At 73.4% G+C, this 57671-nt stretch carries 50 protein-coding genes and 5 tRNA genes (1 of these 55 cut by a window edge); 38 read left to right on the forward strand and 17 right to left on the reverse strand.

The features are described 5' to 3' along the window. Positions 1-185: 185 nt before the first annotated feature. Genes ACLQ2V_RS20490 through bioB form a run of 3 tightly spaced genes read right to left on the reverse strand, consistent with a single transcriptional unit; the run spans position 186 to position 1920 of the window. Positions 186-692 (reverse strand): GNAT family N-acetyltransferase, encoded by a 507-nt coding sequence (locus tag ACLQ2V_RS20490; protein ID WP_425720146.1) that lies wholly within the window; start codon positions 690-692, stop codon positions 186-188. 3 nt (positions 693-695) lie between these two features. After that, a complete protein-coding gene (locus ACLQ2V_RS20495; RefSeq protein WP_425720147.1) occupies positions 696-917 on the reverse strand; it encodes a hypothetical protein in 222 nt (73 codons plus the stop codon). A 7-nt stretch (positions 918-924) separates the two neighbouring features. Then, positions 925-1920, reverse strand: a complete 996-nt coding sequence (bioB, locus tag ACLQ2V_RS20500; RefSeq protein WP_425720148.1) for a biotin synthase BioB — start codon at positions 1918-1920, stop codon at positions 925-927. A 189-nt stretch (positions 1921-2109) separates the two neighbouring features. Between bioB and ACLQ2V_RS20505 the strand changes: the two genes are divergently transcribed. The 4 genes from ACLQ2V_RS20505 (at position 2110) to ACLQ2V_RS20520 (ending at position 6396) form a co-directional block, all read left to right on the forward strand. Further along, entirely contained in the window at positions 2110-3246 is a 1137-nt protein-coding gene (locus ACLQ2V_RS20505; protein WP_425720149.1) for an 8-amino-7-oxononanoate synthase, read from the forward strand. Positions 3247-3352: 106 nt separating this feature from the next. Next, positions 3353-4057, forward strand: coding sequence for a dethiobiotin synthase (bioD, locus tag ACLQ2V_RS20510; protein ID WP_425720287.1), 705 nt, complete (start codon positions 3353-3355; stop codon positions 4055-4057). Between the two features lie 57 nt (positions 4058-4114). Then, positions 4115-5710 (forward strand): sensor histidine kinase, encoded by a 1596-nt coding sequence (locus ACLQ2V_RS20515; RefSeq protein WP_425720150.1) that lies wholly within the window; start codon positions 4115-4117, stop codon positions 5708-5710. Next, on the forward strand, positions 5707-6396 hold the full coding sequence (locus ACLQ2V_RS20520) for a response regulator (RefSeq protein ID WP_425720151.1): 690 nt from the start codon (positions 5707-5709) through the stop codon (positions 6394-6396). Before ACLQ2V_RS20515 ends, ACLQ2V_RS20520 begins: the two co-directional genes overlap by 4 nt. A 28-nt stretch (positions 6397-6424) precedes the next feature. On the opposite strand, the gene ACLQ2V_RS20525 is transcribed toward ACLQ2V_RS20520, so the two are convergent. The 3 genes from ACLQ2V_RS20525 to ACLQ2V_RS20535 all read right to left on the reverse strand — a co-directional run bounded on the left by ACLQ2V_RS20525 (position 6425) and on the right by ACLQ2V_RS20535 (position 9007). Beyond that, positions 6425-7255: an ABC transporter permease gene (locus ACLQ2V_RS20525; protein ID WP_425720152.1), complete on the reverse strand. Its 831-nt coding sequence runs from the start codon at positions 7253-7255 to the stop codon at positions 6425-6427. After that, positions 7252-8199 carry an ATP-binding cassette domain-containing protein gene (locus ACLQ2V_RS20530; RefSeq protein WP_425720153.1) on the reverse strand — a complete coding sequence of 316 codons (948 nt, stop codon included), beginning with the start codon at positions 8197-8199 and terminating at the stop codon, positions 7252-7254. The genes ACLQ2V_RS20525 and ACLQ2V_RS20530 overlap by 4 nt, the downstream gene beginning before the upstream one ends. Before the next feature lie 130 nt (positions 8200-8329). Next, positions 8330-9007, reverse strand: coding sequence for a class I SAM-dependent methyltransferase (locus ACLQ2V_RS20535; protein WP_425720154.1), 678 nt, complete (start codon positions 9005-9007; stop codon positions 8330-8332). A 134-nt stretch (positions 9008-9141) separates the two neighbouring features. Here ACLQ2V_RS20535 and ACLQ2V_RS20540 point away from each other — a divergent pair, with 134 nt between their 5' ends. Continuing rightward, positions 9142-10326 carry an alkane 1-monooxygenase gene (locus tag ACLQ2V_RS20540; protein ID WP_425720155.1) on the forward strand — a complete coding sequence of 395 codons (1185 nt, stop codon included), beginning with the start codon at positions 9142-9144 and terminating at the stop codon, positions 10324-10326. Positions 10327-10358: 32 nt separating this feature from the next. On the opposite strand, the gene ACLQ2V_RS20545 is transcribed toward ACLQ2V_RS20540, so the two are convergent. Further along, positions 10359-11030 (reverse strand): TetR/AcrR family transcriptional regulator, encoded by a 672-nt coding sequence (locus ACLQ2V_RS20545; RefSeq protein WP_425720156.1) that lies wholly within the window; start codon positions 11028-11030, stop codon positions 10359-10361. A 341-nt stretch (positions 11031-11371) separates the two neighbouring features. On the opposite strand from ACLQ2V_RS20545, the gene ACLQ2V_RS20550 reads away from it, so the two are divergent. The 4 genes from ACLQ2V_RS20550 (at position 11372) to ACLQ2V_RS20565 (ending at position 12667) form a co-directional block, all read left to right on the forward strand. After that, positions 11372-11444, forward strand: a tRNA-Gly gene (locus tag ACLQ2V_RS20550). A 35-nt stretch (positions 11445-11479) separates the two neighbouring features. Beyond that, positions 11480-11550: transfer RNA gene (locus tag ACLQ2V_RS20555), tRNA-Cys, on the forward strand. Positions 11551-11564: 14 nt separating this feature from the next. Continuing rightward, a tRNA-Val gene (locus tag ACLQ2V_RS20560) sits at positions 11565-11639 on the forward strand. A gap of 164 nt (positions 11640-11803) precedes the next feature. Beyond that, complete coding sequence (locus ACLQ2V_RS20565; protein ID WP_425720157.1) at positions 11804-12667, forward strand: hypothetical protein; 864 nt, start codon at positions 11804-11806, stop codon at positions 12665-12667. A 245-nt stretch (positions 12668-12912) separates the two neighbouring features. On the opposite strand, the gene ACLQ2V_RS20570 is transcribed toward ACLQ2V_RS20565, so the two are convergent. Then, on the reverse strand, positions 12913-13152 hold the full coding sequence (locus ACLQ2V_RS20570; RefSeq protein WP_425720158.1) for a DUF6458 family protein: 240 nt from the start codon (positions 13150-13152) through the stop codon (positions 12913-12915). Between the two features lie 176 nt (positions 13153-13328). Between ACLQ2V_RS20570 and ACLQ2V_RS20575 the strand changes: the two genes are divergently transcribed. From ACLQ2V_RS20575 to ACLQ2V_RS20650, 16 genes are all read left to right on the forward strand, one after another. Then, positions 13329-13490 (forward strand): lasso RiPP family leader peptide-containing protein, encoded by a 162-nt coding sequence (locus tag ACLQ2V_RS20575; protein WP_425720159.1) that lies wholly within the window; start codon positions 13329-13331, stop codon positions 13488-13490. 17 nt (positions 13491-13507) lie between these two features. After that, on the forward strand, positions 13508-14122 hold the full coding sequence (locus ACLQ2V_RS20580) for an ABC transporter ATP-binding protein (protein WP_425720160.1): 615 nt from the start codon (positions 13508-13510) through the stop codon (positions 14120-14122). A 548-nt stretch (positions 14123-14670) separates the two neighbouring features. Beyond that, positions 14671-14743: transfer RNA gene (locus tag ACLQ2V_RS20585), tRNA-Gly, on the forward strand. A 68-nt stretch (positions 14744-14811) separates the two neighbouring features. After that, positions 14812-14886 (forward strand) — tRNA-Val (locus ACLQ2V_RS20590). Positions 14887-14943: 57 nt separating this feature from the next. Further along, a complete protein-coding gene (recQ, locus tag ACLQ2V_RS20595) occupies positions 14944-16785 on the forward strand; it encodes a DNA helicase RecQ (RefSeq protein ID WP_425720161.1) in 1842 nt (613 codons plus the stop codon). Between the two features lie 178 nt (positions 16786-16963). Continuing rightward, complete coding sequence (locus ACLQ2V_RS20600) at positions 16964-17074, forward strand: zinc finger domain-containing protein (RefSeq protein WP_425720162.1); 111 nt, start codon at positions 16964-16966, stop codon at positions 17072-17074. A gap of 599 nt (positions 17075-17673) precedes the next feature. After that, positions 17674-18672, forward strand: a complete 999-nt coding sequence (locus ACLQ2V_RS20605; protein WP_425720163.1) for a reductase — start codon at positions 17674-17676, stop codon at positions 18670-18672. 173 nt (positions 18673-18845) lie between these two features. Then, positions 18846-20528 carry a ribulokinase gene (gene araB / locus ACLQ2V_RS20610; RefSeq protein WP_425720164.1) on the forward strand — a complete coding sequence of 561 codons (1683 nt, stop codon included), beginning with the start codon at positions 18846-18848 and terminating at the stop codon, positions 20526-20528. Beyond that, positions 20525-21208: an L-ribulose-5-phosphate 4-epimerase gene (locus ACLQ2V_RS20615; RefSeq protein WP_425720165.1), complete on the forward strand. Its 684-nt coding sequence runs from the start codon at positions 20525-20527 to the stop codon at positions 21206-21208. The genes araB and ACLQ2V_RS20615 overlap by 4 nt, the downstream gene beginning before the upstream one ends. A 129-nt stretch (positions 21209-21337) precedes the next feature. Next, positions 21338-22333, forward strand: a complete 996-nt coding sequence (locus ACLQ2V_RS20620; protein ID WP_425720166.1) for an ABC transporter substrate-binding protein — start codon at positions 21338-21340, stop codon at positions 22331-22333. A gap of 91 nt (positions 22334-22424) precedes the next feature. Then, positions 22425-24020 (forward strand): sugar ABC transporter ATP-binding protein, encoded by a 1596-nt coding sequence (locus ACLQ2V_RS20625; RefSeq protein ID WP_425720167.1) that lies wholly within the window; start codon positions 22425-22427, stop codon positions 24018-24020. Then, positions 24017-25087, forward strand: coding sequence for an ABC transporter permease (locus ACLQ2V_RS20630; protein WP_425720168.1), 1071 nt, complete (start codon positions 24017-24019; stop codon positions 25085-25087). The genes ACLQ2V_RS20625 and ACLQ2V_RS20630 overlap by 4 nt, the downstream gene beginning before the upstream one ends. Then, entirely contained in the window at positions 25084-26082 is a 999-nt protein-coding gene (gene yjfF / locus ACLQ2V_RS20635; protein WP_425720169.1) for a galactofuranose ABC transporter, permease protein YjfF, read from the forward strand. Before ACLQ2V_RS20630 ends, yjfF begins: the two co-directional genes overlap by 4 nt. Positions 26083-26108: 26 nt before the next feature. Beyond that, complete coding sequence (gene araA, locus ACLQ2V_RS20640; protein ID WP_425720170.1) at positions 26109-27611, forward strand: L-arabinose isomerase; 1503 nt, start codon at positions 26109-26111, stop codon at positions 27609-27611. 332 nt (positions 27612-27943) lie between these two features. Next, positions 27944-30034: a family 43 glycosylhydrolase gene (locus tag ACLQ2V_RS20645; protein WP_425720171.1), complete on the forward strand. Its 2091-nt coding sequence runs from the start codon at positions 27944-27946 to the stop codon at positions 30032-30034. A 279-nt stretch (positions 30035-30313) separates the two neighbouring features. Further along, a complete protein-coding gene (locus ACLQ2V_RS20650; RefSeq protein ID WP_425720172.1) occupies positions 30314-31303 on the forward strand; it encodes a LacI family DNA-binding transcriptional regulator in 990 nt (329 codons plus the stop codon). 37 nt (positions 31304-31340) lie between these two features. On the opposite strand, the gene ACLQ2V_RS20655 is transcribed toward ACLQ2V_RS20650, so the two are convergent. Beyond that, on the reverse strand, positions 31341-32318 hold the full coding sequence (locus tag ACLQ2V_RS20655; RefSeq protein WP_425720173.1) for an Acg family FMN-binding oxidoreductase: 978 nt from the start codon (positions 32316-32318) through the stop codon (positions 31341-31343). A 180-nt stretch (positions 32319-32498) separates the two neighbouring features. Between ACLQ2V_RS20655 and ACLQ2V_RS20660 the strand changes: the two genes are divergently transcribed. Further along, complete coding sequence (locus ACLQ2V_RS20660; RefSeq protein WP_425720174.1) at positions 32499-33143, forward strand: response regulator; 645 nt, start codon at positions 32499-32501, stop codon at positions 33141-33143. 82 nt (positions 33144-33225) lie between these two features. Here the strand turns inward: ACLQ2V_RS20660 and ACLQ2V_RS20665 are convergent, their stop codons facing one another. The 5 genes from ACLQ2V_RS20665 to ACLQ2V_RS20685 form a co-directional block, all read right to left on the reverse strand. After that, entirely contained in the window at positions 33226-34899 is a 1674-nt protein-coding gene (locus ACLQ2V_RS20665; RefSeq protein WP_425720288.1) for a GAF domain-containing protein, read from the reverse strand. A 199-nt stretch (positions 34900-35098) separates the two neighbouring features. Next, complete coding sequence (locus ACLQ2V_RS20670) at positions 35099-36103, reverse strand: Acg family FMN-binding oxidoreductase (protein WP_425720175.1); 1005 nt, start codon at positions 36101-36103, stop codon at positions 35099-35101. A 119-nt stretch (positions 36104-36222) separates the two neighbouring features. Beyond that, complete coding sequence (locus ACLQ2V_RS20675; RefSeq protein WP_425720176.1) at positions 36223-37083, reverse strand: universal stress protein; 861 nt, start codon at positions 37081-37083, stop codon at positions 36223-36225. Beyond that, on the reverse strand, positions 37080-39482 hold the full coding sequence (locus tag ACLQ2V_RS20680) for a phosphoketolase family protein (protein WP_425720177.1): 2403 nt from the start codon (positions 39480-39482) through the stop codon (positions 37080-37082). The genes ACLQ2V_RS20675 and ACLQ2V_RS20680 overlap by 4 nt, the downstream gene beginning before the upstream one ends. Positions 39483-39607: 125 nt before the next feature. Next, positions 39608-40471: a universal stress protein gene (locus ACLQ2V_RS20685; RefSeq protein WP_425720178.1), complete on the reverse strand. Its 864-nt coding sequence runs from the start codon at positions 40469-40471 to the stop codon at positions 39608-39610. Positions 40472-40873: 402 nt separating this feature from the next. Between ACLQ2V_RS20685 and ACLQ2V_RS20690 the strand changes: the two genes are divergently transcribed. The 10 genes from ACLQ2V_RS20690 to ACLQ2V_RS20735 all read left to right on the forward strand — a co-directional run bounded on the left by ACLQ2V_RS20690 (position 40874) and on the right by ACLQ2V_RS20735 (position 52316). Beyond that, a complete protein-coding gene (locus ACLQ2V_RS20690; RefSeq protein WP_425720179.1) occupies positions 40874-41185 on the forward strand; it encodes a CU044_2847 family protein in 312 nt (103 codons plus the stop codon). After that, a complete protein-coding gene (locus ACLQ2V_RS20695) occupies positions 41182-42468 on the forward strand; it encodes a S1 family peptidase (RefSeq protein WP_425720180.1) in 1287 nt (428 codons plus the stop codon). Before ACLQ2V_RS20690 ends, ACLQ2V_RS20695 begins: the two co-directional genes overlap by 4 nt. Further along, positions 42462-43427 (forward strand): AAA family ATPase, encoded by a 966-nt coding sequence (locus ACLQ2V_RS20700; RefSeq protein WP_425720181.1) that lies wholly within the window; start codon positions 42462-42464, stop codon positions 43425-43427. The genes ACLQ2V_RS20695 and ACLQ2V_RS20700 overlap by 7 nt, the downstream gene beginning before the upstream one ends. Continuing rightward, positions 43424-44614 carry a hypothetical protein gene (locus ACLQ2V_RS20705; RefSeq protein WP_425720182.1) on the forward strand — a complete coding sequence of 397 codons (1191 nt, stop codon included), beginning with the start codon at positions 43424-43426 and terminating at the stop codon, positions 44612-44614. Before ACLQ2V_RS20700 ends, ACLQ2V_RS20705 begins: the two co-directional genes overlap by 4 nt. Beyond that, positions 44611-47037, forward strand: a complete 2427-nt coding sequence (locus tag ACLQ2V_RS20710; protein WP_425720183.1) for a hypothetical protein — start codon at positions 44611-44613, stop codon at positions 47035-47037. Before ACLQ2V_RS20705 ends, ACLQ2V_RS20710 begins: the two co-directional genes overlap by 4 nt. A 113-nt stretch (positions 47038-47150) precedes the next feature. Then, positions 47151-48155 carry a diacylglycerol/lipid kinase family protein gene (locus tag ACLQ2V_RS20715; protein ID WP_425720184.1) on the forward strand — a complete coding sequence of 335 codons (1005 nt, stop codon included), beginning with the start codon at positions 47151-47153 and terminating at the stop codon, positions 48153-48155. Next, positions 48148-49149, forward strand: coding sequence for a YihY/virulence factor BrkB family protein (locus tag ACLQ2V_RS20720; protein WP_425720185.1), 1002 nt, complete (start codon positions 48148-48150; stop codon positions 49147-49149). The genes ACLQ2V_RS20715 and ACLQ2V_RS20720 overlap by 8 nt, the downstream gene beginning before the upstream one ends. 79 nt (positions 49150-49228) lie before the next feature. Next, positions 49229-50719, forward strand: coding sequence for a phosphatase PAP2 family protein (locus ACLQ2V_RS20725; RefSeq protein WP_425720186.1), 1491 nt, complete (start codon positions 49229-49231; stop codon positions 50717-50719). Between the two features lie 10 nt (positions 50720-50729). Continuing rightward, positions 50730-51533 carry an endonuclease/exonuclease/phosphatase family protein gene (locus ACLQ2V_RS20730; protein WP_425720187.1) on the forward strand — a complete coding sequence of 268 codons (804 nt, stop codon included), beginning with the start codon at positions 50730-50732 and terminating at the stop codon, positions 51531-51533. 99 nt (positions 51534-51632) lie between these two features. Continuing rightward, positions 51633-52316, forward strand: a complete 684-nt coding sequence (locus ACLQ2V_RS20735; RefSeq protein WP_425720188.1) for a hypothetical protein — start codon at positions 51633-51635, stop codon at positions 52314-52316. A gap of 173 nt (positions 52317-52489) precedes the next feature. Here ACLQ2V_RS20735 and ACLQ2V_RS20740 read toward each other — a convergent pair whose 3' ends face one another. After that, on the reverse strand, positions 52490-53293 hold the full coding sequence (locus ACLQ2V_RS20740) for an alpha/beta fold hydrolase (RefSeq protein ID WP_425720189.1): 804 nt from the start codon (positions 53291-53293) through the stop codon (positions 52490-52492). Between the two features lie 38 nt (positions 53294-53331). Beyond that, a complete protein-coding gene (locus ACLQ2V_RS20745; RefSeq protein WP_425720190.1) occupies positions 53332-54294 on the reverse strand; it encodes a TIGR03557 family F420-dependent LLM class oxidoreductase in 963 nt (320 codons plus the stop codon). 356 nt (positions 54295-54650) lie between these two features. On the opposite strand from ACLQ2V_RS20745, the gene ACLQ2V_RS20750 reads away from it, so the two are divergent. After that, on the forward strand, positions 54651-56024 hold the full coding sequence (locus ACLQ2V_RS20750) for a cellulase family glycosylhydrolase (RefSeq protein WP_425720191.1): 1374 nt from the start codon (positions 54651-54653) through the stop codon (positions 56022-56024). A 68-nt stretch (positions 56025-56092) separates the two neighbouring features. Here the strand turns inward: ACLQ2V_RS20750 and ACLQ2V_RS20755 are convergent, their stop codons facing one another. Next, positions 56093-57166, reverse strand: coding sequence for a MerR family transcriptional regulator (locus tag ACLQ2V_RS20755; protein ID WP_425720192.1), 1074 nt, complete (start codon positions 57164-57166; stop codon positions 56093-56095). A 244-nt stretch (positions 57167-57410) separates the two neighbouring features. Here ACLQ2V_RS20755 and ACLQ2V_RS20760 point away from each other — a divergent pair, with 244 nt between their 5' ends. After that, a protein-coding gene (locus tag ACLQ2V_RS20760; RefSeq protein ID WP_425720193.1) for an SDR family NAD(P)-dependent oxidoreductase crosses the window boundary here: on the forward strand, positions 57411-57671 show its start. Its footprint extends 498 nt past the window's final position; 261 of the gene's 759 nt are visible here — the first part of the coding sequence; its start codon is at positions 57411-57413; its stop codon lies off the right edge, out of view.

The following is a 57671-nucleotide window of genomic DNA, read 5'->3' on the forward strand; positions in this document are numbered from 1 at the left end:
CGCCTCCGCCGCGGGGGCGGCCGCCGCCGCGGCCGGGGCCGCCCCCCGACCCGGGTGGACGTCGGTTGCCCGAACGGGGCATCGGCTACCGCTGGCAGCCGCGCCGGACGGCCGGCGTCGCCCGCGCCGACCGGCGGGACGCCCCGCCGTCTGCGCGACGGGCACCCTGGCCCGCAGCGGCTGGCTCAGCCGGCGAGGTCCTCGGCGAGCAGATCCATGAGGAGGGCGTCGTGCCAGCGCCCGTCCGCCCCACGCTCGTAGTGGCGCATGATGCCCACCGGCCGGAACCCCACCTTCGCGTACGCGCGGATCGCCGCCGTGTTCGCCGCCGCCGGGTCGACGGTGAACCGTCGGTGGCCGTGCTCGTCGATCAGGTGCCGGATCAGGGTGCGGATCGCGTCCCCGCCCAGCCCGTCGCCGCGCACCCCCGGGTCGAGGAAGACGTCCAGGCTGGCGTGGCGGTAGTCCGGGTCGGTCTCCGCGTACCACTGGATCGCGCCGACCAGCCTGCCGGCGTGCTCGACGACGTAGACCGTCAGCGCGTCGTCGGCCAGGTCGGCGTGGACCGATCCGGCCAGGTCGTCCCCGCCGCGCCACCACCGGCGTACGTCCGGGGTGGCCCGGATCGCGGCGAGGGCGGGCACGTCGGCGTCGGTCGCCGGCCGCAGCGTGACCGCCCGTCCCCGCAGCACGCCTCAGCCCCGCCGCTCGCCGTGCTCGACGCAGAGCGCCGACCAGCCGGTCGGTACGACCTGCACCTTCATCCGCCGCCGGCAGGACGCGCACCAGCGCGGCGGCTCCCAGTCCCGGGCGGCCTCGCACGCCGGGTGCGGCCCGGCCGCCACCGACTCGCCGCACCTGTCGCACCAGCGCACCGCCGCCCCGGGGAGGGCCGCGGCGGGGCAGAGTTCGGTCACCGTCGCCTCACAGGGTCGCCGAGAGCGCCTTCACCGGCATCTTCAGGTCTTCCAGCAGGTCGAGGTCGGCCGTCGCCGGCCGCCCCAGCGTGGTCAGGTAGTTGCCGACGATGACCGCGTTGACCCCGCCGAGCAGGCCCTCGCGGGTCCCCAGGTCACCGAGGGTGATCTCCCGCCCGCCCGCGTACCGGAGGATGGTGCGCGGCATGGCCAGCCGGAACGCGGCGATGGCCCGCAGCGCGTCCTTGCCCTCGACCACCGGGCGGTCGCCGAGCGGGGTGCCCGGACGCGGGTTCAGGAAGTTCAGCGGCACCTCGTGCGGGTCCAGCTCGGCGAGCTGCGCGGCGAACTCGGCGCGCTGCTCGACGGTCTCGCCGAGGCCGAGGATGCCGCCGCAGCAGACCTCCATGCCGGACTCGCGGACCATCCGCAGCGTCTCCCAGCGCTCCTCCCAGGAGTGGGTGGTGACCACGTTCGGGAAGTAGGAGCGGCAGGTCTCCAGGTTGTGGTTGTAGCGGTGCACACCCATGTCGACCAGCTCGTCGACCTGCTCCTGGCTGAGCATGCCCAGCGACGCGGCGACCTGGATGTCGACCTCCGCCTTGATCGCGGCGACGCCCTCGCGCAGCTGCTTCATCAGGCGGGCGTCGGGACCGCGCACCGCCGCGACGATGCAGAACTCGGTCGCCCCGGTCTTCGCGGTCTGCTTGGCCGCCTCCACCAGCGACGGGATGTCCAGCCAGACGGAGCGGACCGGGGAGGTGAAGAGCCCGGACTGCGAGCAGAAGTGGCAGTCCTCCGGGCAGCCGCCGGTCTTCAGCGAGACGATGCCCTCGACCTCGACCTCCGGGCCGCACCAGCGCATCCGCACCTCGTGGGCGAGCTGGAGGGCGGCGGGCAGGTGCTCGTCGGGCAGGCTCAGCACGGCGAGGACGCCGGCCTCGTCGAGGCCGACGCCGTTGTCCAGCACCTGGGTCCGGGCCTGGTCGAGGATCTCTGGCATGGCTCGTACCCTACAAGGCCGGTCCGACCCGGCAAAGGTGACCGAACACCGCCGGTGAGCGTCACGGCAGCCCCGCCCGGGGGCCGCGTGGCCGGCCCGCGCCACGCCGCGTCGGGGCCTGCGGGTGGTAACTTCGCCCGGCGGGAGGGGCCGTGCGGACGGCCGGCATCGGCGAAGCTGGGGGGTGTCGTGGCGGACTGGTTGGCCGAGCTGCGCCACCGCGCCGAGCTGCGGGCCCAGGCCGGGCTGACCCGTCGGCTGCGCCCCCGGGCCGCCGGCGACGCCGTGGTCGACCTCGCCGGCAACGACTACCTCGGCCTGGCCACCCACCCCGAGGTCACCGCCGCGGCCGGGCGGGCCCTGGCGGCGTACGGGCTGGGCGCGACCGGCTCCCGGCTGGTGCGCGGCTCCACCGACGCCCACCACGGGCTGGAGGCCGCCCTCGCCGACTGGCTGGGCGTCGACGCCGGCCTGGTCTTCTCCTCCGGGTACCTGGCCAACGTCGGCGCGGTCCGGGCGCTGGTCGGCCCGGGCACCCTGCTCGTCTCCGACGCGCACAACCACGCCTCGCTGATCGACGGCTGCCGGATCTCCCGCGCGGAGACCGTCGTCGTCCCGCACGCCGACCCGGCGGCGGTGGCGGGCGCGCTGGCCGCCGCCCCCGGGCGGCCCGCCGTGGTGATCACCGAGTCGGTCTTCTCCGTCGACGGCGACCTCGCCCCGCTCGCCGAGTTGCACGCGGTGGCCCGCCGGCACGGCGCGCTGCTGCTGGTCGACGACGCGCACGCCCTCGGCGTGCTCGGCCCGGCCGGCGCGGGCGGGGTGGCCGCCGCCGGGCTGGCCGGCGAGCCGGACGTGGTGGTCACCGCCACCCTCTCCAAGGCGCTGGGCGGCGCGGGCGGCGTGGTCGCCGGCCCGGCCGAGTTCGTCCGGGAGCTGACGGAGACCGGCCGGACCTTCATCTTCGACACCGCCCTGCCGCCGGCCGTCGCCGCCGGGGTGCGGGTCGCGCTGGGCCTGGCCCGCGCCGGCGACGACCTGCGCGCGGAGCTGGCCGACCGGGCCGGGGCTGCCGTACGCCGGCTGCGCGCCGCCGGGCTGACCGTGGCCGCGCCGGACGCCGCCGTGGTCTCGGTGACCGCCCCCGGCCCGGAGGCGGCGACCGCCTGGGCCGCCGCCTGCGCCGCGCGGGGGGTGGCCGTGGGCTGCTTCCGCCCGCCGTCCACCCCGGACCGCCGGTCCCGGCTGCGGCTGACGCTCAGCGCCGGGGTGCCCCGGGCGGACTTCGAGCGGGCCCTCGACGTGATCGTGGCCTGCGCCCCGTGACCGGGCGGGGCGGGCGGTTCGACACGCGCCCCGTGGCCGGGCGGGGCGGGCGGTTACGGCGGGAACGGGCGGGGGTGACGTCGTGAGCGGGGCGTGGACCGGGCCGGTGCTGATCACCGGCACCGACACCGAGGTCGGCAAGACGGTGGTGACCGCGGCGGTGACGGCCGCCGCGCAGGCCGACGGCCTGCGGGTCGCCGTGATCAAGCCCGGCCAGACCGGCACCGCCACCGGGGAGCCGGGCGACGTCGACACCGTGACCCGGCTGGCCGCCCCGCTCACCGGGCGGACCCTGGCCAGCTACCCGGACCCGCTGGCCCCGCTGGCCGCTGCCCGGGTGGCGCAGCTGGAGCCGCTGGAGCTCTACGCGGCCGTCGACGCCATCCGCGAGGAGGCCGACAAGCACGACCTGGTGCTGGTCGAGGGGGCCGGCGGGCTGCTCGTACCGATGGGGCTGCGGCCCTCGGGTGAGCCCTGGACGCTGGCCGACCTGGCGGTGGCGCTGGGTGCCCCCGCCGTGGTGGTGGCCCGCGCCGGGCTGGGCACCCTGAACCACACCGCGCTGACCCTGGAGGCCCTCGAGCGGCGGGCGGTGCCCGCCGGCGTGGTGATCGGCGCCTGGCCGGCGACCCCGGAGCTGGTGCACTGGGCGAACCTCACCGAGCTGGTGCCCCACCTCTTCGGCGTCCTCCCGGCGGACGCCGGGGCGATGGACCCGGGGGTGTTCCGCCGCTCCGCCCCGGGCTGGCTCACCCCGGCGTTGTACGGGGTGCTCGACGACTGGCGGACCTGGGCCGAGGACAGCGCCTGATGAACACCTGACTTTCGTCGGTGCCCGGCCCTGACCCTGCTCGGTAGCCTGGCCGACGTGCGGTGCGGGCGAGGGGACCGGCGGCGCGCCGCAGGCCGGCGCGGGGCGGCGGCGCGGGCCGGACTGCGGCAGACCGGACTGCGGCAGACCGGGCTGCTGCGCGACGGGCTGCTCTGGGCGGTGGTCGCGGCGCCGGTCGGGTACCCGTGGTTCACGCCGCCGTACGACGGGCGCACCGTCCCGTTCGGGCTCGGTGCCCTGCTGCTGCTCGCCGTCGTCGTCCGGCTGAGCCACCGTCGGCCGCTCGCCGCGCTGGTGCTGGTCGTGCTCGCGACCCTGTTAGACGGCAACTTCGTCTTCGCCATCCCGGTCTTCAGCTACCTGACCGGACGGCGCAGTCCCGGGACGGTCTCCGCCGCGGTGGTGTTCGGGGCGGTCGCCGCCGGGGGGACGGCCCTGAACGTGGGACTGCTCGGTGCCGGCTTCGCCACCTGGTTCCTGTTGGCCTCGGTGCTGATCTTCGCGGGGGTGGCCCCCTGGCTGGTCGGCCGGTACCGGCGGCAGCAGCGGGAGCTGGTGGTGGCCGGCGAGCGGCACGCCGAGGCGGCGGCCCGGGAGCGCCGCGGCGAGGCCGAGCGGGTACGGCTGCGGGAACGGTCCCGGATCGCCCAGGAGATGCACGACTCCCTCGGCCACGAGCTGAGTCTGATCGCGCTGCGGGCCGCCGCCCTCGAACTGGCCGACGACCTGCCGGCCCGGCACCGGACGGCGGCCGGGGAGCTGCGCGCCAGCGTCGCCGGGGCCACCCAACGGCTGCACGAGATCATCGGGGTGCTTCGGGAGGAGAGCGGCGGCGCGGCGTCCACCCGCCCGGCCGGGGAGAGCGTCGCGGAGCTGATCGACCGGGCCCGGGAGGCCGGGATGGCGGTGCGCCTGGACGGCGACCCGTTCGACCTGCCCATGATGGCCGGACACGCGGCGCACCGGGTGGTCCGGGAGGCGCTGACCAACGCCGCCCGGTACGCCCCCGGCGCGCAGGTCACCGTCGTCCTGGCCCGACTGGCCGACCAGGTCGAGGTCGGCGTGGTCAACGCCGCGCCGCCGGCCGGCCCGCTGCCGGCTCCGCCGTCCAGCGGCTCGGGGCTGCTGGCCCTGCGGGAGCGGGTACGCCTGGCCGGCGGCACGCTGACCGCCGGCCCCGGGGCGACCGGCGGCTTCGCCGTACGGGCCAGCCTCCCACTCGCGCCCACCCCGCCGCTCGACGTCGCACCGGCGCAGCCCCACCCGGCGCTCAGCGCTCCGGCGCGGCCGGTGGAGGCGGAGCGGCGGCTGCGCGAGGCCCGTCGCCGGGTGCGGCGCAGCCTGGTCGCGGCGCTCGGCGCCCCGGTGCTCCTCGGGCTGGTGCTGACCCTGGTCTACCACCCGTTCGCCACGGCGGGCGCGGTCCTCGACGCCGTGACGTTCGACCGGCTGCCGGTGGGCGCGGCGCGGCAGGAGCTGACCGGCCTGCCCCGTCGTCAGGCGGAGCCGCCGGCCGGGGCGCGTCCCGGCTGCGAGTACTACACCGACGGCAACTTCCCGTTCGCGCGGGCCACCTGGCGGCTCTGCTTCACCGACGGGCGACTGGCCAGCAAGGAGCGGATCGACGAATGACGGCCCCTTGGGACGACGCGACGCAGGCAGCCCGCCCGGTCCGGGTGGTGCTGGCCGACGACGAGGCGATGATCCGGGCCGGGGTGCGGGCGATCCTCGCGGTGGACCCCGGCATCGAGGTGGTCGGCGAGGCCGGCGACGGGGCAGCGGCCGTGGAGCTGGTCCGGGCGCACCGGCCGGACGTGGCGCTGCTGGACATCCGGATGCCCCGCCTCGACGGCCTCGCCGCCGCCGCCGAGATCCATCGGCTGGTGCCGGGCACGGCCACGGTCATGCTCACCACGTTCGGGGAGGACGACCATGTGGCTCGGGCGCTCGGCGACGGCGCGAGCGGCTTCCTGCTCAAGGCGGGCGATCCCCGGGAGCTGATCGCCGGGGTGCGGGCGGTGGCCGCCGGCGGGGCGTACCTGTCGCCACGGATCGCCCGCCGGGTGATCGCGCTGAACAGCGCCCGGTTGGCGCGGCGGCCGGCGGCCCGGGAGCGCACGGCCGGGCTGACCGACCGGGAGCGGGAGGTGCTGACCCTGGTCGGAGCGGGCCTGTCCAACGCCGAGATCGCCCGCCGCCTGCACCTGGTCGAGGGGACCGTGAAGGCCTACCTGACCAGCATCTTCACCCGTCTGGAGGTGCGCAACCGGGTGCAGGCGGCGATCATCGCCCACGAGGCCGGCCTGGTCGACCCGTAGCCCGTTGCGCCGCGGCGTCCGCGTTCGGTCAGGCGTCGCGCCGCCGGAGGGCGGCCCGGCCGGCGGCCAGCGCGGCGGCGGCCCAGCCGGCGAGCAGCAGCAGCCCCACCACCGGCGGGTACGGATCGGCGTCCCCGGCCAGGAAGTGACCACCGGCGACCCCGGGGAACCCGTCGGCGATCCGGGTCAGCACGGTGATGTCCGCCTCCTGCAGCGACAGCGGCACGATCATCAACACCGCGAGCAGGACGATCAGCGTCAGCACCGGGCTGCGCAGCACCGCGCCGAGGCCCAACGCCAGCACCCCGACCAGGGCCAGGTAGGCGGCGGACGCCGCGACGTCGCGGATCGTCCCGCCGAGCGGCGCGTCGCCCCACCGCCCGAGCACCGGGGTGGCGACCAGCGCGGCCACGCCGCCGAGCAGCAGCCCCAGCACGAAGGTCACCGTCGCGGTCACCGCGGCCTTCGTCAGCAGTACGCGACCCCGCGACGGCGTGCAGCGCAGCGTGGTGCGCAGCGTTCCGGTGCTGAACTCGGCGGTGATCGCGAGCAGGCCGAGGGCCAACACGGCGTACTGGGTCAGCTCCAAGGAATCGATCACGATGCTGCCGACGGTGACGATGCCCGGGTCGTCGGCCGGGTCGTCGTTGGTGTTGTCGTTGGCCACGTAGATGGCGAGCTGGCCGGCGCTGGCGGCCGTCAGCAGCGCCGCCGAGAGCATCGTCCACCAGGTGGACCGGACCGACCACAACTTGGTCCACTCGGCGGCGACGGCCCCGGCGAGCGGGCCGGACGACGGGGCGGACGGCGGCTCGGCGGCCGGGGCGGGGTGGGGCGCGGTGGCGGGCAGGGCGTTCATCGGGCCTCGTTCCGGGCGGCGGTGGGGTAGCGGGAGGCGTACTCGACGCTGTCGTCGGTGAGGGCCATGAACGCCTGCTCCAGCGACGCGGCCACCGGGGTCAGCTCGTGCAGGGCCACCCCCAGCTCGTACGCGAGGTCGCCGACGCGCTCGGCGGTCAGCCCGGTGACGGTCAGCCCGCGCGGCCCGTCGGCCTCGACGACACCTCCGTCGTCGGCCAACCGTCCGGCCAGCGCCGTCAGCCCGGCCGGCTGTGGGCCGCGTACCCGCACGGACGCGGCGGCGGAACCCCGCGCGATCACGGCGGCGGTGGGCGCGTCGGCGATGAGCCGGCCCCGGCCGATCACCACGAGGTGGTCGGCGGTCTGCTGCATCTCGCTCATCAGGTGGCTGGAGACCAGCACCGTGCGGCCCTGCGCGGCGAGCGAGCGGGTGAGCTGCCGGATCCAGCGCACCCCGTCCGGGTCGAGGCCGTTGACCGGCTCGTCGAAGAGCAGCACCGGCGGATCGCCGAGCAGGGCCCCGGCGATGCCGAGCCGCTGACCCATGCCGAGGGAGAGGGTCCGGCCGGGCTTCGCGGCGGCCCGGTCGTCCAGGCCGACCAGGGCGAGCACCTCGTCGACCCGGCGGGCCGGGATGCCGTTGCTGCGCGCCGTGGCCAGCAGGTGGGCGCGGCCGGAGCGGGCCGGGTGGACCGCGCCGGCGTCCAGCAGCGCGCCGACGGCGTGCAGCGGGCGGCGCAGTTCCCGGTACGCCCGCCCGTCGACCAGCGCGCGGCCGGCGGTGGGCCGGTCCAGGCCGAGGATCATCCGCATGGTGGTGGACTTGCCCGCGCCGTTCGGGCCGAGGAAGCCGGTGACCCGGCCGGGGACGATGTCGACGGTCAGGTCGTCGACGGCGGTCGTCGGACCGAACCGTTTCGTCAACCCACGTAAAGTAATCATGGGTTGACGGTAGGGAGTCGGGCGGCCCGCCCGCCGCTGCCGAAGGGCGACGACCGCCCCTGACCTTCGTCAGGCCCGGCGGTACGCCGGTCAGCGCCGGTCAGTGCCGGTCAGTGGCCGCCCCCGGCGGTCAGCGCCGGTCAGTGGCCGCCCCCGGCGGGGCGGGGTCCAGCTCCCACACGACGGTGCGCTTGACCCGGACGCTCTCCAGCGCCTCCGGCACCGGCACGTCGTAGGCGGCCAGTTCGCGGAACCGCTCGCGGGGCAGGAACGCCCGCCCCGGGTCGCCGACCAGCACCCGGGCGTCGGCGCGGGCCGCCCGGAGCAGGAAGCGCAGCACCCGGCGGGCCATCGCCTCGCTGTAGAAGACGTCCCCGGCGAGCACCACCTCGGCGTCCCCGGCGTCGCCGTCGAGGACGTCGCCGAGTTCCGCGTCGACGCGTACCCCGTTGGCGTCGGCGTTGAGGGCGACCGCGGCCACCGCGCGCTCGTCGACCTCGACGGCGCGCACGGCCGCCGCGCCCGCGCGGGCGGCGGCGATGGCGACCAGCCCGGAGCCGGCGGCGAGGTCGAGCACCCGGCGGCCGGCGACCAGCTCGCGGTGGTCGGTGACGTACCGGGCCAGCGCCTGCCCGCCGGCCCAGGCGAACGCCCAGAACGGCGGCGGCTGGGAACTGCGGAACTCGCCCTCGGTGAGCTCCCACAGCCCGATCGGCTCGTCGGCCTGGTGCAGCCGGACCTCGGGGACGAAGGCCACCGGGGCGAGCCGCGCGTGCAGCCTCACGAAGGCCGCGGAGAGATCGGACACGCGCCGATTCTGCCCGCCCGGCGCGGGGGTCGCCGGGGCGGGGCCGGCCGGTGCCCTTTACAAAACATCAGCACTTGTAAAACGGCGTGACCCGTGCCACAGTCGGGACATACTCGACGGATCGGAGGTCGGCGATGTCCGCAGAGGTCGAGACGGCGGTGTCGGCCACCGCCTGGCGTGATCCGCGCAAGCCGTTCTGGCCGGTGGCGCTGCTCGTGCCGGGGCTGCCGTTCATGGCCTGGCTGGTCTGGCGGTCCGGGGCGGGAGGGTGGGCCTGGTGGCTGCCCGCGCTGACGGTCTTCGGCGCGATCCCGGTGGTCGACCTGCTCATCGGCGACAGCCGGGAAAATCCGCCGGAGCAGGTGGTGCCCAAGCTCGCCAAGGACGGCTACTACCGCTGGCTCACCTACCTCTACCTGCCCGTGCAGTACGCCGGCCTGGTGCTCGGCTGCGCGCTCTGGGTCTCGGGGGAGCTGGACCTGCTCGGCGCGGCCGGGCTGGTCGTCACCCTCGGCATCGTCGACGGCATCGCCATCAACACCGCCCACGAGCTGGGCCACAAGCGCGAGCGGCTGGAGCGCTGGTTCTCCAAGATCGCCCTCGCCCCGACCGGGTACGGGCACTTCTATGTCGAGCACAACCGGGGCCACCACGTCCGGGTCGCCACCCCGTCGGACCCGGCCAGCTCCCGGCTCGGGGAGAGCTTCTACGCCTTCTGGCCGCGTACCGTGTGGGGGAGCCTGCGCTCGGCCTGGAAGCTGGAGACGGCCCGGTTCCGGCTGCGGGGCCGCAGCCCGTGGACGCACCGCAACGACCTGCTCAACGCCTGGGCGATGACCGTCGTCCTCTTCGGCGTGCTGACCGTGGCGTTCGGCCCGGCGGTGCTGCCCTTCCTGCTGCTCCAGGCGGTGTGCGGCTTCTCCCTGCTGGAAGTGGTCAACTACCTGGAGCACTACGGGCTGGCCCGGCAGCGCAACGCCGCCGGCCGGTACGAGAAGGTCGACCCCCGGCACAGCTGGAACAGCGACCGTACGGTCACCAACGTCTTCCTCTTCCAGCTCCAGCGGCACAGCGACCACCACGCCAACCCGCTGCGCCGGTACCAGACGCTGCGCAGCTTCGACAGCTCCCCGCAGCTCCCCGCCGGCTACGCCACCATGATCGTCGCCGCCCTGGTGCCGCCGGTGTGGCGGCGGGCCATGGACCACCGGGTGATCGCCCACTACGGGGGCGACCTGGCCCAGGCCAACGTCCATCCGCCGGCGCGGGCCCGGCTGCGCGAACGCCTGGGCCGGTCGGCCGGCGCCTCGCACCGCTGACAGCTCCGGGCGGCCGGCTGTGGCCCGTCCGCTCAGCCCACGCCGTCGGGCTGTGGCTGTGGCTGGGCCTCCCGGCGGGAACGCCCCTGAGCGGGCGCGGACCAGTCGAGCTGGGCCGGGTCCAGCCCCAGCTCGCGGGCCGCCACCAGGCGGATCCACTCGGCGATCTGGCGGCGGGAGATCACCCGGTCGTGGACCGCGAACTGCACGGCGAGGCCATCCATCACGGCGTTGATCCGCCAGGCCGCGCCGGCCGGATCCGGGCACTCGAAGATGCCCTCGCGCACCCCGTCGGCGATCACGGCGGCGAGGTCCTCCCGCCAGCGCAGGTCCAACCGGCGGGAGACCTTCTCCAACTCGGGCGTACGCAGCGACTCCGACCAGCCGTCGATCCACATCGACCAGGACGTCGACCGGCCGGTGGGGGCGTAGAGCTTGAGCATCCGGCGGAGCTTGACCAGGGGGGAGGCGGACGACCGGAGCACGGCGTCGAGCCGGGCCAGGTCCTGCTCCACCGCGTATTCGAAGGCCTGGGAGAGGAGGCGTTCCTTGCTGGCGAAGTGGTAGAAGACCAGCGCCTGGCTGACCCCGGCGGCCTGCGCCACGTCGGCGGTACGCGTGTTGGCCAGCCCCCGCTGCGCGATCACGTCACAGGCCGTGCGCAACAGGGCATCCAGGCGGATTTCGGCGGCACGTCTCGTCACATTGCTTACCGTAACCTATCGGTCCGTACACAAGCAGTTACGGCAAGGGCCGATTAGGGCCCACAGCGTCGGAAGGCGGACAAGTTTCCTTCTTGCCGGACATACCCCAGGCGATCTTACCCAGGCTCCTAGGACGCCCTACCGCACCCAACCCCACTCACTCATGCCTCCCGCCGCCTCCCGCGGCGATCTCGGAAGCAAGCGGCCCTTCAGGGGGCCGAGATCTTCCACGATCCGCTTGGGGCGAGGGCTGGGCGGCGGCGCGCCGGAGGGCCCCGAGTTGGCAACCGCTCGCAGGCTCGGCTAAAGTTCTCATCCGTACCGGGTAACGCCGGTGACAAGCGGACGTAGCGCAGCTGGTAGCGCATCACCTTGCCAAGGTGAGGGTCGCGGGTTCGAATCCCGTCGTCCGCTCGGAGATGCCGCCACGCACGGTCGGGGGCAGGCTCGGTGGAGTGGCCGAGAGGCGAGGCAACGGCCTGCAAAGCCGTGTACACGGGTTCAAATCCCGTCTCCACCTCGGCAAGTTGACGAGGGCGATTGGCGCAGTGGGAGCGCGCTTCCTTGACACGGAAGAGGTCACTGGTTCAAACCCAGTATCGCCCACCAGAACATGTACTTCAGAACGACCCCTTACCGGACATCGGTAAGGGGTCGTTCTGCTTGTGGCCTCCGACGAGCAGCGTCCGGCGACGTCGTGTCAGGGCTGTGACAGGCCGGTGTCAGCGCCGGTGCGTGTGCTGGAGCCATGACGAGAAACAGGCAGGCTTATCGTGGCTGAGAACCCGATCGAGATCATCGGCCTGCACAAGTCCTTCGGTTCCTTCAAGGCGCTCGACGGGCTCGACCTGACGGTTCGCCCCGGCGAGATCGCCGGCTTCCTCGGCCCGAACGGGCTGCACCGTGGAGCGTCGTGGCGTACGCCGGGGTGGGGGGCCCGCAGGGCCGAGTTGCTCCAGAGCTTCGATCTCGACCCGAAGAAGAAGGCGCGGACCTATCCGAAGGGCAACCGGCAGAAGGTCGCGCTGGTCGCCGCGTTCCTCGCCGACACCGAGCTCTACATCTTCGACGAGCCGACCTCGGGGCTGGATCCGCTGATGGAGGCGGTCTTCACCGACCACGTCCGGGGACTCAAGGCCGCCGGGAAGTCGGTCCTGCTCTCCTCGCACATCCTGAGCGAGGTCGAGAAGGTGTGCGACACGGTCACCATCATCAGGAACGGGCGAGCGGTGGAGTCCGGCTCGATCGCCGAGCTGCGGGACCGGACCCGCACCAACGTCAGCGCGGTGGTCGCGCAGCCCCCCGACGGCCTGGCGCAGCTTCCCGGCGTCCACGGGCTGACCACCTCCGGCAGCGCGGCGGGATCCAGGCTGGCGGTGACGATCGTGTCGCTGCTGGCGTTCTGTGCCTACTACACGACGGCGACCGCCGCGCTCTACCCGGACTTCGCCGCCCGGCAGGCGCGGGCCGCGTCGATGTCGAACGCGGGCGGCGTGTTCCTGAGCGGGCCGGGTTACGGCCTTGAGGACTACACGCTCGGCGCGATGTTCGTCAACGAGATGGTGCTCCGGGTCGTGGTGTTCCTGGCGATGCTGAACATCTCCAGATCACCCGCAACATGGCCGGCGTGGTGCTGACGGCGCTGGCCTTCGCCGCGATGCCTTCGAGGCCGTGCGTCCCGGCCTGAGCGCGAGGGCGATCAGCAGCGCGCGCAGCCGTGCGCCCGGCAGGTCGACCGGGCCGCCGTCCTCCATCCGTACCTCGAATGGCCCGAGCACCCCGATCCGCATGTACTGACTCTCTCATTGCGCTCGCGCCTGCCGGACGCACGACGCGACCGCCCTGCCGCTGTCGCGGCGGTTGGTCGCGTCAGCGCTCGGTGCTACAGCGGCGGGGCGACGTCGCGGCGCTCCTCGACCTGGCGGTACTCCACCGGCTGGGCGGTGGTGACGACCTCGCGGCGGCGGCCCCAGATCAGGGTGGTCATGACGAGGCCGAGCACGCCGGCGACCATCAGGATCCAGCCGACGATGTCGAGGTCGACACCCCCGACGCTGGCGTCGAGCGCGAACGTGAGGATCGCGCCGGCCGCGATCAGAAAGATGCTCGTACCGATACCCACGACAGCCTCCTTGATGGGGGAACGGGTGTGCGCTGTCGGGAGAGGTACGTACCCCGCCGCCGGTCCGGGTAATCGGCACCTGCGGCACTGCGGGTCGGTTTCGGAGTGATTCTTCCCGATGAGTCGTGCGTTGGGTAATGTGCAATCTACCGGTCTAAGGGGACATAGAGCATTAAATGACTGAAATTCGCGTCAGCGGTGAAGCGCCCGAGCGGACTCCGGCGAGCCGGGACTACCAGGCGCCCCGGATCCAGCGACTCGGCACCCTCGCCGAGCTCACCCAGGGCGGCACGCTGCCCATCGGTGACGGCGTCGGCGGCAGCGGCGCCTCCATCTGACGGCCGCGCGCCGCCCGATGCTGCGCCTGCGTAGCGCCTCCCGCTGTTTCGGTCGGGATCCGGTCTTCACCGGGCTCGATCTCGACGTGCCGGCGGGGACCCGTCTGCTCGTCACCGGGGGCAACGGCTCCGGCAAGACCACGCTGCTGCGATGCCTGGCGGGGGCGCTGTCGCTGACCGGCGGCGAGGCCACGGTCGCCGGGCACCCGGCCGGTTCGGCGCAGGCCCGCCGGGTGCTCGCGGCGTGCCTCAGCCCGGAGCAGGGCCTCTACAACAAGCTCTCCGGGCACGACAACCTGATGCTCGTGGCCCGGCTGCGGCTGGGCGGGCGGGCCGCCGCGCGGGCCGTCGGGCAGGTGCAGGAGGAGTTCGAGATCGGGCCGTACGCCGAAAGGCCGATGGAACGCTGCTCCGCCGGGATGCGGGCCCGGGTGTCGGTGGCCCGCGCCCTGCTCGGCGGCCCGGCGGCGCTGCTCCTCGACGAGCCCGGCCGCTCACTCGACGAGCGGGCCCGGGGGCTGCTGTGGGCGGCGCTCGACCGGCGTCCCGAGCTGGCCTGCGTGCTGGTGTCCCACCAGCGGGAGGACCGGGGGCGGTGCGGGCGGGTCATGACCCTGCCGGTGCGGCGGTGACGGCCGAGCTCGCGGCCGGCGACGGCACCCGGCCGACCGGCACGGCGACCGTCCCGGCCGACCGCAGGGGCGGCCGACCGGCGGAGACGGTGCGTCAAGGACATGGATGCTCCTAGCTGAGCGTCTGCCGTGGGCGCGTGCCCGACGGCCGGTGCTCAAGGTCTTCGGATACGGGGGACGGGCGGGGCGACCGCTGTCCGCCACGTCGCTGTGGCGGTGGTCGGCGCCGCACCGTCGGGTGCGCCGCGCGATGTCGTCCGAACACGACAAACCCTCGGATAACATCTATCTGGCTATATATCTCTATAGCATCCGTGGATGGGGCAATGTCCATATTCTTTCGGCCATTTGTCCGGATGGACCCCGTGTCGCGCGCCGGACGGGCCGGCCCGTCCGGCCCGTCGGTCCGTCGCCCGGCCGGGCGGTCGGCGGCCGGGTGGCCGGCGCTTTCCTGCCGGCGCTGCCCGGCTGCGGGGTGGCGGGGTGGTGCGTCCGGTGATCGTCTCGTCGGGTACAGTTCATCCGTCGCCGGCGAACGTCGGCGGCACGCGGACGTAGCGCAGCTGGTAGCGCATCACCTTGCCAAGGTGAGGGTCGCGGGTTCGAATCCCGTCGTCCGCTCGCGATCCACCCCCTCGGGGGTCGGCCATCGCCGGGCCCGGCGGTCTCCGCCTCGGGCCGGCGCGCACGGGCGATTGGCGCAGTGGGAGCGCGCTTCCTTGACACGGAAGAGGTCACTGGTTCAAACCCAGTATCGCCCACCACCTTCTCGACCGGCCCGGCCATCGGGCGTTGTCGGAGCCGCCTCGTAGACTCCGCCAATGACTTCCGGCACCGAGATGCTCACCGCGACCCCGCTGGACGTGCTCCGCCGGGTCTTCGGCTACGACGCCTTCCGGGGTGAGCAGCAGGAGATCATCGAGCACGTGGTCGGCGGCGGGGACGCCCTGGTCCTGATGCCGACCGGCGGCGGCAAGTCGCTGTGCTACCAGATCCCCGCCCTGGTGCGCGACGGCGTCGCGGTGGTCGTCTCCCCGCTGATCGCCCTCATGCAGGACCAGGTCGACGCGCTCACCGCCGTCGGGGCGCGGGCCGGCTTCCTCAACTCGACCCTCGACTTCGCCACCCGGCGGCAGGTCGAGGCGGCGTTCCTCGCCGGCGAGCTGGACCTGCTCTACCTCGCCCCCGAGGCGCTGGGCAGCCGGGGCACGCTGCAACTGCTGGAGCGAGGGCGGATCGCGCTCTTCGCCATCGACGAGGCGCACTGCGTGGCGCAGTGGGGCCACGACTTCCGCCCCGACTACCTGGCCCTGTCGATGCTGCACGAGCGCTGGCCGGCGGTGCCCCGCATCGCGCTGACCGCCACCGCGACCGCCGCGACCGCCACCGAGATCGCCACCCGGCTCAACCTCACGTCGGCCCGGCACTTCGTGGCCAGCTTCGACCGGCCCAACATCCAGTACCGGATCGCCCCGAAGCGGGAGCCCCGCAAGCAGCTGCTCGACCTGATCCGCACCGAGCATCCCGGCGACGCCGGCATCGTCTACTGCCTCTCCCGGGCCTCGGTGGACAAGACCGCCGAGTTCCTGGTCGCCAACGGCGTCGCCGCGCTGCCGTACCACGCGGGCTTGGACGCGGCCACCCGCGCCACCCACCAGCAGCGCTTCCTCCGCGAGGACGGCCTGGTCATGGTCGCCACCATCGCCTTCGGGATGGGCATCGACAAGCCCGACGTCCGCTTCGTCGCCCACCTCGACCTGCCCCGCTCGGTGGAGGGCTACTACCAGGAGACGGGCCGCGCCGGCCGCGACGGCCTGCCGTCGACCGCCTGGCTGGCGTACGGGCTGCAGGACGTGGTGCAGCAGCGCAAGATGATCGAGTCCTCCGAGGGTGACCTGGCCCACCGGCGGGTGCTCGCCGCCCACCTCGACGCGATGCTGGCCCTCTGCGAGACCGTCGAGTGCCGCCGGGTGCGGCTGCTGAGCTACTTCGGCCAGGAAAGCGCGCCGTGCGGCAACTGCGACACCTGCCTGGAGCCGCCGGAGTCCTGGGACGGCACGGTCGCCGCGCAGAAGCTGCTCTCCACCGTGCTGCGGCTGCACCGGGAACGCAACCAGAAGTTCGGCGCCGGGCAGTGCATCGACATCCTGCTCGGCCGGCGCACCGAGAAGGTCACCCAGCACCACCACGACGAGCTGAGCGTCTTCGGCATCGGCGAGGAGCTCAGCGAGGCCGAGTGGCGGGGCGTGGTCCGGCAACTGCTCGCCCAGGGGCTGCTGGCCGTCGAGGGCGACTACGGCACCCTGGTGCTGACCGAGACCAGCGGTGAGGTGCTGGGCCGCCGCCGCTCGGTGCCGATGCGCCGGGAGGCGGCCCGCCCGGCGAAGACCCGGGTGGCCAGGTCCCGCCCGTCCGCCGCCGGGGCCGCGGCCGTCGAGCTCTCCCCGGCGGACGAGCCGGTCTTCGAGCGGCTGCGCGCCTGGCGGGCGGCCACCGCCAAGGAGCAGGGCGTGCCGGCGTACGTGGTGTTCCACGACGCGACGCTGCGCCAGATCGCCGCCGACCGGCCGACCACACTGGACGCGCTGGCCCGGATCGGCGGCGTGGGCGAGGCCAAGCTCGCCCGGTACGGCGAGCAGCTCCTCGCCGCCCTCGCCGCCTGACGGCGCTGCTGCTCGACCAGTCCGTGGTGGCCGGCACGGGGTTGATCTTCGTGGCGGAGGCGCTGTTCCGGGCCGGGCCGGGCCGCCGCCGCTGCCCGGCCGGATCGACACCGTCGGTGACGCCCACCCGCCGGAGGCCACCGGTCGCCCGCCCCGCGTCGACCGGCACGGCGGCGAGGTGTACGTCTACCGCCGCCCCGGCCAGCCCTGCCACGTCTGCGGCGACGAGGTGCGTCGGGGCGCGTTGACCGGCCGCAACCTCTGCTGGTGCCCCACCTGCCAGCGGTAGGCGCCCCACCCGCCAGAGATGGCCGCGCCACCTGGTCGGGTGCCCTCTCCTGCGTGGCGGCGAGGGTGGGGCGGTCGTCCTGCGTGGCCGCGAGGGTGGGGCGGTCCTGCATGGGCGCGGGAGTGGGCGGTCCTTCGCCGTGGGCGCGAGGGTGGGGCGGTCCTTTCCCTGGGGGAGGTGTCCTTCGCGTCCTATGGAGCTGATGTCGTCAACGACTCATCCGGGGTGATGTCGCAAACGACATCAGCTCCATAGGACGCGCACAAGGGGATGCCGCCCCGCTGTGGCCCCCCGACGCTCTGCCCGCAGCGGGCGTCGCCGCGCCCGCCCGTCCGCCGCGCCCGGCCGCCGTGTCCGCCCGGTCGGCTAGGTCAGCTCCGCGAGCCAGCAGGCCGTCTCGATCTGGTGAGGCACGTTGCCGGGCTGAGGATGTAGGGGTGGGATCACCCCGCATGGTCTGACTCGCCGCCTGACCGGGGCCGGTCGGTCCACCGGGCAGCTCGGGAGCCGTCGTCCGGCCCCACCGGCTCTGCCGTGGGCAGATCTGCCCTGCGCGAATACCGCTGCCAGCGCTGGCAGCGGGGCGACAGGATGGGCCGATGAGACTTCTGGTGCTCGGTGGCACGGGCTTCGTGGGTGGGGCCACGGTCGCCGAGGCGGTGCGCCGAGGCTGGTCGGTGACGGTCTTCAACCGAGGGTTGCACGGCGCGGTGCCGCAGGGCGTACACCGGTTGCGGGGTGACCGGACGGCGGCGGGTGGCCTGGCCGCGCTGGCCGGCGGCGAGTGGGACCTGGTGGTCGACACCTGGGACGGCGCGCCCCGCGCGGTGCGCGACGCCGCCCGCGCCCTACACGGCTCCGTGGGCTGGTACGGCTACGTCTCCAGCAGCTCCGTCTACGCGTTGCCGTTCCCGCTCGGCGCGGCCGAGGACGCCCCCGTGGTGGCCGCCGAGCCGGACGCCACCGACGGCGCGTACCCGGAGCTGAAGGCCGGCGGCGAGCGGGCCGCCGTGGCGGTGTTCGGCGACCGGGCGCTGCTGGCCCGCGCCGGGTTGATCCTCGGGCCGGGCGAGGACATCGGCCGGCTGCCCTGGTGGCTGACCCGCGTCGCGCGGGGCGGGGACGTGCTCGCCCCCGGCCCCGCCGACCTGACCGTGCAGTACGTCGACGCGCGCGACCTCGCGGCGTGGCTGCTGGACCGGGGCGCGGCGGGCGACGGCGGGGCGTACAACGTGGTGTCGCGGAGCGGGCACGCGACGATGGGTGAGGTGCTCGACGCGTGCGTCGCGGTCACCGGCTCGTCGGCCCGGCTGCGCTGGACCGCGCCGGAGGCCGTGCTCGCCGCCGGGATCGAGCCGTGGAACGACCTGCCGATCTGGATTCCGGTCGGGCACGAGTACCGGTGGCTGCACGAGCGGGACGTGCGGCGGGCGTACGCGACCGGGTTGGCCTGTCGGCCGGTGGCCGAGACCGTCGCCGACACTTGGGCCTGGCTGCGCGGGGTGGGTGCGGTGCCGCCGCGCGCGGGCCGCCCCGCCCGGCAGCCGGTGGGCTTGGACCCACAGCGGGAGGCCGCCCTGCTCGCCACCGCCCACTGACTCCGCCGCCCCTGGCTTTTCCACCGCCGTCCGCAGCCGTGGGCGGTATGACCTGGGGTGCGCGGGCCGACACGGCGAACGTTTCCTTCCATTACGGAGCTGTGGCCGGCAGATGTCTTGACGACGCTATATGTGAGCGCTAACACTAGGCCGGTCGTCGTGCGGAGGTGCTCATGAGTGGTGTGGATGGTTCGGGCGAGCGGTACGTGGTCGGCATCGACTACGGCACGCTCTCCGGGCGGGCCCTGGTGGTGCGGGTCCGGGACGGCGCGGAGGTCGGCAGCGCGGCCCACGAGTACCGCCACGGCGTGATCGAGGACGCCCTGCCCGACGGCGGGCCGGCGCTGCCGCCGGGCTGGGCGTTGCAGGACCCGCAGGACTACCGCGACGTGCTGCGCCACGCCGTGCCCGCCGCCCTGGCCGACGCCGGGGTGCAGCCGTCGCGGGTGGTCGGCATCGGCATCGACTTCACCGCCTGCACGGTCCTGCCGACGCTCGCCGACGGCACCCCGCTCTGCGAGCTGCCCGAGCTGCGGCGTCGCCCGCACGCCTGGGTGAAGCTGTGGAAACACCACGCGGCCCAGCCGCACGCCGACCGGATCAACGCCGTCGCCCACGAACGGCGCGAGCCGTGGATCGGCCGCTACGGCGGCAAGATCTCCGCCGAGTGGCAGTTCGCCAAGGGGTTGCAGCTGCTGGAGGAGGACCCGGAGGTCTACCGGCGGGCGGAGCGGTTCATCGAGGCCGCCGACTGGCTCGTGTGGCAGCTCTGCGGCGCGGAGACCCGCAACGTCTGCACCGCCGGCTACAAGGGCATCCGGCAGGACGGCCAATATCCGTCGGCGGAGTACCTGGCCGCGCTCAACCCCGACTTCGTCGACTTCGTGACCAAGCTGGACGGCCCGCTGCTGCCGCTGGGGGAGCGGGCCGGCGCGCTGAGCGCGCAGGCCGCCGAGTGGACGGGGCTGCCGGCGGGCATCGCGGTGGCGGTCGGCAACGTCGACGCCCACGTCACCGCCGCCTCCGCCCAGGCGCTGACCCCCGGCCGGCTGGTCGTCGTCATGGGCACCTCCACCTGCCACATCCTCAACGGTGAGCAGCCCGCCGAGGTGCCCGGCATGTGCGGCGTCGTCGACGGCGGCATCAGCCCGGGGGCCTGGGGCTACGAGGCCGGGCAGAGCGGCGTCGGCGACATCTTCGGCTGGTTCGTCGCGCACGCCGCCCCGGCCGGTCTGGACTCGCACGAGCGGCTGACCGAGCTGGCCGCCGCCCAACCGGTCGGCGCCCACGGCCTGATCGCGTTGGACTGGTGGAACGGCAACCGTTCCCTGCTGGTCAACCACGATCTCAGCGGCCTGATCGTCGGGCTGACCCTGGCCACCCGGCCGCCGGACGTCTACCGGGCGCTGCTGGAGTCCACGGCGTTCGGCACCCGAATGATCATCGAGGCGTTCGTCGCGGCGGGGGTGCCCGTCACCGACCTGGTCGTGACCGGTGGGCTCACCGCCAACCGGCTGCTGATGCAGATCTACGCCGACGTGACCAACCGCCCGCTGAGCATCATCGGCTCCGCGCAGGGCCCGGCGTTGGGGTCGGCGATCCACGCGGCGGTGGCCGCCGGGGCGTACCCGACGATCCACGAGGCGTCGGCGGCGATGGGCCGGGTGCAGGAGGGCGTCTACCAGCCGGATCCGCGCAACGTGCGGGCCTACGACGCCCTGTACGCGCAGTACCGCGCGCTGCACGACCACTTCGGTCGCGGCGGCGACGACGTGATGCTCCGGCTGCGGGCGATCCGCAACGCGGCCGTCGCCACCGGGGCGCAGGCCGACTCGGTTCTGGAGGCGATCGGATGAGCACCGACCTGGCTCGACAGCTCAGCGCGCTGCGGGAGACCGTGGCCCACCTGCACGGTGAGCTGACCCGCTACCAACTGGTGGCGTGGACCGCCGGCAACGTCTCGGCCCGGGTCCCCGGCCAGGACCTGATGGTGATCAAGCCCAGTGGCGTCGACTACGACGACCTGACGGCCGACACCATGGTCGTCTGTGACCTCTCCGGGGCCGTGGTCGACGGCGGCGGCTCGCCGTCCAGCGACACCGCCGCGCACGCCTACGTCTACCGGGCCATGCCGGAGGTCGGCGGCGTCGTGCACACCCACAGCAGCTACGCCACCGCCTGGGCGGCCCGGGGCGAGGCGATCCCCTGCTGGTTGACCGCCCAGGCCGACGAGTTCGGCGGGGAGATCCCGATCGGCCCGTTCGCGTTGATCGGCGGGGACGACATCGGCAAGGGGATCGTCAGCACCCTGGCCGGGCACCGCTCGCCGGCGGTGCTGATGCGCAACCACGGGGTCTTCACCATCGGCAAGGACGCCCGCGCGGCGGTCAAGGCGGCGGTGATGTGCGAGGACGTGGCGCGTACCGCGCACCTGGCCCGCGCGCTGGGCCGGCCGACGACCATCGCGCCGGCCGACGTCGACGCCCTCTACGACCGTTACCAGAACGTCTACGGCCAGCGCCCGGTCGCGGGCTGACCGAACCCACCGACCGGCCCGCGCCCGGCTGCGGCGCGGAAACCGGCACGGCATCTTCCACCACCACCACACCCGGGGTACGCCCCGGAGGGCGGCACACCGCCCGGATGATCACACCGAGGAGAGACGATGAGCACCAGGAGAACGGCGCGCGGCATGGCCGCGGTCCTCGCCACCGTGCTGCTTGCGGGCGGCGTGGCGGCCTGCGGCAACAGCGACACCGGCGGCGACAGCGGCGGCGGCGACGGAAAGCTCGTACTGGGCTTCTCCCAGGTGGGTGCGGAGAGCGGCTGGCGCACCGCGAACACCACCTCGATCAAGGAGGCCGCCGCCGCGGCCGGCATCGAGCTGAAGTTCGACGACGCCCAGCAGAAGCAGGAAAACCAGATCAAGGCGATCCGCAACTTCGTCCAGCAGAAGGTCGACGTGATCGCCTTCTCGCCGGTCGTCGAGTCCGGGTGGGACACCGTGCTCAAGGAGGCGAAGGACGCGGGGATCCCGGTCATCCTGACCGACCGCGCCGTCGACTCGGCCGACAAGTCGCTCTACAAGACCTTCCTCGGCTCGGACTTCATCAAGGAGGGTCGCCTCGCCGGCGAGTGGCTGGTGGCGGAGAGCAAGAGCGCCACCGGCCCGGTCAACATCGTCGAGTTGCAGGGCACCACGGGCTCGGCCCCGGCCAACGACCGCAAGGAGGGCTTCGCCAAGGCGATCGCCGCCGACCCGAAGCTGAAGATCGTCGCGTCCCAGTCGGGTGACTTCAAGCGCGCCGACGGCAAGCAGGTGATGGAGCAGTTCCTCAAGGCCAACCCGGACATCGACGTGCTCTACGCGCACAACGACGACATGGGGCTGGGCGCGCTCGAGGCGATCACCGCCGCCGGCAAGGTGCCCGGCAAGGACATCAAGATCATCACGGTCGACGCGGTGAAGGACGGCATGCAGGCCCTCGCCGACGGCAAGTTCAACTTCATCGCGGAGTGCAGCCCGCTGCTCGGCCCGCAGCTGATGGAGCTGGCCAAGAAGGTCAAGGCGGGCGAGCAGATCCCGGCCCGGATCGAGACCGAGGAGACCACCTTCACCCAGGAGCAGGCCAAGGCGGCGCTGCCCAACCGCAAGTACTGACGCCCGCCGGGTCGCCGTCGCCGTCGGCGGCGGCGACCCGCCTGGCCGCTGCCTCGTTTCGACCGACACCACGCAGAAGAGGTCCGATGGGATGACGGGTAACCGTCCGGTCCTGACCATGACCGGGATCAGCAAGACCTTCCCCGGTGTCCGCGCGCTCCAGCACGTCGACTTCCGGCTCTTCCCGGGCGAGGTGCACGCCCTGATGGGCGAGAACGGCGCCGGCAAGTCCACCCTGATCAAGGTCCTGACCGGGGTGTACGGCACCGACGAGGGCAGCATCGACCTCGACGGCGAGCCGGTGGCGTTCAGCGGGCCCCGGCAGGCCGCCGCCTCCGGCGTCAGCACCGTCTACCAGGAGGTCAACCTCTGCGCCAACCTCTCGGTGGCGGAGAACATCTTCATCGGCCGGCAGCCCCGCCGCCTCGGCGCCGTCCGTTGGGGCGAGATGCGCCGGCGGGCGCGGGCACTGCTGGCCCGGCTGGACCTCGACATCGACGTCGGCGCGCAGCTCGGGACGTACTCGCTGGCGGTGCAGCAGTTGGTCGCCATCGCCCGCGCGATCGACGTGCGGGCCCGGGTGCTGATCCTCGACGAGCCCACGTCCAGCCTGGATGCCGGCGAGGTCGAGCAGCTCTTCCGCACCCTGCGGCAGCTGCGCGACGAGGGCATCGCGATCCTCTTCGTGACGCACTTCCTCGACCAGGTGTACGCCATCGCCGACCGGATCACGGTGCTGCGCAACGGCACCCTGGTCGGTGAGTACCGGACGGGGGAGCTGCCCCGGCTCGGCCTGGTCGAGAAGATGATCGGCCGGGAACTCGACGTGCTGGAGCGGCTCGACGAGCAGCAGAACCGGGTGGCCACCACCCGGGCGGGGGCCGCCCCGCTGCTGGACGCGGTGCAGCTCGGCCGCAAGGGCGCGGTCGCGCCGTTCACCCTGCGCATCCACGCCGGCGAGGTGGTCGGCCTGGCCGGTCTGCTCGGCTCCGGCCGTACCGAGGTGGCCCGGCTGCTCTTCGGGGCGGACCGCGCCGACCACGGCCAGGTCCACGTCGACGGCCGCCGGGGGGCGTTGCGCAACCCGGTGCAGGCCATCGACCACGGCATCGGCTTCTCCTCCGAGGACCGCCGCGCGGAGGGCATCGTCCCCGAGCTGTCGGTCCGGGAGAACATGATCCTGGCGATGCAGGCCGCCCGGGGCTGGCTGCGCCCCATCCCCCGCCGCCGGCAGGACGAGCTGGTCGAGAAGTACGTCGCCGCGCTGGGCATCCGGCCGGCGAACCCGGACCTGCCGATCGCCAACCTCTCCGGCGGCAACCAGCAGAAGGTGCTGCTGGCCCGCTGGCTGATCACCGAGCCGCGCCTGTTGATCCTCGACGAGCCCACCCGGGGCATCGACATCGGCGCCAAGGCGGAGATCCAGAAGCTGGTCGTGGAGCTCTCCGACGGCGGGACGGCGGTGCTGTTCATCTCCGCCGAGTTGGAGGAGGTGCTGCGGCTGAGCCACCGGGTCGCGGTGATGCGGGACCGCACGATGGTCGCCCAGCTCACCAACGACGACACCGTCGACGCCGACCGCGTCATGCAGACCATCGCCGAAGGCGCCCCGGCGCACGGCGGTGCCCCGGAGCAGGACGGCGCCCCGGAGCAGGACGGCACCCAGCAGCAGGAGGCGCACCGATGACCGCCGTCGCCCAGCGGCTCCGCCCGCTGACCTCCCACCGGCTCTTCTGGCCGGCGCTGGTGCTCGTGGTCATGATCGCGGCCAACGCGGCCTACCGGCCCGGCTTCCTCGCCGTCGAGGTCCGCCAGGGCCACCTGTACGGCACGCCCGTGGACATCCTGCGGCTGAGCGCGCCGCTGATCCTCGTCGCGCTCGGGATGACCCTGGTCATCGCCACCGGCGGCATCGACCTCTCCGTCGGCTCGGTCTGCGCCATCGCCGGGGCCATCGCCTGCGCCCACATCGCGGGCGCGGCCGACCAGAACAGCCTGCCCACCGTGCTGACCGCGCTGGCCCTGGCCTTCGGCGCGGCGCTGGCGCTGGGCATGTGGAACGGGGTCCTGGTCGCGGTCATCGGGATCCAGCCCATCATCGCCACGCTGATCCTGATGGTGGCCGGTCGCGGGCTCGCCCAGCTGATCACCGAGGGGCAGATCATCACGATCAACTCGGAGCCGTACCGGGGGATCGGGCTCGGGCACCTGCTGACCCTGCCGCTGGCCGTCCTCATCGCCCTCGGCGCGGCCCTGGTCGTCGCCGCGTTCACCCGCCGCACCGCCCTCGGTCTGATCATCGAGTCGGTGGGCGGCAACGCCCGCGCCAGCCGGCTCGCCGGCATCCGCTCGGGCCGGATCATCTTCCTGGTCTACGTCGTCAGCGCCGCCTGCGCCGCGATCGCCGGCTTCATGATGACGGCCAACGTCTCCAGCGCCGACGGCAACGCCGCCGGCCTCTGGGTGGAGCTCGACGCGATCCTCGCGGTGGTCATCGGCGGCACCTCGCTGGCCGGAGGGCGGTTCTCCCTCGGCGGCACCGTCCTCGGCGCGCTGATCATCCAGACCCTCACCACCACCGTGTACGCCATGAGCATCTCCCCGCAGACGTCCCTGCTGTTCAAGGCGGTCGTCGTCATCGCCGTCTGCCTCATCCAGGCGCCGAAGTTCCGGGCCAGGTTCGGCCGCAGACACCGGCGGAGCACACCCGGGCCGGCCACGCCGCAGCGGGAGAAGGAGCAGGTGCCGGCATGAGCGCCACCTCGTTGACCACCGGCCGGTCCTGGCGGCCCGCGCTGCCGCGCCGCCACGTGCCGGTCCTGGCCACCCTCGTCCTGCTGCTGGTCATGTACGCCGTCGGGGTCTCCCAGTACCGGGCGTTCTCCAACGTCCAGGTCGTGTTCAACGTCTTCATCGACAACGGCTTCCTGCTGGTGGTCGCGGTCGGCATGACCTTCGTGATCCTTACCGGCGGCATCGACCTGTCGGTCGGCTCGGTGGTCGCCATGACCGCCATGGTCTCCGCGTCGCTGCTGCGCGACGGGGTGGCGTCGCCGCTGGTGCTGGTCGTCGCCCTGCTGATCGGCCCCACGCTCGGCTTCCTGATGGGCTGCGTGATCCACTTCTTCGAGATACAGCCGTTCATCGTGACCCTCGCCGGGATGTTCTTCGCCCGGGGGATGTGCACCTTCATCAGCGACTCCTCCATCCCGATCACCGACGGGTTCTGGACCGGCATGTCCCAGGAGCGCATCGGCGACCCGCGCGGGAACTTCGTGTCGATCAGCGTGCTGATCGCGCTGGCGGTGGTCGCCGTCGCCGCGTACGTGCTGGCGTACACCCGCTTCGGCCGCAACGTGTACGCGATCGGCGGCAACTCGCAGTCCGCGCTGCTGATGGGCCTGCCGGTCGGGCGCACCCGGATCGCCGTCTACACGGTCAGCGGGCTCTGCTCGGCCGTCGGCGGGATCCTGCTGTCGTTCTACACGCTCTCCGGCGCGCCGCTGATCGGCATCGGCATGGAGCTGGACGTCATCGCCGCCGTCGTCATCGGCGGCGCGGTGCTCACCGGCGGCTCCGGGCACGTCTTCGGCACCGTGCTCGGCGTGCTGGTGCTGGGCATCATCCAGACCCTGATCACCTTCGACGGCACCCTCAGCTCCTGGTGGACCCGGATCGTCATCGGTGGGTTGCTCTTCGCCTTCATCCTCCTGCAACGCCTCATCGGCATCCGCTTCACCACGACGTGACCGCCCCTCTCGCGGAAGGCATCTCCATGGCAACGCACGCCCAGCCCGAGGTCTGGTTCCTCACCGGAAGTCAGAGCCTCTACGGCGACGACACCCTCCGGCAGGTCGCCGACCAGTCCCGCCGGATCGCCGCGCAGCTCGACGACTCGCCGGGCATCCCCGTACGGGTGGTCTGGAAGCCGGTCCTGACCTCCAGCGCCGACATCCTGCGGGTCTGCCGGGACGCCGCCGCGCAGGGGGCGGTCGGGGTGATCGCCTGGATGCACACCTTCTCGCCGGCGAAGATGTGGATCGCCGGCCTGGACGCGCTGCGTACGCCGCTGCTGCACCTGCACACCCAGGCCAACGTCCTGCTGCCGTGGGACGACATCGACATGGACTTCATGAACCTGAACCAGGCCGCCCACGGCGACCGCGAGTTCGGCTACATCCAGACCCGGCTCGGGGTGGCCCGCAAGACCGTCGCCGGGCACGTCAGCGACCCGAGGGTGATCTCCCGGGTCGGCGCGTGGGCGCGGGCGGCGCTCGGGTACGCGGCGATGCGCTCGCTGCGGCTGGCCCGCTTCGGCGACAACATGCGCGGCGTCGCCGTGACCGAGGGCGACAAGGTCGAGGCCGAGCTGCACTTCGGCGTCTCGGTCAACACCTACGGCGTCAACGACCTGGTCGCGGTCGTCGACGCGGTGCCCGACGAGCGGGTCGACGACCTGGTCAAGGAGTACGGCGACACGTACCGGCTCGCCGCGCCGCTGGCCCCCGGCGGGGACCGGCACGACTCGCTGCGTTACGCCGCCCGGCTGGAGCTGGGCCTGCGCACGTTCCTCGACGAGGGTGGCTTCCGGGCCTTCACCACCAACTTCGAGGACCTCGGCGGCCTGCGCCAACTGCCCGGCATCGCCGTGCAGCGGCTGATGGCCGACGGCTACGGCTTCGGCGGCGAGGGCGACTGGAAGACCTCCGTGCTGGTGCACACGCTCAAGGCGATGGCGGTCGGCGTGCCGGGTGGCACCTCCTTCATGGAGGACTACACCTACGACCTGACCCCGGGTGAGGAGTTGGTGCTCGGCGCGCACATGCTGGAGGTCTGCCCGACGATCGCCGCCGACACGCCGGACGTCGAGATCCACCCGCTGAGCATCGGCGACCGGGAGGACCCGGTGCGCCTGGTCTTCGACGCCGCCCCCGGCCCGGCGGTGGTGCTCGGCCTGGCCGACCTGGGGGAGCGCTTCCGCCTGGTGGCCAACGAGGTGGACGTGGTGACGCCGCCGCACCCGCTGCGGCGGCTGCCGGTGGCCCGCGCCGTCTGGCGGCCCCGCCCGGACCTGGCCGGCTCGGCGGAGGCGTGGATCACCGCGGGCGCGCCCCACCACACGGTGCTGACGCAGGCCCTCGGCGTCGAGGAACTGCACGACCTGGCCGAGATGACCCGCACCGAGCTGATGGTCATCGACGCCGACACGCAGCCGCGCCGCTTCGCCGACGAGCTGCGGTGGAACCAGGCGTACCACCGGCTGGCCCGGGGGTTCTGAAAGCGCGACGCGTCGACCGGGGGCGTCTCTTCCGCAGTCGCGGAAGGGGCGCCCCCGGCCCGTTGCCAGCGGCGCCGCCCCGCCCGCCCCGGCCCGTCTTGACTAACGGCGTGTTATCGCTCACAGTCAATGAATAGGCGTCCATCGCGCGAGCGCAACGGGCTCACGCTCATCATTGGACGGCTCGTTCGGATTGCGGCCGCGGGCACGGCCGCAGCGCTGTTAGCGATCACATCCCTTGGGTGCGCCGGGCCGCCGCAGGCGGCCCGGCGTCCAGGGCGACGGCGCGGGCCGGGCAGATTCCGGAACCTGTCAGCTCTCGAAGGAGAATCATGGATGGCATAGCTCTGCCCACCCGGGCGGCGTCGCGGGGTCGGCGATGGTGGTCCCGGCTCGCCGCCGTCGTGGCGGCGGTGTTGGTGGGTGGCACGCTGGCGGGGGTGACGCCGACGCCGGCGGCGGCCGCGACGGTGGACACCGCCGCCTGGTACGTGTTGGTCAACCGCAACAGCGGCAAGGCGCTGGACGTCTACGAGCGGGCGACCGGGGACGGGGCGCGGATCACCCAGTGGTCGCGCAACGACGGCAACTGGCAGCAGTGGCAGTTCGTCGACTCCGGCGGCGGCTACTACCGGCTGCGGTCGCGGCACTCGGGCAAGGTCCTCGACGTGTCGAACTTCTCCACCGCCAACGGCGCCGCCGTGGTGCAGTGGGGCGACCTCAACGGCACCAACCAGCAGTTCCGGCTGGCGGACTCGGCCGGCGGGTACGTCCGGCTGATCAACCGCAACTCCAACAAGGCGGTGGAGACGCAGAGCGCCTCGACCGCCGACGGCGGCAACATCGTGCAGTACGACGACTTCAACGGCACCCACCAGCAGTGGCAACTGGTCCGCGTCGGCGACGGCGGCGGCGGAAACCCCGGCGGCACCTTCACCAACCCGGTGCTCTGGCAGGACTTCGCCGACGTCGACATCATCCGGGTCGGCGACATCTACTACATGTCCGCCTCCACCATGCACTACTCGCCCGGCGCACCGGTGCTGCGCTCCTGGGACCTGGTCAACTGGGAGTTCGCCGGCCACTCCGTGCCCAAGTTGGACTTCGGCAGCAAGTACGACCTGACCGGCGGCGCGCACGCGTACGTCGACGGCATCTGGGCCTCCACACTGAACTACCGGCCCAGCAACCGGACCTACTACTGGGCCGGCTGCGTCGACTTCGCCCAGACCCACATCTACACCGCCTCCGCCGTCGACGGTGCCTGGAGCCGGCACACCACCATCCCCAACTGCTACTACGACGCCGGCATGCTGATCGACGACAACGACACCATGTACGTGGCGTACGGCAACGGCACGATCAGCGTGGCCCAGCTCTCCGCCGACGGGCGCAGCCAGGTCCGGGCCCAGCAGGTGTACCAGACGCCGTCGAGCATCGGCACCCTGGAGGGGGCCCGCTTCTACAAGCGCAACGGCGCCTACTACATCTGGCTGACCCGCCCCGCCAACGGCCAGTACGTGCTCAAGTCGACCAACGGCCCGTTCGGCCCGTACGAGCAGCGCCAGGTGCTGCTGAACCTGCCCGGCCCGATCTCCGGCGGCGGGGTGCCCCACCAGGGCGGCCTGGTGCAGACCCCCAACGGCGCCTGGTACTACATGGCCTTCACCGACGCGTACCCGGGCGGGCGGATGCCGACGCTGGCGCCGATCACCTGGACCAGCGACGGTTGGCCGCAGTTGCAGACGGTCAACGGGGCCTGGGGCGCCAGCTACCCCAACCCGTTGCCGCTGCGGCCGGTCAAGCCGCTGACCGGCACCGACACCTTCACCGGCACCACCCTCGGCCCGCAGTACGAGTGGAACCACAACCCGGACAACTCCCGCTGGTCGGTCAACGACGGGCTGCGCCTGCAGACCGCCACGGTGACCAACGACCTCTACCGGGCCCGCAACACGTTGACCCACCGGATCCAGGGGCCGACCTCGACGGGCACCATCGAGCTGGACTACTCCACGATGCGCGACGGGGACCGGGCCGGGCTGGCGATGCTGCGCGACACGTCGGCCTGGATCGGCGTCAAACGCGACAACGGCACCACCCGGGTGGTGATGACCAACGGCCTGACCATGGGCAGCGACAACTGGAACACCACCGGCACCGGGACGGAGATCGCCTCCGCCGCGGTCTCCGGCGGGCGGATCTGGTTGCGGGCCAACGCCGACATCCGACCCGGCAGCGGCCGGCAGGCGCGCTTCTCGTACAGCACCGACGGGGTCAACTTCGTTTCGCTGGGCAACGCCCTGACCCTCAACAACGCCTGGCAGTTCTTCATGGGCTACCGGTTCGGCATCTTCAACTACGCCACCCAGGCGCTCGGCGGCTCGGCCACCGTCCGCCAGTTCTCCCTGACCACGCCCTGACGTCTCCACATGGCTGAGTCGGCGAACCGACCGGGGCCCTGTTCCGCATCGGGTGCGGAACAGGGCCCCGCCTCGCGTCGCGGCGCGGGGGCTGCGTCGCATCAGGTGGCGCGGCGAGCCTGGCGTAGACTGGCGGCACCTCAGCCTCGGCCCCCCGGCGACCCGTGGGGACGGAGGCTGGAGGAAGTTCGTGCCCCCCGACCGCCAGAGTCGACGTCGACGGGCCGTGGTCGCCGATGGGCAGGCGGGGAGAGTGAGGTTGCCGTGCGCGCTCCTGCGATGACGGACGTGGCCCGCCTCGCCGGCGTCTCCCACCAGACGGTCTCCCGGGTGCTCAACGGCCACCCCAACGTGCGCGAGCAGACCCGGCTGCGGGTCCAGGCGGCGATCGCCGAGTTGGGCTACCGCCCCAACCGGGCGGCCCGCGCGCTGGTCACCGGCCGGTCGCAGGTGATCGGCGTCGTCGCCCAGAACACCACCCTCTACGGTCCGGCGTCACTGCTGGCCGCCCTGGAGCAGGTCGCCGCGGCGGCGGGCTTCGCGGTCAGCGTCGGCAGCGTCAGCGACCTCAACTACCGGTCGATCTCGGCGGCGGTCGAGCGGCACCTCGCCCACCGGGTCGCCGGGATCGTGGTGATCGCGCCGGTCGAGTCGGCCGGCGAGGCGCTGGAACGGCTGCCCCACGGCGTGCCGCTGGTGACCGTCGACGGCGACCCGCGCCGACCGGTTCCCCTGGTGACGGTCGACCAGGCCGCCGGCGCGCGGGCCGCCACCCAGCATCTGCTCGACGCCGGGCACCGCACGGTCTGGCACGTCTCCGGCCCGCCGGACTGGTTCGACAGCGCCGGGCGGATCGAGGGCTGGCGGGAGACGCTGCGCCGGGCCGGGGCGGAGCTGCCGCCGCTGCTGCCGGCGGACTGGTCGGCGGCGGCGGGCTACCGCTGCGGGCAGATGCTGGCCCGGATGCCGGAGGTCACCGCGGTCTTCACCGCCAACGACCACCTGGCCCTGGGGGTGCTGCGGGCGCTGCACGAGCACGGCCGGCGGGTGCCCGACGACATCAGCGTGATCGGCTTCGACGACGTGCCGGAGGCGGCGTACTTCATCCCGCCGCTGACCACCGTGCGGCCCGACTTCGCCGCGGTCGCCCGGGCCAGCCTCGACATGCTGCTGACCCAGATCGAGACGGCCACCGCCGGCCCGCTGCGGCAGACCATCGCACCGGCGCTGGTGGCCCGGCGCAGCGTGGGCCCCCCGCCGCGCCGCTGACCCGCCCGCCTTCGCATTGGCGGGCGGGTGGCGGGGATCAGCCCTGGGTGACCACCGGCAGGTCCAGGACCTCGTCGACGCTGCGGCGCGGGGTCGGCCAGCCCGGCTGGCCGTACCCGATGCGCATCACCATCTGCGGGGGGCCGAAGCGGCCCAGCGACAGCCGCAGCGCCTCCCGCGCCCCCGGCACCTCGATCGGCTGGGAGAGCATCGACGCGCTCAGCCCGGCGTCGGTGGCGGTGAGCAGTAGCCGTTGCAGGGCCTGCCCGGCGAGCACCTGGTCGGTGGCGGTGTTGCCGGCCGAGCCGAGCACCGCGACGAGGGGCTCCGGCTCGAAGTCCCGGCCGGGTGCCCGGTTGCGCCCGCCGAAGCCCCGCGCGGGCAGCACGTCCTGCGGCTCGCCGGAGGGGCCGCCGGCCACGGCCGGGACCCCGTCGGGGGCCGGCGAGGCGCGCACCCACTCGGCCCGCTCCGCCCGGTAGGCGGGGTCACGCTCCAGGACCCGGTTGGCGCTGCGGGCGATCTCGCCGAACGCGTTGACCGCACTCACCCCGATCACCAGCTCCAACCAGCACTGCTCGGCGCGGGCCGCCTCGCCGAGCCGCCACCGTACGTCGGCGGGGACCGGATCCGGCCAGAACGGGGCGCGGTTGCTGAACCGGCGCGGGATGGCCCCGTGCAGGCTCTGCTCGGCGGGGGTGGGGCGGCGCGGCAGGTCCGGGGTCAGCCGGGCCAGCACGTCGGTCTCCGCCGGGTACGGGCGCAGCTGCACCTTCGCCGGGGTGCCCGCCACGGCCAGGGAGAGGCGCAGGTTGAACAGGGCGGCCCCGCAGGCGATCCGGGCACCCCACCCGCTCGGGTCGGTCGCCGGCAGCCGGCGCTCCCGGTCGATGGCCACCTCGATCCCGCCGTCGCGCAGGCGGAACCGCCACGGCTGGGTGTTGTGCAGCGACGGTGCCCGGACGGCGTCCGCGGCGGCGGACGCGAGCTGCTCGACGGTGAAGCCGGTTTCCATGGTCGTGCTCCTTCCGTGGCAGTCCTGCCCCTGGCTGGTCTTCCTCCACCCTGCGCGAGCGCGGCGACGCCGGGCAGGGCCGGACGTCCCCTCTGCCCCGGGACCCCCTACCCGGTGGTTGTCGCCAGGTCGGGACCTTCGGCCTGTGCGACGCGGCGCGCGAGGGGGTAGAAACGAGGGATGATCCGGGTGTTCCTGCTCGACGACCATGAGGTCGTCCGTCGTGGCCTTGCCGACCTGCTCACCGCCAGTGGCGACATCGAGGTGGTGGGGGAGTCGGGCTCGGCCCAGGAGGCCACCCGGCGCATCCCCGCGCTCCGGCCCGACGTGGCGATCCTCGACGCCCGGCTGCCCGACGGCAACGGCATCGACGTGTGCCGCGACGTGCGGGCCGTCGACTCGTCGATCAAGGGCCTGATCCTCACCTCGTACGAGGACGACGAGGCGCTCTTCGCGGCGATCATGGCCGGCGCGGCCGGTTACGTGCTCAAGCAGATCCGCGGCACCGACCTGGTCGACGCGGTGCGTCGGGTCGCCGCCGGGCAGTCGCTGCTCGACCCGGCGATCACCACCCGGGTGCTGGACCGCATCCGCAGCGGCGTGGAGCAGCCCCGCGAGCTGAAGAGCCTCACCGAGCAGGAGCGGCGCATCCTGGAGTACGTCGCCGAGGGGCTGACCAACCGGGAGATCGCCGGCAAGATGTTCCTGGCCGAGAAGACGGTGAAGAACTACGTCTCCAGCGTGCTGGCGAAGCTGGGGCTGGAGCGGCGCACCCAGGCCGCCGTCCTGGCCACCCGCCTGCTGGGCAAGAACCAGAACCACTGACCCGCCGCCGCGCCCGGCCGGGTCGGTCGCTCCGCGCCCGGCCCGCCGGCCGTCCGCGCCCGGCGGGTCAGCCGGCCGGCGGTCAGTCGTCGCGCAGCGGGACCCGCCAGTGCAGCTCGGTGCCCCGACCGATCGCCGGGCGGATCGCGAACTCCCCGCCGTGGCGCTCGGCGCGTTCGCGGAGGTTGACCAGCCCGCTGCGGGCGGCGGCCGGGTCGCAGCCCTTGCCGTCGTCGACGACGGTGACCGTCACCCAGCCGCCGTCGACCAGCACCGCCACCGACACCCGGCTGGCCTCGGCGTGGCGCACGGCGTTGGAGAGCGCCTCGCGCAGCACGGCGGTCAGGTCGGGGCGGATCGGCTCGGGCACGGCGCTGTCGATCGGCCCGGTCAGCTCCAGCGCCGGCCGGAAACCCAGCGACCCGGCGGCCACGTCGACCGCCTCCCGGATCTCCGTGCGCAGCGCCGCGCTCATCGGCGTACGCAGCTCGAAGATCGTCCGACGGATGTCGCGGATGGTGGCGTCGAGGTCGTCGACGGCCGCGTTGATCCGCTTGGCCACGTCGGGGCGGGCGTTCATCGCGCCGCTCTGCAACTGCAGACCGGTGGCGAAGAGCCGCTGGATCACCACGTCGTGCAGGTCCCGGGCGATGCGCTCGCGGTCCTCCAGGACCACCAGCAGCTCCCGCTCCTCCTGCCCCCGGGCCCGCTCCATGGCCAGCGCCGCCTGCCCGGCGAAGCTGCCCAGCAGCGCCACGTCGTCGTCGGTGGCCCCGCCCCGGTCCGGCCGGTAGGCGATCACCAGGACGCCGTGCAGCGCGTCGGCGGCGGCCAGCGGGGAGATCACCGCCGGCCCGGCGGTCACCGGGGCCGGCCAGGGGGCGGCCTGGGCCAGGTTCTCCACCAGCTCGTACCCCGGCTGGGTCACCGCACCGGCGAAGCTGGTCTCGGCGGCCGGCAGCACCGCGCCGATCAGCTCGTGGGCGTGGTCGTCGGCGCCGTCGACCACCTCCACGGTGAACTCCCCGGCGTCGGAGTCGTAGAGGAGCACCACGGCCAGCTCCGCCTCGGCGACCTCCCGGGCCCGGCGGGCGACCAGCGTCAGCGCGTCGGTGCGCCGCACCTCACCCAGCAGCACCGAGGTGATCTCGGCGGTGGCGGCCAGCCAGCGTTCGCGGCGGTGGGCCAGCGCGTAGAGCCGGGCGTTCTCGATCGCCACGCCGGCCGCGGCGGCCAGCGCGACCACGATCTCCTCGTCGTCGTCGGTGAACTCGGCCGCGCCCTGCTTCTCGGCCAGGTAGAGGTTGCCGAAGACCTGGTCGCGGATGCGCACCGGCACGCCGAGGAAGCTGTGCATCGGCGGGTGGTTCGGCGGGAAGCCGTACGACTTGGGGTGTTTGGTGATGTCCGGCATGCGCAACGGGTGGGGCTCGTCGATGAGCAGCCCCAGCACGCCCCGGCCGTGCGGCAGCTCGCCGATCTCGGCGTGCAGCTCGGCGTCGATGCCGTGCACGATGAAGTCGTGCAGCAGCCGGTCGGGGCCGATCACCCCGAGCGCGCCGTAGCGGGCCCCGACCAGCTCGCAGGCCGCCTGCACGATGCGCCGCAGGGTGCTGCGCAGGTCCAGGTCGCTGCCGATGCCGACCACCGCGTCGAGCAGGGCGCGCAGCCGCTCCCGGCTGGTGACCACCTCGCCGACCCGGTCCAGCATCTCCTGGAGCAGCTCGTCGAGGCGGACCCGGGACAGCGGGCTCAGCCCCAGCGACGGGGTGACGTTTTCGTGCTTGGGATTGGGTGCGCTACCGGCCACCGGGCGATGCTACCGCCCGGCGGCCGAAGCGGACCATTGCCCGCTGACCGCCCGGAGCGCGGCCGGGACCTGGGCGGAGACGACGATCACCCCGGGCCCGGAACGCCCCGCGCGGGCCGCCGTCACGCCTGCGCGGGGCGGCACGTCACGCCTGGGCGTCGCGGACCGCCGAGGTGTCCACCACCTGCGCGGCCTCCAGCCGGGGAGTGTGCGGTGGGCCGGCGTGCTCCGGGTCCGCGATCCCCAGCCGCAGCACCAGGTACGGGTACCCGAGGCCGGCGAGGACCCGGCGCAGCGCCTGCCGGGTGCCCTCGACCTCCACCACGCCCGACAGCGGCACCACGGAGACGCCCAGCCGGGTGGCGGTCAGCCACGCCGCCGAGAGCGCCTCGCCGGCCCGCAGCCAACTGTCCGGCTCGTCCTCGTCGCCGAAGAGCAGCCCGTACACCGCCGCCCGGTCGTGGCCGGAGTCGACCGACAGGGTGCCGGGGCGGCCGAAGTCGCGGCCCGGCACGGTGGTCTGCGGCGGCTGCGCGGGCAGCACCTCCGGGGGCAGGCCGGTGCCGGTGCCGGCCCGGTTGGTCCAGTAGTCCAGCTCCTCGCGCAGCCTCGGGTCCTCCGCCTCGACCGCCCCGGCGTGCGCCGCCGCCGCGGCCAGCTCCATCACCTGGTCGGCGTCGAGGAGCTGCAGTCGGGTGCCCTCCGCGTCGACCACCCCGGCGATCTCGTCGAGCGTGGCGGCCGGCACCGGCTCGTCGCTGACCGGGCGGCGGTCGGTGTGCCGGACCTGCATGCACTGCACCAGGCGCATCGCGTCCGGGTCGGGCTCGGTGTGCCTGAGGCCGGTGAGCCGGGCCAGCAGGTCGGCGTCGGCCGGGTCGGGCAGCCGCTCCACCACGGGCACCCAACCCTCGGCGGCCAGGGCCACCCGGGCGTGGTGCAGCGCCGCGCCGCAGCTCACCGCCAGCAGCCGCCCGTCCGGGTCGGTGGCGGCCAGCCGGCGGTCCTGGGCCGCGCGCAGCTCCAGGGCGTCGGGGAGCACCCGCCACAGCCACGGCTGCGTGTTGTGCACCGAGGGGGCGTGACCGGCCGTCGCGGCGGCCTCCGCGAGCGCGGTGGTCAGCGAGCGGTCCGGCGTCTCGTGGCTCATCGTCGGCGACCTTTCGTTTCTCCCCATCGTGCCCCGGCCGGGCGGCGCTCCGGCCGGGGTTCCGCTTCGTCGGTGTGTCAGCGGCCCGTCGCTCCGCACGGTACGCGGGCCGCGCCCCGTCAGCGTTCGCGGACCACCGCCACCGGGCAGTGGGCGTGTTGCAGCAGCTGCTGGCTCACCGAGCCGAGCAGCATGCCGCGCAGCCCGCCCCGGCCCCGGGTGCCGACCACCACCAGCTGCGCGTCCCGGCTCGCCTCGACCAGGGCGCCGGCCGGGCGGCCGGTCACCACGTCGACGGTCACCTCGACGTCGGGGTAGGTCTCCCGCCAGCGGGCCAGCGGCTCGTCCAGCGCCGCCCGCTCCGCGGCCACCGCGTTGTCCGGGGCGAGGCCGCCGTTGGCCGCCGGCTCCCAGGCCCGCACCACCTGCAGCGGCACCCCCCGCTGGGCTGCCCGCTCCATCGCGAAGCCGAGGGCCAGCAGGGAGGTCGGCGACCCGTCGACGCCCACCAGCACCCGCCCGGTGCGGCCGGTGGCGACGTCGCCGTCGCGGACCACCACCACCGGGCAGTGGGCGTGCGCGCTCACCGACACGGCGGTGGAGCCGGCCAGCAGGCCGCCGAAGCCGCCGTGGCCCCGGCTGCCGAGCACCAGCAGCCCGGCGGAGGCGGAGCGTTCGCCCAGCACCAGCGCCGGCGGCCCGTCGAGCACCTCGCCGTGCACGATCACGGTGGGCCGGGCGGAGGCGGCGTCGAGCACGGCCCGGTCGACCAGGGCCTCGACCTCCTGCCGGGCGGTGTCGTCCGGCCAGCTCCCCGGGGCCAGCCCGGGGCCGACCCAGCCGGCGACGGTCACCCACTCGAAGACGTACGCCAGCCGGACCGGCCGGCCGCTCTGCTCCGCCTCCTCCAGCGCCCAGTCCAGCGCGCGGGTGGCGTCGACGGAACCGTCGTAGCCGACCAGGATCTCGTCGCCGCTCATTTTCCGCTCCGCAACTCGGGATCGGTCTCCCGGATCCAGCGCCACTCGGCCACCCGAGGGTCGTCGGAGCCGAAGCGGCGGGTGTGGTCCCGGCAGGTCTGCCGGGCGTCGACCATCTCCTGGCGCAGGTGCGCGGCCCGCGAGGCCAGCCCCGGCGTCCGGTCGATGACGTCGATGACCAGGTGGAAGCGGTCCAGGTCGTTGAGCATCACCATGTCGAACGGCGTGGTGGTGGTGCCCTCCTCCTTGTAGCCGCGCACGTGCAGGTTGCCGTGGTTGGCCCGGCGGTAGGTCAGCCGGTGGATCAGCCACGGGTAGCCGTGGTAGGCGAAGATGACCGGCTTGTCGCGGGTGAAGATGGTGTCGAACTCGTTGTCGGTCAGGCCGTGCGGGTGCTCCGACGGCGGCTGGAGCCGCATCAGGTCGACCACGTTGACGACCCGCACCTTCAGCTCGGGCAGGTGCTGGCGCAGCAGTTCGGCGGCGGCCAGGGTCTCCAGCGTCGGCACGTCGCCGGCGCAGCCGAGGACCACGTCCGGCTCCTCGCCGCCGTCGCTGCTGGCCCAGTCCCAGATGCCCAGGCCGCGCCGGCAGTGCTGGATCGCCTCGTCCATGGTCAGCCAGTTCGGCGCGGCCTGCTTGCCGGCCACCACCACGTTGATGTAGTGCCGGCTGCGCAGGCAGTGGTCCATCGTGGAGAGCAGGGTGTTGCCGTCCGGCGGCAGGTAGACCCGGACCACCTCGGCCTTCTTGTTCATCACGTGGTCGATGAAGCCCGGGTCCTGGTGGGAGAAGCCGTTGTGGTCCTGGCGCCACACGTGGCTGGAGAGCAGGTAGTTCAGCGAGGCCACCGGCTGCCGCCACGGGATGCCCCGGGTCACCTTCAGCCACTTGGCGTGCTGGTTGACCATCGAGTCGACGATGTGGATGAACGCCTCGTAGCTGGTGAAGATGCCGTGCCGGCCGGTGAGCAGGTACCCCTCCAGCCAGCCCTGGCACAGGTGCTCGGAGAGCACCTCCATCACCCGGCCGTCGGGGGAGAGGTGCTCGTCGTCTTCGGTGATGCGGCCGACGAAGGCCCGGTCGGTGACCTCGAAGGCCGCGCCGAGCCGGTTGGAGGCGACCTCGTCGGGGCCGAAGAGGCGGAACGTCTCCGGGTTGGCGGCGATCACGTCGCGGACCCACTTGCCGAGCACGCCGGCCGCGCCCACGGTCGGCTCGCCGGGCCGCTCGACGTCGACCGCGTAGTCCCGGAAGTCCGGCAGGGTCAGCTCGCGCAGGATCGCCCCGCCGTTGGTGACCGGGTTGGCGCTCATCCGCAGGTCGCCCTGTGGCGGCAGCGCGGTCAGCTCGGCGACGGGGGCGCCGGTGGCGTCGAAGAGCTCCTCCGGCCGGTAGCTGCGCAGCCAGCGCTCCAGCTCGGCCAGGTGCTCCGGGTGGTCGCGCACCTCGGCGATCGGCACCTGGTGGGCGCGGAACGTCCCCTCGACCTGCTTGCCGTCGACCCGGCTCGGGCCGGTCCAGCCCTTCGGCGTACGAAGGATGATCATGGGCCAGCGGGGGCGCTCGATCGGGCCGCCGGAGCGGGCCCGGCGCTGGATGTCGGCGATCTCGTCGACCGCGGTGTCCAGGGTGGCCGCGAGGAGCTGGTGCACCGTGGCCGGGTCGTCGCCGGCCACCACGTACGGCTGGTAACCGAAGCCGCGCATCATGTCCAGCAGGTCGTCGGTGGGGATCCGGTCCAGCACCGTCGGGTTGGCGATCTTGTATCCGTTGAGGTGCAGGATCGGCAGCACCGCGCCGTCGCGGGCCGGGTTGAGGAAGACGTTCGACAGCCAACTGCCGGCCAGTGGGCCGGTCTCCGCCTCGCCGTCACCGATCACGCAGGCGACCAGCAGGTCCGGGTTGTCGAAGGCCGCGCCGTACGCGTGGCTCAGCGCGTACCCCAGCTCGCCGCCCTCGTGGATCGAGCCCGGCACCTCCGGTGCGACGTGGCTCGGGATGCCGCCGGGGAAGGAGAACTGGCGGAACAGCCGCTGCATGCCGGCCTCGTCGCGGGTGACCGAGTGGTACAGCTCGCTGTACGTCCCCTCCAGCCAGGTGTTCGCCACCAGGGCGGGACCGCCGTGACCGGGGCCGGTGACGAAGATCGTCGGCAGCTTCCGGTTGACGATCACCCGGTTGAGGTGCGCGTAGAGCAGGTTCAGCCCCGGGCTGGTGCCCCAGTGGCCCAGCAGCCGGGGCTTGACGTGCTCGGCCCGCAGCGGCTCGCGCAGCAGCGGGTTGTCGAGCAGGTAGATCTGCCCCACCGTCAGGTAGTTGGCCGCCCGCCAGTACGCGTCCAGCCGGCGCAGCTCGTCTTCGGTCAGAGGGCTGTGGAGTTCCACGGCGGTGTCCATGCTGCGTAAGCCTCTCGCGGATCGGGGACGTTCGCATCCCGGCGTCCCGGGCTTTCCCGGCCGCGTCCAGCATCGTCGCCGAAGGGGAGATCGGATCAGGGCCGTTGGTCCCCCGGCGGAGGGCGTCATGTCCCCGCCGGTGCGGTGGTAGAGAATCCACGAACGACGATGACCGGCGCGGGCGAGTGGTACAGCAACGACTGGCTGACCGCGCCGAGCATCCCGCGCAGCGGCTCGTCGCCCCGGGCGGCCACGACCGTGAGCTGCGCGCAGCGGGACAGCTCGACCAGGATCGGGCCGGGCTCGCCGACGACGGCGCGGCACTCGACCGGGACGGAGCGGTGTCGGCGACCGTGGCGGGCCACCGCCTCGGCCAACTCCGCGCGGGCGGCCTCGGGGTCGAAGTCGGCCGGGTCGTCGCCCGCGCCCTGCCGCGCCGGCTCGGTGACCCGCACGGCCAGCAGTCGGGCCGACCGGCGGGCGGCGCAGTCGAAGGCGAACTCCAGCGCCTTCGCGGCACTCGCCGACCCGTCGACGCCGACCAGCACCGGGCCCTGCGGCGGCGGCTCGGGGCGGACCACCAGCACGGGGCAGGCCGCGCGGGCGGCGAGCTGCACCGCCGGCGTGTCGGCGGTGATGGCGGACCGGCTGTGGGACATCCCGCCGTCACCCACGGCGACCAGGAACGCCGACTCGGAGCGGCGGATCAACGTGACCACCGGCGCGCCCTCCACGATCTCGCCGCTGACCGCCAGCGCCGGGCGCACCTCGCCGGCGACCGCGCCGGCGCGTTCGATCAGCTCCTCGGCGTCCGCGCGCGGGCCGCTGACCGAGACCGCCTCCGGCGTCGCCGCCCAGTTGAACGCGTGTAGCAGCAGGAGCGCACGGTCGTGGTCGGCGGCCTCGGCGGCGGCCAACCGGACCACCTCGAGGGCCGCGTCCGACGAACCGAGCGCGACCACGACCGGCGCGTCCGCAGGTGCGCCCACCCGGTCTCACCTCCCCGCGCCATCACACCGTCGCACCTATCGTAGTTGTTCCGACACGCTCCGGGGTCGGGTTGGGTGGCGGCAGCGCGCCCCAGCCCGGGTTGGTCACCGCCACGGCCGCAGCGGGGCGTCCTTGCGGGTCACCGGGAAGCTGTCCGGCCAGGTGTCGTCGTCGGCCAGCCCCCACAGGGTCACGACCCGCGCGGCACTGCAGATCACTTATCGCGAATACCGATTCCTGCTCGACTCTATTGAGATCGCGTTACCCCGAGGGATAAAATCCGAACTTTGAGTGAAGGAAACACGGGCCGTGGCTCCGCGTCCGTGTCAGGGGCTGCGGTCGTCCGCACCGGCCCGCAGAGCGATTGCAGAGCCGAGAAAATCGTCGAGGGGAGGCTCTAGATGCCAGAGTCTGACGTGCCGGAACCGGTGTTGATCCAAGTCGTCGAGGTCGCCGGTGGCCGAGAGATCGGCTGGGGCGGTAACGCGGTCGAACAGCTTCGTACGCGCGTCGCAGACATCCAGGCGGCCGTCATCGCTGGTGCGCGTGCGGTCAGCGCCGACCTCGACAGTCTGCCCACCCAGCAGAACTGGCAGGCGAGCGAGGTGTCCGCGACCTTTGGGATAACCCTGAGCGCGGAGGCCGGGGTGGTGCTCTCCCGGGCCTCGGCGGAGTCCTCGTTCGAGGTCACCGTCACCTACCAACGCAAGTGATCGAGGGCGGCATTTACGCGGGCACCCGCTTCCTGGGCAGCGGATTCGTCCTGGCCGACCGCATCGTCGCCACCGCGAATCACGTCGTGGGGCAACGTGGCGCGGCTGACCTGAGCTTCGTGACGTCCGGGGTGCGGGTGGCGGTGAAGGATGTGCACCGTGACGCGCGGATCGACACGGCGCTGCTCCGGGTGGACACGTCCCTGGCGATGCTGCCGTCTCTCGCCCGCCCCCGCCAGGGTTCCCAGTGGTGCGTGAATTGCAGCCTGGGTGAATTGGAGCCCGCCGGGGTCCAGCTCAGCGGGGTGATCGACACCGTTGGACACCTCATCACGAACACCCTCGGGCACGAGATGCCGATCCTGCAGCTGCAGGTGAACCAGGAGCTCAAGAACTACGAGGGCTATTCCGGTGGTGCGGTGATGGTCGACGGCTCGGTCGTCGGCATCCTGCTCGAGCAGGTGCCCGAGCGGGTCAGGCATGCGCTGGGCCGGGACAAGGTCGCCACCAATGTGCTGTTCGCCGTCTCGATCGAGCAGGTCAAGAGGAGATTCAAGCTTGATCTGGAGCTGATGCGAGAGAGGGGCCAGGCGCCCTACCAGCTCCTCGACACCGCCTACTTCGACCTCGAGCCGCTGAAGGACGTGATCCTGGACGCGAAGGAGACGGCGGGGGATCGGATGCTCGCGTTCGGGTTGGACAGTGCGGACCTGCAGGGGGACCGGGAGGCGGCCGACAACCTCGCCGGCTGGCTGCAACTCCACATGATGCCGGTGGTGCACCGGCGCCCGCTCACGCTCCGGCCGGATCTCGGTTCGGTCGACAAGATGGTCGGGTACTTCGAGCTGCACATCGATTATCTGAACCGGACCAACATCGTCTGTACGGTCGAGGTGGAGGGGGTGCCGACCTCGTTCATCGACGAGGTGTGGCGCCGGGTCCGCATCGCCTGCGAGAGTCGGCGCGGCAGCCTGAATCATCGGCTCGTGCTCTTCTTCGCCGGAAGCACGATCGACGGCTACCCGCCCGCAGTGACGCGCCTGCCGCCGGTGACGTTCACGCGGGACCACCTCACCGCCTGGGCCAAGCAGGTGGTGCGACATCAGCAGTGGCCCGATCGGCTGGCGCACGCATGGGTGGACCAGCTCGCGGAGCGGTCGTCAAGCGGCGGTCGACTGGACGTCCGGTGGACCTACGACGTACTGCGGGACTCCATCGACCGCCTCCGCACCGACCGGGCAGGGCTGTACGACGATCTCGAGGACCTGGAGCCTTCGTGGTGACCCGCCATCGCGTCGACACCTCGGTCCGCTACGACCGGCTCGCTGCGCTGCCCGAGCACCGCGACATCGAGATTGTCGATCTCGACCCGCTGCCGACCGGCGACCCGCCGACCACCACGGTCGACCGCGAACCGTATCTCGCCTCGTCGGGCCTGGAGGAAGCGGTCAACGTCGCGATCGCGCTCGGCCGACCGCTGCTGCTCCAAGGGGATCCCGGCGCCGGGAAGACCAGACTGGCACACGCGGTGGCGTACGCCCTGGGGCTTCCACTCGAGCAGATGTACATCAAATCCACCAGCCTGGGCCGGGACCTGCTCTACACCTACGACGCCGTCCGGCGCCTCTACGACGCGCAGCTGGCCGCTACCGGCGGCGGGTCCGGTGCCGACCCGAGCCAAGCCGGCCGGTACGTGCGTCTCGGCCCCCTGGGCAGGGCGATCGCCCGCGCCCGGTACGGCCGCCGCAGCGTCGTGCTGATCGACGAGATCGACAAGGCAGACCTCGACTTTCCCAACGATCTGCTTCGCGAACTGGACCGGCTCGCCTTCGACGTGCCGGAGGCACCCGGGCTGAGTTACGCCGTGCCGGATGACCGGCCCGACCTGCGACCGATCATCATCGTCACCAACAACGAGGAGAAGGCGCTGCCGGGCGCCTTCCTCCGCCGGTGCGTCTTCTACTACCTGGAGTTTCCCGACGATGTCGGGCAGCTGAACGAGATCCTGGCGTTGCACGGCGTGGCGGACGCGGAGCTGTGCGACAGCGCCACCCGCATGCTGCTGCGGCTGCGGGAACTGGACCTGAGCCACAAACCGGGTCTCAGCGAGTTGATCGATTGGGTGGGCTATCTCCAGGAGCGGCGACGTACGCCGGCTGACCTTGCTCAACTGCCGTACCCGGGCACGCTGCTCAAGCAACGGACCGACCAGGCCCGGGCCAGGAAGCTGACGGATCCGTGAGCAGGCCACGAGCAGCTACCGAGGCGACGGTGGGCCTGCCCGAGTTCGTCCACCGGGTGATCCGTCAGCTTCGTCGACGCGGCCTGCCGCTGGGGGTGGACGACTGCGACGCGCTGCGCCGGGCCCTGGCCGCCGGCTTCGGCTGGTCCTCCGACCAGGCGTTCGAGGAGCTCTGCGTCATGCTCTGGGCCAGGTCGACGGCGGAGGCGGCCGTGGTCAGAGCGACGCTGGCCCGCGCCGAGCTGCCAGCGTGGAACGCCTTGCGGTTACGGCGGATCCGCGCCGACGACACCGAAGACTGGGAGCACCAGGAGGCGCCGACCCCGGAGGTCGAGCCGACGCCCGAGTACGAGGAGTGGTACCCGCCGATCACCCATCCGGTCCAGGGGCTGGCCATGGTCCCGCCGAGCAGCGGCGTCACCGACCCGACCTTGGTGCTGGTGCCGCAGTACCCGGTGACCGGCCGCGAGATAGCCCAGATCTGGCGCACGTTACGCCGTCCGGTGCGCCAGGGCCCGCCCGCCGAACTCGACGTCGCCGCCACCGTCGCCGAACGCGCCCGAACAGGCGTGGCCACCCCGCCCGTCCTCGTGCCGTACCGACGCAACGCCGCCCGGGTCTGCATGCTGATTGACCGGCAGGGATCGATGACGCCCTTCCACGGCTATGTCGATCACCTCTGGGACACGGTCAGGCGGTCCGGCCGGCTGAGCGCGCTGACGGTCGGATACTTCCACGACGTGCCGGGGTACAGCCTCGATCGCGGCGTCCTGGCCACCCTGGCGGATCCGTTCCGGCCGGACCTGGACCCGGTGCTGTCTCAGATCCGGCCCCTGACGGAGGGCTGGCTCTATACCGATCCCGAGTTGACCGACGGGCGCGCCGTCGACGCGGCCCTGGCGGAGCTGACCCCGGCGGTCGGCGTGGCGGTCATCAGCGACGCCGGTGCGGCGCGTGGCCGCCTGGACACCGTCCGCCTGCTCGACACGATCGCGCTCCTCAAGGCGCTGTATCGGCACGCCGGCGCCGTCGTCTGGCTCAACCCCGCGCCGCCCGCCCGCTGGCCCCGTAGCACCGCGGCACAGATCGCCCGGCACGTACCGATGCTCCCGCTGACTCGAAGCGGCCTGTACCAGGCGGTGGGCGTGTTACGGGGGCATCCGGTGCCGACAGAACGTCCGCTGTGACTGCCACCGCGGCGAGCCGCCTGGCCATCGTCCACCGGCGCGTGTCGCCGAGGGTCATCGAGCTGGCCTACCACGCCGCCGTGCCAGTGGCCGTCGACCCCGACCTGATCCACCTGCTACGGACCAACTTCTTCCTCGACCCTCCCGATGACCTGCCGTACGAGGCGGAGGCGGAGCTGATGCTGTCGCCCCTGGTCAACGAATTGAGTGAGGGCCTGTACGAGGTCGACCCAGGGTTGCGCGAGGTCCTCCTGCACGGGCTGACGAGCCGGTTCGGGCCCGACCGGAGCCGTCAGGTCGCGGTGCTGTTGGAGCAGTACGTCGACCGGCTCCCGCCCGGGCACTGGACGACCGAGTTGGAGAACGCGCAGCGGCTCTCCGCGCTCGGCGTCCTCGATCCGCAACTGGCGGACGAATGGCTGATGAACGCCGAAGCGGTGTCGGCGGACGGCGCTGGACCTGGCCGGGAATGGCTGGTCGCGGTGCGCCGACGCCACGAGTACCGACCGGACCCGCAGGAGAGCCTGCGGGACGACATCGCCGAGGCCGCCAGTGCCGTGGCGACGGATGCGCCCGGTGGGCGGCGGGCCGCCGAAGAGCTGCTCGCCGGGCTGGCGCGGCTGCCGGGCGCACCCTCCGGCCTCCTCGAACGGCTGCGCGACGGCACCGCCGCGACCGGTCAGGACCGGACCGACCCGCCACCGGCGCAGACGAGACGCGCGACCGGCGCGGGGGGCCCGATTCCGGAGCTGGACCGCTATCCTCTCGCGCTCCGCGCCCCCGGAGCGCCGCAAGCGCCCGCCGGCACGGAGACGGTCGATCTGCGCATGCGCGCCGACCACGATCCGGCAACGGCGGCGATCGACGCGTTGCGCGCCAGCGGTCTGACGGCGGCCCACTTCCGGTCCAGGGTCGTCTTCCTGGCCTCGGACGGACCGGAGACGCTGGTTCTCTACGCGGCGGTCTGCGGCTTCGCGGGACGACGGATCGACGCGTACGCCGACGGCGCGCTGCTGAGGTTCTCCGATCGTGGGCCGCACCAGGACGAATTTCCGGATGCCGGGCGGCCACCCCGCTACCTGGAGTGGGCACAGGCCGGAGGTCCGCCCGCGAGCGGCATCCCGACCGCGTCTCTCGATCCGGCCGATGCGAGCAGCGTCACGCTGATCCGGTACGCGGCGCGGCTCCGTTTCGTGCCGCCGGCCTCGCCCAGAGCCGCGCTGGAAGCGTTCGTCACCATCGTCGACATCCGGCGTCGTCGACCGAAGAACCAGTTCAACAGGTTCCCCTTCCTGTCGACCGGCCGGGAGCCCGTGCCGGTGGCCAAGAAGGACCCACACCAGGGCGTGGATCTGGAGTGGGTCCGGGCGGCGGCGGAGGCGTACCGGCAGGACCTGCGCCGGTCCGGGGACGAGGCCCCCGAGATCGTCGCGTCCCGTCCCGTCGGAGGCCATCTGCGGCACATCGCCGAGGCGAACCAGGTCGATATCCGACGGGTGCTGGCCCGGCTCGGGTCGACCTTGGACGAGAGCGGCAGGTGGACCTGTCCCGGGCCCCACCAGCACGATGATGAGCTGGGCACCTTGCTGATACGGGACAACCGGGCCCGGTGCCGCACCTGCTGGCCGGAGGCGCTCAGCCCCGTCCGACTGGCGGTCGAGGCGCGCGGCCTCTCCCCTGACGAGGCGGTCCGATTCGTCACCGCCGAGAGCACCGACCTCGAGCCCGGCACCACGGTGACCGCCCGCATCGAGAGGCAGGAACCTGCGTTCTTCTCCTGCACCGTCATGAACTGGGGAGCGCCCCGAACCGCACTGCTCACCCCACCGCCGGGCACCGGAACCGCCACGCGGACGAGGTGGGTGCCGGGCGACGTGGTGACCGCGAGCGTCACCGGCTTCACCGCACCTCCCGCTCGGCTGCCGGTCCTCTCCGCCACGGCACACGGGCTCATCGAACGGGTCATGGCCGTCTTCGTGGCGGAACTGTGTAGCGGCCAGGTCGTCATCATGGGCATCGCCCGCGTCCCCGGTGCCCGGACGAAGATCGCGGTCGCATCGACCTCCCGCGTCCGGGCCCGCGCCGCATTCATCGGCCTCGGGGCGAACCGCATCCAGGCGGCCCAGCGGATGCTCCACCGCACCTCCGGACAGGAGCGGATCGAGATCATCGACTACGCGGGCGAGCGCCACCAGTTTCTGCGTAACGCGATGAATCCGGTGCAGGTGAGCGACCTGCGGATCAAGGGCCGGCACGCCGTCGTCGCGCTGCCGGAGTACCAGACCAGCGCGGGGATCGGCTCGGGAGGCCTCAACGTGCAACTCGCCGGACAACTGGTCGGGCTGAAGGTGAGAGCAGTTGACCATGGAGCAGATCTGCAACGGGAACTCGACCGGTTCATCGCCGAGTCGCCATTCCGGTAGCGGCAGACGACGGCCGGCGGTCGGCCCGCCCCGCCGGCAAACCTGTTCTCGGTGCGGGTAACCTCACCGGTCACCGGGTCGCTTACCGGCGGTAGTTGCTGCACACTGACGCCGTGGAAGCTGAGCAGGACAAGGGATCGGCCGCCGTCGACGGCGGGTTGCGCTCCGCAGTGGTGGTCAACCCGGTGAAGGTCGCCGACCTCGGTGAGTTGCGCAGGACCGTGGACGCCGCGCTCACCGCCGCCGGCTGGCCGCAGCCGCTGTGGTTCGAGACCACCCCGGAGGACCCGGGGCGGGGGCAGACCGAGCAGGCCGTCGCCGCCGGGGTCGACGTCGTCTTCGCCTGCGGCGGCGACGGCACCGTGATGTCCTGCATCGGCGGCCTCGTCGACACGGACGTGGCCCTGGCCGTCCTGCCCCAGGGCACCGGCAACCTCCTCGCCGCCAACCTGGGCCTCTCCGGCGACCTCGCCGCCGGGCTGGAGGTGGCCGTCGAGCGGGGCCGCCGGCAGCTCGACGTGGGCGCGGTCGAGGGCCACTACTTCGCCGTGATGGCCGGGATGGGCTTCGACGCCCAGATGCTCGACTCCACCTCGGAGACCACCAAGTCCCGCATCGGCTGGCCCGCGTACGTCGTGGGGGCCGCCCGGCACCTGCGGGACCGGCCGATGAAGGTCTCCATCCGCATCGACGACGGGCCACCGCTGCGGCGGCGGGCCCGCTCCGTGCTGGTCGCCAACGTCGGCCGACTCCAGGGCGGGGTCACCCTGCTCAGCGACGCCGAACCCGACGACGGCTGGCTCGACGTGGCGGTGCTCAGCCCGCGCCGGCTGCGCGACTGGCTGGTCATGGGCTGGGCGCTGATGCGGCGGCAGGCCAGGGTCCCCGGGATGGAGGTGCTGCGGGCCCGGAAGGTGGAGATCGCCAGCAACCGGGCCCAGCCGCGCGAGCTGGACGGCGACCTGATCTCCCCCGGCCGGCGGCTGGTCGTCCAGATCCGCCCCCGCGCGCTCTGGCTCTGCGTGCCGCAGCCGGAACAGACGCCGGACCTGGCCGTCGACGCCGACGCCGTCGGGGAGCGGGGCGAGGAACTGGTCGAGGAGGCCCGACGTGAGTAGCACCCGGTTGGTGCCCGAAACCCGGCTGATGGCCGACGAGGAACTCTCCGCCGACGACGCCTGGCGCACCCTGCGCCGCCACGGCGGCTGGCAGCTGATGCGCGACGCCTTCGTCCGGTTCCGCTACGGCGACGGGTTCAGCCACTCCCGGGCGTTCGCGTTCCAGCTCTGCCTCGCCGTGGTGCCCTTCCTGATCGCCCTCACCGGCCTGATCACCGACCTCGGCGCCGACGCGGGCGGCAAGGTGGTCGCAGACACCGTCCTGGCGGTGACCCCCGGCCAGAGCGAGGCGATGGTGGGGGCCCTGCTCTCCGACAGCGAACGCACCGAGAACGCCGGCGAGCTGGCCCTGGTCCTCGGTCTGCTCACCGGCCTCTTCGCGCTCACCACGACGATGGCGCAGATCGAGCGCGGCGCGAACCGCATCTACGGCGTGGAGCGGGACCGCCCGGCGCTGTGGAAGTACGTGCGTGCCGTCGCCCTCGCGGTCCTCGCCGGCGTCCCGGCGCTGATCGGCTTCCTGATCCTCGTCGGCGGCGGGTCGATGGGCGCCTCGGTGCGGCGGCACTACGCGTGGGGGGAGTCCGTCCAGGACACCTGGAACGTGCTCCGCTGGCCGCTGAGCCTCGGGCTGACCGTGCTCGCCGTGGCGCTGCTGTTCCGGCACGCCCCCCGGCGCAAGCAGCCGGGCCTGTCCTGGCTCTTCTTCGGCGCCGGCATCGCCACCGCGCTGTGGTGGCTGGCCAGCCTGCTGCTCGCCGCCTACGTGCGGTTCAGCGACGGTTTCGGGCAGACGTACGGGGCGCTGACCGGGATGATGGCGCTGCTGCTCTGGGCCAACCTCACCGGCATGGCGCTCTTCGGCGGGCTCTCCTTCGCCGCCCAGTTGGAGGCGATGCGCATCGGGGTGCGGGAGCCGGCCCAGCCGGACCTGTGGCAGCCCGAGGCCGAGCGCGAGGAGCTGCACGACACCGGCGAGATGACCTCGCTCTGACCCGCCCACGGGCCTTCCCGGTGTACGCGACGCCCAGATCGGGTACAGCGCCTCGCCAGGACAAACAAGGAGGTGCGGGGTGACCGCGGTCAAAGAGGTGGTGCGGCGACCACTCGGCCATTTCGCCGAGCGGAGCATCGCCGGGCTGGTGGCAGTCACCGGCGCCGGGGTCGCCTTCGGGCTGTTGCTGCTGCTGGTGCGCTTTCGCTGGAGCCCGCTGGGCGACGCCGACCACGCGGTCGCCCAGTGGTTCAACGACCTCGTCGCGCCGCGGCACGCCCTGGTCACCGTGCTCCAGGCGATCACCGACCTGGGCGGGCGGCCGGTGCTGATCTGGCTGGTCAGCGTCGCCGTCATCGGGCTGCTGATCCGCCGCAGCTCCCGGCTGGCCGTGTACCTGATCATCACCGGGGTCGGCGGCCTGATCCTCGACCCCTCGCTGAAGGCGCTGGTCGGCCGGCTCCGCCCCGTGGTGGACGTGCCGATCGCCAGCGCCCCCGGCAACAGCTTCCCCAGCGGCCACGCCCTCGGCTCCTTCGTCGCGTACGGGGCGCTGCTGCTGGTCTTCCTGCCGGCCATGGCGCCCCGCTGGCGCAAGCCCGCCATCGGGCTCGTCGCGGTGGTGGTGGCGCTGATCGGGCTGACCCGGATCGCGCTGGGCGTGCACTTCGTCTCCGACGTGCTCGGCGGCTGGCTGCTCGGCGCGGCCTGGCTCGGCGTCACCGCGTACGCCTTCCGGCTGTGGCGGCGCGAGCGCGGCCGGCCGGTGCCGCCGCTGAGCGAGGGCCTGGAGCCCGAGGCGGGGCACGACATCGCCCCCGCCCCGGCCGAGGAGCACGTGCTGGAGCACCCCCGCTCGACGATCGCCGAGCTGGTCGTCGGCTGGGTGCTGGTCTTCGGCGTGCTCTACGCCTTCGGCACGTACGTCAGCTACCACGCCAAGGACACCTTCTTCGGCACCCTGGACACCGAGGTCCCGCTCTGGTTCGCCCAGCGGCACACCGAGGTGTGGACCGAGGTGAGCTGGTGGTGGAGCAAGTTCGGCGACACCCACGCGATCCTGCTGATCTCGCTGGTGTTCTGCCCGCTGGTGCTGGCGGTGTGGCGGCGCTGGCGGCCCGTGCTCTTCGTCGCCCTGGCGATGGTCGGCGAGCTGACCCTCTTCCTCGCCAGCGCCCGGGTCGTGGACCGGCCCCGCCCGCCGGTGGAGAACCTCGACGGGCAGATGCCCACCTCGTCGTTCCCCTCCGGGCACATCGCCGCGACCATCTGCGTCTGGCTGGCGATCGCGGCGATCGTCGTGCCCCGCACCGACCGCTGGTGGCGCTGGATCTTCGTGGCGCTGGCCGTGATCATGCCGGTCGGGGTGGCCACCTCCCGGATGTACCGGGGCATGCACCACCCCACCGACTTCATGGGCGCGATCCTGCTCAGCGCCCTGTGGATCGGCCTGCTCTACTGGGCGGTCCGCCCCAACGCCGATCTGGCCCAGGGCAACCAACCGGCGATCACCACCGATCAGGTCGACGAGCTCGACGACGAGCTGGCCAAGGCCGGCCGGGCGGACTGACGCGCCCCCCATGCTGCGGGTGATGACCTGGAACATCAGGACCGGCGGCCGGGACCGCACCGGCCCCGGCCGGCTGGACCTGGTGGCCCGGGTCGTCACCGCGCGGCGGCCGGACCTGCTGGCCGTCCAGGAGCTGCGCGGCTTCGACTCCGCCGGGGTGCTGGCCGGCTTCGCCGCCGAGGTGGGCATGCGGCCGTACCTGGCCCGCTCCCGGTTCGGTCAGCCGGTGGCCGTGCTGGTCCGCCCGCCGCTGCGGGTGCTGGCCTCCGGCCCGCTGCGCCGGCCGCTGCACCACGCCGCCATGGCCGTCACGGTGGCCACCGCCGCCGGGCCGTTGACGCTGCTCAGCGCGCACCTCGACCCGTACTGCGGGCTGCGGCGGCGGGTCGAGGCGGGTTGGCTGGCCGCCGCCGTCGGCCGGGCGCCGGGGGAGTTGGCGCTGCTGGCCGGGGACCTGAACACCCTCGCCCCGGGCACCGAGCACGCCGACCGGGTGGCCCGGCTGCCACCCGCGTACCGCCGCCGGCACCTGCGCCGCGACGGGCGCACGGTGGAGACCCGGGCGGTGGCCCGGCTCGCCGCCGCCGGCCTGGTCGACCTGCATGCCGCGTACGCCCCGGGCGACGCCGGGCTGACCGCGCCGACCCGGCACGGCGGCGGGGCGGAGTTCTCCGGGATGCGGCTGGACTACCTCTTCGGCACCCCGGCGCTGGCCCGGTTGCTGCGTTCCTGCGCGGTGTCGCGCGGCGGCGAGACCGAGTACGCCTCCGACCACTACCCGGTGCTCGCCGAGCTCGACCTAGACCCGGCCTGACCCGAGCCGATCCGGCCTGACCCGACACGCGTCCCGGCCGACACGTGTCCCGGCCGACACGTCGCAGCGGTCGTTGTCACTGTCTCGTATTCTCGCCTCGTGGACGTGATCACACCCGAGCGGCCGGAGGGACCCGGGCCGCTCGCCGTGCTCGCCCGGGGCGTGGCCCTGGTCGTGGTGCTGCCCGTGCGGCTGCTCTGGGGGTTGTGGGCCGGCACCGTGCGGTGGGTGGACCGCTGGGTGCTCGCCCCGATCGGCCGGGCCCTGCGCGCCTGGGTGCTGCGCCCGATCGTCTGGCTGCTGGACCGGCTGCTCTGGACGCCGCTGAAGTGGCTGGCCACGCACCTGATCTGGCTTCCGCTGGTCTGGGTCTTCCGGGCGCTGGTCCGGCCGGTGGCACGGGCGCTGGTGGGCGCGGTCGACTGGCTGATCCGGCACCTGCTGGTGCCCCTGGTGGAGCTGCTCGGGCGGGCGTTCGGGCCGGCGCTGAGCGCCCTGGGGCGCGGGCTGTGGTGGCTGGCGCGGCTGGTGTTCGACGCCCTGGCGTACGCCTGGCGGCTCGCGGGCCGGGTCCTCGGCTTCCTCTACCGGCTGCTGGTGCGCCCGGTCGGGCTCGCCCTGCGCTGGGTCTGGCGGCACACCGCCGTCCCGGTCGGCCGGGCCCTGCGCGCCGCCTGGCGGGCCACGGTCACCCCGGCGGTGCGCTGGCTGCGCGTGGCGATCCTCGCCCCGATCGGGCAGGCCACCCGCGAGACCCTGACCGCCCTCGGCCTGCGCCGCTGACCCGACCCTGCCCGGCGGCGCGGCTCAGAGCAGGTTGACCAGGACGGTCAGGGCGATCGACGCCAGGACCGAGAAGAGGATCATCAGCAGGCAGCCGAGGCCACCGCCGAGCGGACGGATCTCCACGTTGCCGAAGCGCATGACGGTTCCTTTCCAACAGCGGGTGAGCAGGTCTAACAGCGGGCGAGCAGGGCGCGTACCGCAGTGGCGACCTGGGCCGGGGCGGTGGTGGCGACGTTGTGGGCGGCCCCCGGGACGACGGCCGCGCGGGCGTTCGGCATCAACCGGGCGAGCCGGTCCCGCCAGGCGGCCGGCGCCAGCGGGTCGCGGGCGCCGGTGACCACCAGGGTGGGCGCGGTGACCCGTGCCGCGTCCTCCTCGATGGCGTTGCGGGCGGAGTGCGACAGGGTGGCGTACACCCGGGTCGGGCGGGCGTCGACGACGTCGCGGAGCAGGATCGGCGCCTGCCACTTCGCCTCGCGCAGGGTGTCGACCAGGAAGCGACCGAACAGCCCGCGCCGGCTGCGGGCGGCCGGGTCGCTGGTCGGGCCGGCGAGCACCAGCGCCCGGACCAGCCCGGGGTGGCGGGCGGCCAGCGCGGCGGCCACCTCCGCGCCGAACGAGTGCCCCAGCACGCAGGCCGGGGGCAGCCCGTACGCGGCCAGCCAGGCCGCCAGGTGCGCGGCGTGCCGACCCACGTCGTACGCGCCCCGGGGGCGGGCGCTGAGGCCGAAGCCGGGCAGGTCCGGGACGTACACCGGGTGGGTGGGCGCCAGCGCCAGGGCCAGCGGGGTGAGGTAGCGGTGCGACACCGCCAACCCGTGCACCAGCACCACGGGCGGTGCGCCGGTGCCCGGGTCGGCGGCCCGCCGGGTGTGCGTGCGCAGCCCGTCGACGAGCCGCCACTCGCTGGTCAGCCCGGCGGCGGGCCGGGGCGCGGCCAGCGCCAGCCGCAGTTGCTCCGGAGCGAACCCCACCGGCGCGACCGCGGCGGGCGGCCCGACCGGCGGGGCTGTCACAGGTCGCGCAGCCGGGGGAGCAGCTCCTCGCGGGCCCAGTCGAGGAACCTGGGCTGGGTGTCGCCGCCGACCTGGATGAGCGCGACGTGGGTGAAGCCGGCGTCGACGAACTTCTTGAACGCCTCGACGTGCTTCTCGACGTCGGGGCCGCAGGAGATGCCCTCGGCCACGTCGTCCTCGCGGACGAACTGGGTGGCGGCGGCGAACGCGTCCGGCCCCGGCAGGTCGGCGTTGACCTTCCAGCCCATCCCGAACCAGCGGAACTGGTCGTGCACGATCTTGCGGCACTCCGCCTCGTCCGGGCCGTAGCAGATCGCCACCTGCCCGTACCGGGGGCGACCGGCCCCGCCGACCTCGTCGTACATCGACAGGATGTGCGGGTCGGGCTCGGTGGCGACGATGCCGTCGGCGTAGTCGGCGGCCAGCGTCGCCGACTGCCGCCCGGACGCGGCCACCGCCATCGGCACCGGGCGCTCCGGCCGGTCCCAGACGTACGCGTCGGGCACGTCGAAGTGGTTGCCGGAGAAGGTCAGCGTCTCGCCGTTGAGCAGCGGCCGGATGATCTGCAACGCCTCCTCGAACATCTCGTGGCGCTGCTGCACGTGCGGCCAGCCGCCGACGACGTGCTCGTTGAGGTTCTCCCCGGCGCCCAGGCCGAGGGTGAAGCGGCCGTCCGAGAGCACCCCGATCGTGCTGGCCTTCTGCGCCACCACGGCCGGGTGGTACCGGCGGATGGGGCAGGTCACGAACGACATCAGCTCGGCCCGCCGGGTGGCGTGGGCGACCGCGCCGAGCACCGACCAGGCGTACGGGGCGTGCCCCTGCGAGTCCAGCCAGGGATAGTAGTGGTCGGAGACCACGATCTGGTCGAAGCCGGCCGCCTCGGCGCGCACCGCGTAGTCGACCAGCTCCTTGGGGCCGGACTGCTCGCACATCAGGGTGTAACCGACCTTGACCATCGCCGTCGTCTCCTTCGCCTCGCCGATCGTCTCCGGATACCCCGCACGCGGATCGTCAACCCCCCGTCGCGACGACCACGGGCCCGCCTTAACCGATTCAGCAGCTGCCGCCACCGCCGGCAACGGGGACGAACACCGACCGTGTAGGCCCGCGAGGGCGCGAGGGGTGCCCCGGAGGGTTCGCCGGGAGGGGGCGTCCACTGAACCGTTTGCGTCGGGCAGGGCATCGGCATACGCTGATCCCTGCGCCGTCGGGAGTCGGACGGCGGCTGACGGGCCAGCCGCCTTGCCGTGTCAACCGCACCGACCACCGCACCCCCCTGGGCACGGGGGTGACCCCTCCCTGAGGAAGGCCCATGAGAAAAGCTCTCTCCGTCGCGGGCGTCGCCCTGCTGACGGTCCTCGCCGCCGTCTTCGCCTTCGGGCAGCCGGCGCAGGCCGCCGCCGGCTTCACCGTCGCCAACGGCAAGCTCTACGACGCCAACGGCACCGAGTTCGTCATGCGCGGCGTCAACCACGCCCACACCTGGTACCAGCAGCAGACCAGCTCCTTCGCCAACATCAAGGCGGCCGGCGCGAACACCGTGCGGGTGGTGCTGGCCACCGGCGACCGCTGGCCCAAGAACGACACCGCCGACGTCGCCAACGTCATCTCGCTCTGCAAGGCCAACAAGCTGATCTGCGTGCTCGAGGTGCACGACACCACCGGCTACGGCGAGCAGAGCGGCGCGATCACCCTGGACCGGGCCGTCGACTACTGGCTCAGCATCGCCGGCGCGCTCGCCGGCCAGGAGAAGTACGTCATCGTCAACATCGGCAACGAGCCGTACGGCAACCAGGGCTACGGCACCTGGGCGACCGACTCGGCCAACGCGATCAAGCGGCTGCGCACCGGCGGCCTGGCGCACACCATCATGGTCGACGCCCCGAACTGGGGTCAGGACTGGTCGTTCACCATGCGCGACAACGCCGCCACGGTCTTCGCGGCCGACCCGCAGCGCAACACCGTCTTCTCCATCCACATGTACGGCGTCTTCGACACCGCCGCGGAGATCACCGACTACCTGGGCCGGTTCCGCGCCGCGAAGCTGCCGATCGTGGTCGGCGAGTTCGGCTTCGACCACTCCGACGGCAACCCCGACGAGGACACCATCCTGTCGTACACGCAGGCCAACGGGATCGGCTACCTGGGCTGGTCGTGGAGCGGCAACGGCGGCGGCGTCGAGTACCTCGACATGGTGACCAACTTCGACCCGGCGGCCCTGACCAGCTGGGGTCAGCGGATCTTCAACGGCGCCAACGGCATCAAGGCCACCGCGAGGGAGGCCTCGGTCTACGGCGGCCCCAACCCGACCACCCCCGGGCCGACGACCCCGCCACCGACCACGCCCCCGCCGACCACTCCGCCGCCCACCACGCCCCCGCCGGCCGGCGGCTGCACGGCGACGTACACGATCGTCGGCCAGTGGGCCGGCGGCTTCCAGGCCGAGGTGAAGGTGACCGCCGGCTCCGCCGCGATCAACGGCTGGACGGCGAGGTGGACCTACGCCAACGGCCAGAGCGTCAACCAGTCGTGGAACGTCAAGGTGAGCAGCAGCGGCTCGACCGTGACCGCCACCAACGTGGACTACAACGGCCGGCTCGGCGCCGGGGCCAGCGCCACCTTCGGCTTCCTGGCCAGCTCCACCGGCACCAACCCCGTCCCCGCCGTCATCTGCGCGGCGCGCTGACCCGCCGTACCCCCGCAGGGGTGGCCGGGTCCGCGCGGACCCGGCCACCCCTCGCCTCGGTGGGGCCCTCAGGCCGCCGTGACCACGTCCGCCACGACGCAGGCGATGTTGTCGGGGGCCCCGGCGGCGTGGGCCAGCTCGACCAGCCGGTCGACCACCTGCTCGGGCTCGTCGTCCGCCGCGAGCGCCGAGTGCAGCGCCGCCCGGTCGACGACCGAGTGCAACCCGTCGGAGCAGAGCAGGTAGCGGTCCCCCTCGACGGCGGTGCGCAGCGCCAGGTCCGCCTCGACGCTGCTCCCGCCGGCGCCGAGGGCCCGGACCAGCAACGCCCGCTGCGGGTGGGCGGCGGCCTCGGTCGGGTCCAGCTTGCCCTGGTCGACCAGCGACTGCACGTAGGTGTGGTCCCGGGTCAGCGGGGCCAGTTCGCCCCCGCGCAGCAGGTACGCCCGGGTGTCGCCGACGTGCACCAGGGCCAGTTGAGCCCCGGAGCGCAGCAGCGCGGTCAGGGTGGTGACCGGCTGGTGCTCCGCCCCGGCCGCCGCCCGCACCGCCCGGTCGGCCTCGGCGACCGCCCCGGCCAGCCGGGTGAGCAGCTCGCCGGCCGGCACGTCGGCCGCCTCCACCGACCGCAGGGCGGCGATGGCGGCGGCGCTCGCGGCGGCACCGCCGGGACCCCGCATCCCGTCGGCGACGGCCAGCAACCGCTGACCGGCGTACGCGGCGTCCTCGTTGCTGTCCCGCACGGCCCCGATGTCGCAGCGGGCGGCGTGGCGGATGGCGAGTGTGGGGTTCGGTTCGGTCATGGTGGTGCCCCCTCCGGACAGGACGTCGACGAGGAGAGTGGCCAGGCGGCCCCGGGCCGCCGTGTCGGCGCTGACCCGCCGCCAGTACGCGTCGACCGCCTCGGCGGCGGCCGGGGCGCGCAGCCCGCAGACGGTGCGGATCTCGACCAGCGGCATGCCGATGCGGCGCAGCGCGGCGATCAGCCGGGCGTGTTCCACCTGCTCCGGGGCGTAGAGCCGGTACCCCGACTCGGGATCGACCGCGGCCGGGCGCAGCAGCCCCACCTCGTCGTAGATCCGCAACGCCTTCGGTGTCAGGCCCACCGCCCTGGCGAACGCCCCGATGGTCAGCAACGCCACGTCGACATCCTCCTCGTGCCGGTCGCGGCGACCGGCACGCACCAGGCTGGGGCTTTCCCGAGGGGCAAGGTCAAGACCCGCCCACCCCGGTCCCGCCCCGCTCCCGCCCTTCGGTCCCGCCCACCCGGGGCTTTCGGCCCTGCGTGCCGCCGCCCCCCGGCGAGCAGGATGAGGGCAGAGGTTCCCCGCACCAGACGGGACGGAAAAGTCCGCTGCCGGGGGGCCGGGAAGCGAGGAATGGGTCATGAGCGAGCAGCGCTACGCCGGACGGGTCGCGGTCGTGACCGGCGCCGGTTCGGGCATCGGCCAGGCGGTCGCCCAGCAGCTTGCGGCGGAGGGCGCCACGGTCATCGGCTGCGACGTCGACGCCGAGGGCCTCGCCATGACCGCCAAGCTGGTGCAGGAGGACGGCAACGCCGCGACGATGGTCGTCGCCGACATCACGGTGCCGGCCGACGTCGACCGGCTCGTCGCCGCGCTGCCGGAGCAGCGCGTCGACCTGCTG

Origin of the sequence: Micromonospora sp. DT233 (assembly GCF_049841815.1) — a bacterium.
In the GTDB taxonomy this organism is placed as follows: Bacteria; Actinomycetota; Actinomycetes; order Mycobacteriales; family Micromonosporaceae; genus Micromonospora.

Coding starts and splice junctions, on each gene's coding strand:
- bioB (WP_425720148.1), bottom strand. CDS start 1,920: ATGCCAGAGATCCTCGACCAGGCCCGGACCCAGGTGCTGGACAACGGC.
- ACLQ2V_RS20520 (WP_425720151.1), top strand. CDS start 5,707: ATGACGGCCCCTTGGGACGACGCGACGCAGGCAGCCCGCCCGGTCCGG.
- ACLQ2V_RS20525 (WP_425720152.1), bottom strand. CDS start 7,255: ATGAACGCCCTGCCCGCCACCGCGCCCCACCCCGCCCCGGCCGCCGAG.
- ACLQ2V_RS20530 (WP_425720153.1), bottom strand. CDS start 8,199: ATGATTACTTTACGTGGGTTGACGAAACGGTTCGGTCCGACGACCGCC.
- ACLQ2V_RS20540 (WP_425720155.1), top strand. CDS start 9,142: ATGTCCGCAGAGGTCGAGACGGCGGTGTCGGCCACCGCCTGGCGTGAT.
- ACLQ2V_RS20575 (WP_425720159.1), top strand. CDS start 13,329: ATGACTGAAATTCGCGTCAGCGGTGAAGCGCCCGAGCGGACTCCGGCG.
- ACLQ2V_RS20580 (WP_425720160.1), top strand. CDS start 13,508: ATGCTGCGCCTGCGTAGCGCCTCCCGCTGTTTCGGTCGGGATCCGGTC.
- recQ (WP_425720161.1), top strand. CDS start 14,944: ATGACTTCCGGCACCGAGATGCTCACCGCGACCCCGCTGGACGTGCTC.
- ACLQ2V_RS20605 (WP_425720163.1), top strand. CDS start 17,674: ATGAGACTTCTGGTGCTCGGTGGCACGGGCTTCGTGGGTGGGGCCACG.
- araB (WP_425720164.1), top strand. CDS start 18,846: ATGAGTGGTGTGGATGGTTCGGGCGAGCGGTACGTGGTCGGCATCGAC.
- ACLQ2V_RS20615 (WP_425720165.1), top strand. CDS start 20,525: ATGAGCACCGACCTGGCTCGACAGCTCAGCGCGCTGCGGGAGACCGTG.
- ACLQ2V_RS20620 (WP_425720166.1), top strand. CDS start 21,338: ATGAGCACCAGGAGAACGGCGCGCGGCATGGCCGCGGTCCTCGCCACC.
- ACLQ2V_RS20625 (WP_425720167.1), top strand. CDS start 22,425: ATGACGGGTAACCGTCCGGTCCTGACCATGACCGGGATCAGCAAGACC.
- ACLQ2V_RS20630 (WP_425720168.1), top strand. CDS start 24,017: ATGACCGCCGTCGCCCAGCGGCTCCGCCCGCTGACCTCCCACCGGCTC.
- yjfF (WP_425720169.1), top strand. CDS start 25,084: ATGAGCGCCACCTCGTTGACCACCGGCCGGTCCTGGCGGCCCGCGCTG.
- araA (WP_425720170.1), top strand. CDS start 26,109: ATGGCAACGCACGCCCAGCCCGAGGTCTGGTTCCTCACCGGAAGTCAG.
- ACLQ2V_RS20645 (WP_425720171.1), top strand. CDS start 27,944: ATGGATGGCATAGCTCTGCCCACCCGGGCGGCGTCGCGGGGTCGGCGA.
- ACLQ2V_RS20650 (WP_425720172.1), top strand. CDS start 30,314: ATGACGGACGTGGCCCGCCTCGCCGGCGTCTCCCACCAGACGGTCTCC.
- ACLQ2V_RS20655 (WP_425720173.1), bottom strand. CDS start 32,318: ATGGAAACCGGCTTCACCGTCGAGCAGCTCGCGTCCGCCGCCGCGGAC.
- ACLQ2V_RS20660 (WP_425720174.1), top strand. CDS start 32,499: ATGATCCGGGTGTTCCTGCTCGACGACCATGAGGTCGTCCGTCGTGGC.
- ACLQ2V_RS20670 (WP_425720175.1), bottom strand. CDS start 36,103: ATGAGCCACGAGACGCCGGACCGCTCGCTGACCACCGCGCTCGCGGAG.
- ACLQ2V_RS20675 (WP_425720176.1), bottom strand. CDS start 37,083: ATGAGCGGCGACGAGATCCTGGTCGGCTACGACGGTTCCGTCGACGCC.
- ACLQ2V_RS20680 (WP_425720177.1), bottom strand. CDS start 39,482: ATGGACACCGCCGTGGAACTCCACAGCCCTCTGACCGAAGACGAGCTG.
- ACLQ2V_RS20690 (WP_425720179.1), top strand. CDS start 40,874: ATGCCAGAGTCTGACGTGCCGGAACCGGTGTTGATCCAAGTCGTCGAG.
- ACLQ2V_RS20730 (WP_425720187.1), top strand. CDS start 50,730: ATGCTGCGGGTGATGACCTGGAACATCAGGACCGGCGGCCGGGACCGC.
- ACLQ2V_RS20745 (WP_425720190.1), bottom strand. CDS start 54,294: ATGGTCAAGGTCGGTTACACCCTGATGTGCGAGCAGTCCGGCCCCAAG.
- ACLQ2V_RS20750 (WP_425720191.1), top strand. CDS start 54,651: ATGAGAAAAGCTCTCTCCGTCGCGGGCGTCGCCCTGCTGACGGTCCTC.